Consider the following 46,193-nt stretch of genomic DNA (forward strand, 5'->3'; position numbering starts at 1 on the left):
CGACAGAATCGGGCGCGGCAAGGAGCGGCAGGTCAATGCCCGCTTCTCGGCCCTGGCCAGCCATTGTCTGTTCGAGAGCGAGTTCTGCAATCCGGCCTCGGGCTGGGAGAAGGGACAGGTCGAGAAGAACGTTCAGGATGCGCGTCACCGGCTATGGCAGCCGATGCCGCGCTTTCCATCGCTGGAGGCCTTGAACGACTGGCTGGAGCGGCGGTGCCGGGAGCTGTGGCAACAGGTTCCCCATGGTGTCCGACCCGGAACGATCGAAGACATCCGGGCCGAGGAAGCGCGGTTCCTGATGCCGATGCCACGCCTCTTCGACGGCTAAGGATAAAGCACCCACCTTAACCAAGGCCTGAGACCCAAACCATAAATGAAGGCAGGTCACTTCTCGGCGAAAATCCCGGGTCAGCTTTCAGCGGAAATCAACACCCTGAGTGAACGGAGCATTTTCCTCATAAAATGAGGTTCGGGAGAAAGGAGACGAGCTGGGGGAATATTGCCAGCAAAATCACGAACACCATCATGATCAGAAGATAGGGCATTGTCACCTTCGACAGATAGCTCGCACTGCGGCCGGTGATGCTCTGGATGATCACGAAATTAAATGCAACCGGTGGCGTGATTTGCGCCATCTCCACGACAAGAACAAGGAAGATTCCGAACCAGACTTTGTCGAAGCCCGCGGCTGTGACGATAGGCAGAACCACCGGAAGTGTCGTAGCTATCATAGAAAACCCTTCGAGTACGGTTCCCAGAACGAGATATAGAAGCATCAGGGTAACGATGAGCATGATCGGCGACAGGTTCCAGTCAGACACCATCACCGCGACAGCATCAGGAATACCGAGTATAGCCGCTACATTTCCTAGGATGCTGGCACCGAGGATGATGATCCCCATGATGGAAGTGGTCTGGACCGCGCCGAAGGAAACATCGCGGAGGACAGCTGGCGATAGCGCCCCCTGCAGCCAAGAGATGAGAAATGCACCGACAACACCGAGTGCTGCTGCTTCCGTAGGCGTGGCAAGACCGCCATACATCGATCCCAAGACGCAGACGATGAGAAAGAGCGCGGGCCAAAGCTCACGAAGGGCGGCAACGCGCTCGGCAAATTTCATATGTGCGAGTGCGCGCTCGCTTTCTGGTATGAGGTCCCTGCGAAAGGTCGTGTGGATCATCACCCAAACGGCGAAGCTGCCAGCCAGTAACAGTCCGGGAAGCAAACCGGCGGTGAACAGCCGCAGCACGGACTCTTCTGCCAATACGCCGTAGATGATCATTACCGTTGACGGCGGAATGAGGAATCCTAGTGTTCCGGCTCCCGCCAAGCTGCCGATTGCGACGTCCGGCGAGTAGCCGCGGCGCAATAATTCCTTCAATGTCATGCGGCCTACAACCTGCGTGGTTGCTGCCGAAGAACCGGAAATTGCAGCGAAGATTGTGCAGCCGACGATATTCACGTGCAGAAGTCGGCCTGGCAGGAGACCTGCCCACGGGGCAAGGCCGGAAAAGAGCGCCGCTGAAAGCCTCGTGCGGAAGAGAAATTCGCCCATCAGTACAAAGAGCGGCAGAGCCACAAGGTCGGGTGTCGTCAGGACGCCGAAAGTGTACTGCGCGAAGAGTTTGTCGAGCGGAGCACTCAGGAACAGCAGGCCCATGCCGAGAGCGGTCCCGAGGAGCGCAATACCGATCCATGTCCCAAGGGCAAGGAAACTAAAAAGCAAGCCAAACAGGCTTCCCATGATCGCGGTCATCTAAAACTCCATTCCAGCCGTCCCCGGCGAATGGTCGGCTTGGCTGTCATTCGATAGCTGAGGCGGCGCCGAGGGTTGGATCGTCCACAGAGCGACCGGCCAGACAGGTAAACACGCGAGCGACCATTTGGAGTGCTAGAATGATAGCGCCCAGCGCAAGGACGGCCTGCGGAATCCACAGCGGTGTCAGGCTGTCCTGCGACACTTCACCGAAACGCCAGGTCCGCAGCGTGAGATTCACCATCGAGATTGCAAGGAAGACCGTGACGCCGGCCCCGATGAGGCTCGACACCGCCTCGAACTGCCGCGCAAATCGTTCTTTGCCTGCTCGCATCAGCATTTCGACGCGGATTTGCAATCCCGCCCGCAATGTCATGCCTGCTCCGAGGAGGAACGAGGCCCCCATCAGATAGCCGCTATACTCCCACCCAACATGAATACTCGCCGGCACGCTGGGGATGACGCGCGCCAGGGTGGCCGCCAGGATCTCAGCCAGTACGAGGAGGGTCAGCCCAACGGTGCAGGCCACCGCCAGATAGCTTCCTAGGATCGAAAGGAGATCGGCGGCGGTCTGCACCGCCGCCACGATCCCCGCCTCGCGCGCGCCCTCTGACCTGGTAGGAGTCATGTCGGACATACTTACTTTCCGGCCGCGGCTTTGAACTGTTCCACAAGGGGCTTGGCGGCAGGAACTCGCTGAAGAAATTTCTCTTGCAGCGCTTGGCCCCGCTTGGTCATTTCAGCGCGCAGCTCGGGAGAAATCTCGACAAGCTCCATCCCATTGTCGGTCATGATCTTGATACTGTCGAGATCTCCTTGGCGTGAGATTTCCCAGAACCCAGGTTCCATTTCTTCCGCCACCTTCTCGATCGCTTGCTGCTGTGCAGCAGGAATTTTGTTCCAGACGTCGAGGTTGATGGTGACCATGTTGCTACCCCAGGTGTGGTTCGTGGGATAGATGTATTTCAGAAACTCCCAGAACTTGCCATCAACGCCTGACGTGGCGGAGGTGGCAACACCGGAGACACGGCCGGAGGCAAGCGCCGGAATAAGTTCGCCCCAAGGCATGGCCACCCCGGCCATTCCGAGCGCGCTTACGATGTCGACCGTATTCTTGTCCGCGCCGCGAACTGGAATGCCGCGGAAGTCCTCTATATCGTCGACCAGCACTTGGAGGTAGACGTACTGAGCCGGGGAAGGCACCATATACAGGATCTTCTGGTTGTTTTGCTCGGCGAGTTTCTCGAACTCCGGCCGAATGAACTCGTGGTATTTTCTTAGCTCCTCCATGGAAGAGATGAGGAATGGAATGCCTTCGGCTCCAAACAGCGGATTTACACCGACCTGCTGGCTGATATTGATGTCAGCCATTTCGACGAGCCCGTCGCGCACAGCGGTCAGTTGATCAGGGCCCTTGAACCCGAGCGAGCCGCCGGCCTTGACTGAAATGATGACTTCACCTCCGGTCGCTTCTTTGACCGCCTCAGCGAACTTGGTCGCGTTCTTGACCATGAAGTTCGATTCCGGCAGCACGTCGGACAGATTGATCTGAATCTCGGCCAGTGAAGTCGAAGTAGCCGAGGCGAACAGCGCTATGGTTAGTGCTGAACCGATCAGATTGCGTCTATTGAAGAGCATGTCATTCCCCTGTGGTTTCGAGGCGCTTCCTTGCTGTCGCCTCATCCATGCTGCGGTCAGGCGGTTAACAAACTGGTTCGGCGATCCCTTCCGCAAGCGGCGGATGATGACGCCGTTCGTCCATGTGCGAACCGTCCACAAAATGTTAATCCCCGGGGCATCGGCGCGTAAGTGGCCTGTTCTGTTTGGGGGTATCAGATTTTGTTATGTTCCGGGGTGCGTGCCACGTGGTTTCTTGCTCAAGCCATAGGGGACCGTAATGGTGTCAGGTCCGGATCGCGGTGAATCGCGGCCACCTCAACATCCATCTCGGCATTCTGTAGCGCTTGGGAAATCGCCCTGACTAACCACCCGCCCTCGAAGCGGAAGGCACCTGAGTCAAGTCTAGGTCAGAAGGCGATCTGCACCTTCATGGAGCGGCTTCGATCTCCGGCCGTTCTAAATGCTTGAACGGTGTCTTCGAGCGGAAAGATGCCAGTAAGCAGCGGCCTCGGATCGACCCGGCGCTGGTTGATCAAATCGACCGCTAGCGCAAACTCCTCGTGAAAGCGGAAGGTGCCGCGCATCTCGATCTCTTTCGCCACGATGGTGTTCTGGGGGATCGCCATGTCACCGCCCAGGCCAAGTTGCACCAGCACTCCGCGGGGCTGCAGCACTTCTAATCCGGCACGCACGGCCTGTTCGTTGCCCGAGGCCTCGAACATCACGTCGAAATAGCCCTTGTCGGTGCCGTACGCGGAAAGCTTATGGCCATCGGACACGACGTTTATGGACCGGTCGGCGCCGACCTCTCGCGCCTTAGCCAGCACGCCGTCCAAAACATCGGTTGCGACGATCTCACGGGCACCATGGAGGCGGGCGGCAATGATTGTGAGCGCACCAATCGGCCCGCAACCAGTTACAAGCACGCGCTTGCCCAGAAGCGAGCCAGCACGATCCACCGCATGCAGCGTGACGGCAAGGGGCTCCGCAAAGGCAGCTTCGTTGGCGGAAATCCCGTCGGCGATCCTGTAGCACTGCCTACTTTGTGCGACGAGGCGCTGGCGGAATGCACCTTGGATGTGCGGCATGGCCATAGCGCTGCCGTAGAAGCGCATATTGAGGCACTGGTTCTGCCGGCCGCCGAGGCAGTATCGGCAGGAATTGCAAGGCCGGCTTGGCGAAACGGCGACGCGGTCGCCAACAGCAAACCCCGAGACGCCTTTACCCAGGGCGCGAATGGTGCCGGCCACCTCGTGTCCAAGTATCATTGGCTCGCGTATTTTCACGGTCCCGAAGCCACCGTGGTTGTAATAGTGTAGGTCCGAACCACAGATGCCGCCGGCTTCGATAGCTATTTCCACCTGACCTGGCCCGAGCGCTTCAACTTCGCGATCCTCAATCCGTAGGTCCTTGGCGGCATGAATAACAATCGCTTTCACGAAGTCCTCCTAGACGACAGGCGTTAGCAGGGGCCGACCCGAAAAATGCGCAGCGAGATTTTCGCGCACGAGCTGGCCCATTGCCTTGCGTGTCTCGACTGTGCCGGAGGCGTGGTGCGGCTGCAGCACAACGTTGGTGAGACTTAGGAAGCGTTGGTCAATGTTCGGTTCGTTACAAAAAACATCGAGACCAGCACCCTTGATCGTATTGTTTTCGAGAGCTTCGAGTAACGCTGCCTCGTCAACTGTCGAACCACGAGAGATGTTGATGAGAAAACCGTCAGGCCCGAGGGCATGAAGAACTTCAGAATTGATGCTGTTTTTCGTCTTCTTGCCGCCCGATAGTGTGACGATCAGGAAATCGCTACTGCGGGCAAGCTCCACGAGATCGGCCACGAAGGGGTAGGGAAGGTCGGTTCGGGGAGCAATATCGAAATATGATATGCCACAGCCGAAAGCGACGGCGCGTCGCGCTAATGCGGTTCCCACTCGTCCCATGCCCACGATACCGACTTTCTTGCCATGGAAACGGGTCACGAGGTGCATGTTGCTAGTACGCCAGTTCCCTTCGCGCACATAGGCATCGGCCCGGGGGATTTCTCGGCAGACCGCGAGCGCGAGGCCGATCCCGAGATCGGCGACATCTTCTGTCAGGACGTCGGGGGTGTTGGTGACGCGGATGCCCCGTTTGCGCGCATATTCGAGGTCTATGGCATCTGTACCGACACCATAGCAGGCCACGATTTCTAGTCTGGGCAACTTGCTCATCAGCCTCGCGCTGGCACCGAGCTCACCACGCGTGGCTATTGCTCGAACATTCTCCGACCTTTCGGCGATATAGCCGTCTCGATCCACCGCTTCCCAGAGCTTGTGCACACGATAGCGCGCTTCCAGGTCCGCCAAGTCCCATTCGGGATAGGGTCCGATCATCAAGATGTCGATCATGAGTAACATTTCGTAGAAGTTCGTGAGACGGGCAGCTGCACCGTTCACTGTGCTTTGCTCTTCAGCGTGGTCAGCCCGCCTGGAACCTGAAAGGTAGGCGTCACTTCGATCAGCCCGATATTTACGTAGCTTGGCAAATTGATCGCAAAGGCAGCGATGTCAGCGATATGCGAGGCGGAGGGAACCTCATAACCCTCATAAAATTTTTCGCGCGCCTCGTCCTTTGTGACCCCATGATTGCGATCGAAGATTTCAGTCTCTGTGCGACCGGGGCATATTTCGGTGACCCGAATGCGTTTGCCGAGCACGTCGACACGCAACTGCCGGGATAGCATATGAATTGCTGCCTTCGTGGCGTGGTAGATTGTGTTGCCGGCGAAATTGTAGTGCCCAGCTATGGAGCTGATATTAATGATGTGGCCACGGTCGCGTTCCATCATGCCCGGTAGCACCGTACGAACCGTGTGCAGGACGCTGCGCACATTCAGATCGACGAGTGCATCGATGTCTTCGGCGCTGGCGCTCGGAATGGACCCCGCCCGACCGGCACCCGCATTATTGACCAGAACGTCGATTTCCAAGCCCCGCAGGAGTCGAGTAAGGGAGTCGATATCCGTCATATCTAGCGCGTGGGGAATGCAGCCGGTGCGGGCCGCTAGCTCCTCAAGCCGATCCTGCCGACGCGCGATGGCATGGACTGTTAGACCCTCCTTGCAGAACCGTTCCACTAGGGCCGCTCCCATTCCTGCAGAAGCACCCGTGACAAGTGCGGTACGGTAATCGGAAAAGCTCATGTCGGACCTTGATGCTACGGAGAATGGTAGAAGAAGTGCGCTTGACGTGCATCCTAGGGGGAAGACTTGAATCGGCACAAGAGCGATCGCTTTATGGGGGCAGACGCCTTTCTTATCCTGTCACCGTCAACTGTCCAAAAACCAACTCGGTCCACTCGTCCCCTGAAGCGGCCGAACTTGCGCGCCGCCGTTTCCAAAATTGCGGCGATTAGATACGATGCCGCGAAAACGGGTAGCAGCTAATGGACATCCGGCGTCTTCGCTTCTTCATAACTATTGTCGACAACGGCAGCATCACGCGCGCGGCGGACGTGCTTCATATTGCGCAACCAGCATTGAGTCAGCACGTTGCTACACTGGAGGCGCATTTCGGCAAGAAACTTCTCATCCGCGCTCAGCAAGGCGTATCGATGACCGATGCAGGGAAAGTCCTTTATCGGCATGCCCAGACGGTGTTACGTCAGATTGCTCAAGCCGAGGCCGACGTCCTAAGCGCGGGGGAATTGCTCACAGGCCCTGTCTCAGTGGGACTGGTGCCGTTTAGCAGTGCTGGTACCATCTCTGTCGACCTTATTACCGAGGCGCGCGCCAGATATCCGGGAATCCTGCTTCAGGTAACCGAAAGTGTTAGCCAGCCCTACAGCCAAATGCTCATGAATGGCCGGTTAGAAATGGCACTGATGCATGGAACCGGACCAATAAAGGGCATCAAATTCGAGAAGATGTTGCGCGAGGAATTCTTCCTGGTTCTTCCAGAGGATTTGGCTACGAATCTAGGCGGAGAAACCGTCGCGGTCGCTCAACTGGAACCACTGCCTTTTCTTTTGCCGCCGCCTTACAATTTCGTTCGCAGAGCGATTGATATGGCGTTTCTTAGGCGCCGTATCAAACTGAGGGTGGTTGCCGAAATTGACTCAGTGCGCACCCTTTCGCGGGCGGTGCATGCGGGTATCGGAGCGACCATAATGCCGCGCGCGATCGCAGATCGAATAGCGCTCGAGGGTGACTCCATAGTCATTAAGAAGGTCACCAATCCTGTAATTGGCGAAGTACTGTCGTTGTGCACTGCCGAGCATTTTCCGTTGTCCGAACCGGCAACCGCAATTCGTGACCTCACCGCGGAGCTTACGAAACGGCTGCTTGCGCCAAAAAACGATTCCCTAGTATCGGCCTAGGCGGCAGGAACAATGGTCCGTTATGGGGCCGATGCCAGACTGTCGGGCAATTGGCGTGAAGCTGTCGTTCTAGCTTCACGCCATCACCTCGGCGCCGCGCAACACACGGCAGGCTCTGTCAATTCCAAATTGCGGCCTGCGGGTAATTCAGCCGAGGACACCGGATATTCGCTCGCCTCCAGCATCCTAGAGGCGACGCTCGGCTGGGGCTAGTTTACCCGGGGAGGATCGATGAGATGCACATTCCGTGTCGCAGAGCCGTCGCTCTGTACTCACCCCGTGCCGCGAACTAGATCTAGCAGTTGATCGAAAAAGCCGGGCAAGGAAAAGGAGAAGGCGAAGATCAAAGTCTCTTAGACTGTATCCGACGAATAAGATGGATCGTCCCAACACGTCTGCTCGAAGGCGAAGGTCTAATGGGGATTCGAACTCGAGACGTTCAAAATAGTCTGTCTCAGTAATGACAAGCGAGTTGTCGTCCGAAAAATCACCATGAAACTTTACAATTTGCGGTCGATCTGAATTGGGCCTCTGCAATATCAGCAACGATTGTTTCTATCCGCGCCCCCGCGCGGGGGGCGACTTGCCCGCATTAAACGAGAGCGCGGGCTTGCCTGGGTTTCTATCCGCGCCCCCGCGCGGGGGGCGACTTCGCCTTTCTTGGCCCGATCCTGATGCAACGCCGTGATATCGCCGGGCGCGTCAACGCACGTCTGGAGGCCGCGTATGTAGCGGCACGCGAGCTGATCCAGAACCATCGGAGCGAAGTCGAGAAGCTCGCCAACCTGCTTTCCGTAACGAGCACGCTTGAGAGGCCGGAACTGGCGGAAGCGGTTCGTAAGATTTGACGTCACCCGGGAACGCTAGGAATTCTAGTCCCTGCGTTCTTCAGACGACGCGGCCTACAGCCGGCGTTGGCCGGCAACAGGTGGAATCGTTTCCACTCGTCGGTCTCTGCGGCCTTTATTGCGACTACGCAAGCTCGCCCCCTTTGAGGAATCGACCCTACGGTATCGCCGCACCCTCTACTGCTGCACCCCCTCCCTATCACGGCAGTTGATACAAACGAGAGGCTGCACCGCACGACACCGAACTCTCTTTAGAAAGTGGCGCATCGCACGTTCAAGCGCGCTCGTCATTTCGCTTTGAAATTGTCAAAATGGTCGGACGCGGGGCCGGTCGTGTTGCTGACGGTGGTGCTCTGGTTCCAGATGCTCGAGGAGGGCAACGGTGACGCCCGTCGAAATGAGCCGAAATTACGCGAAACCTTAGGCCCTTGCTAACCGATTCTGCCGAAAATATGCCGAAAATGGGCAGAGAAAGGTGCTGTAAATGGCGCACCCGACACGATTCGAACGTGTGACCTCTGCCTTCGGAGGGCAGCGCTCTATCCGGCTGAGCTACGGGTGCCCGGATGCCGCCGCTGATGCGGCGCCGCTTACTTAGCCGATAGCGCCCGGTGCTTCAACGCTTAATCCGCTGTGTGCTCCACACATTTGCGTGGTATCGCACATCAAGGTCGAAACCACATCAAGGCTGATGTCAACCATGTGGCCAGCATATGCCCGGATAAGCGACGGTTTGCCAGTAAAGAGCTGAGATGTCTGGACGCCGGCCGTCCAGCATCGATACTCCAATATCGCGATATGCGCGCTCAGGTCCCGCGCACCCGGATTCCGGGAAATGCGCCCGGTTCAGATGCCTCGGCCCGGCCGGGAACCTGGAGTCCGTTCGCTCGTTTCATGCCAGAAGGCTGGAAACCTCCCGCCGCAATGCGGGAACGCTGCGGCCCTTCCCTCCCGGGGCTCACAGCAGGCCGCCCCGGCGTCGCGCCCCGGGGCGGCCGTTTTCCCGACAGAAACCCGTCGCTCATGTGTTTGCACGGCCTTTGCCTCTCCGCTAAAGCGAGCCCATCGGCCAATCCGCCTTTGGGCAAAAGTGAATGCACCACACAGGGCAAGCGCCCCTTCTTCTCGGCATAGATACGGGTGGCACCTATACGGACGCGGTGCTTTTCAGCGAAACGTCTGGCCTTGTCGCCAAGGCGAAGGCGCTCACAACGCGCCATGATCTATCTCAGGGGATCTCCGAGGCCGTGGATGCCGTGCTGGCCCGGGCCGGGGCCGACGGCAGCCGGATCGGGCTCGTCTCTATGTCCACCACCCTTGCCACGAACGCCCTGGTGGAAGGCCAGGGCGGACGCGCCGGGCTGGTGATGGTGGGTTTTACCGAGGCCGACCTCAAACAGGACGGCCTACAGGCCGCCCTCGGCGGCGACCCGGTTCTGTTCCTCGCTGGCGGCCATGATGTACACGGCAACGAGATGCCGCTCGATCTTGCGCCGCTCGATTCGTGGCTCGACGCGGTTGCTCCGGCGCTCACCGGCGTTGCCGTCTGCGCCTATTTCGCCGTGCGAAATCCGTCTCACGAGGTCACCGTCAAGGAGGCGATCCGCACGCGGACGGGGCTACCCGTCACCGCAAGCCACGAGCTCTCGGCCAGGCTCGGGGGGCCGCGCCGGGCGCTGACCACCCTGCTCAATGCCCGTTTGATCGCGCTCGTCGACCGGCTGATCGAGGCCACCACGGGCTTTCTCCACAGGCGCGGGATCACGGCCCCGCTGATGGTGGTACGCGGGGACGGCGCCTTGATCGCGGCCGACCTCGCCCGCGCGCGACCCATCGAAACGATCCTGTCGGGTCCGGCGGCAAGCCTGGTGGGCGCCAGGCATCTGACCGGCCTCGATGACGCCATCGTCTCCGACATCGGGGGTACGACCACCGACATCGCCCTGCTTGCCGGAGGCAGGCCGCGGCTCCACCCGGACGGCGCAACGGTCGGCGGCTGGCGCACGATGGTCGAGGCGGTGGCGATGCGCACTTTCGGGCTCGGCGGCGATTCGGAAGTGGGCCTCGAGGATGACATCCTTGGACCGCGGCTCCGCCTCGGACCGCGCCGCCTCGTTCCTCTCTCGCTTGCCGAGACGCTTCATCCGGACTCGGTCGTGCCGGAGTTGGAACGGCAGCTTGAGGCTCTCCATGCGGGGCGGCTCGACGGGCGCTTCGCATTCCTCACCGGGCTACCGGAGCGTTTCGCAGCGGGGCTCACGGAGGTGGAGGAGCGGCTTTTCCGCCGCCTCTCGAAAACACCCCTTCCGCTGGATCGGCTTTTCATTTCCGCCGCCGAAGGGGCCACCCTCATGCGCCTCGTCTCGCGCGGCCTTGCGCAGGTCTGTGGCTTCACGCCATCGGACGCGGCCCACGTGATGGGCAGACAGGCAAGCTGGGACAGCCGGGCCGCCCGGCTGGGCGCAGCACTCTTCGCGCGCAAACGTGACGGTCGCGGCATGCCGCTCGCCGCAAGCGCGGAGGAAATCAGCGAGAGGGTGCTCGCCTGCCTCACCCGGCGTTCCGCCGAGGCGATACTGGAAACCGCCCTTGCCGAGGACGGTCTGGAGAGCGCGGTTTCGCCGGAACATCCGCTGCTTCAGCGGGCGCTTGGCGGTCATCAAGGTGTGGCGCGGCTTTCCGTGTCGCTCGACAGACCCGTAGTGGGGCTCGGCGCGTCGGCCCGCCTCCACTATGCGGGTCTCAAGCGGTTCTTTTCCAGCGAATGTGTCCTGCCCGAGCATCTGGATGTCGCCAACGCGATTGGCGCGGTGGCGGGCCAGGTCCGCGTAACGGTCGAAGCCCACGTGACGAAGCCGGCGGAAGGCCTGTTCCGCGTCAGCGCCGGTGCGGAAATCCGCGATTTCCCGGATGAGGAGAAAGCGCTCCTTTGTGCGGAGGAGCTGGCGGGCAGGCTGGCGGCCGGGGGTGCCGCCGAGGCCGGAGCGGAGAATGCCGCCCTCACCGTCCATCGCGTGTTGAAAACAGCCGATGTTGACGGGGAACGCATCTTCGTCGAAGCCATTGTGCGCGCCGTCGCGGCTGGACGGCCGCGGATTGCCGGAAGCGATTGACCCCCGGCGTCCGGCATGATCAAACACCGCCGGTGCTGTTTTCGGAGACGTAAAATGGATAGTCGCGTAGAGATCAACGGGCTCAGGATTGCCCGCGCGCTGCATGATTTTGCCGTGGACGAGGCGCTGCCTGGTACAGGGGTTGATGTGGAATCGTTCTGGCGCGCGCTCTCCGAGATCGTGCACGAGCTTACGCCCAGAAACCGCGCCTTGCTCGAAAAGCGCGATGCACTGCAGGCTAGGATCGACGCCTGGCATCGCGAGCATGGCGCGCCGAACGACCTTGAAGCATATGAGGCCTTCCTGCGGGAGATCGGATACATTGTGCCGGAAGGTCCGGCTTTCACCATCACGACCGCCAATGTGGATCCGGAGATTTCCGTCACCGCCGGCCCGCAGCTCGTCGTGCCGGTGATGAACGCCCGCTATGCGCTGAACGCGGCCAATGCCCGATGGGGCTCGCTCTATGATGCGCTTTATGGCACCGATGCCATTCCCGAGACGGACGGGGCAGAGCGCGGCGCGGGCTACAATCCGAAGCGCGGCGAGAAGGTCATCGCCTGGGCGCGCAATTTCCTCGATGATAGCGCGCCGCTTGAAGGCGCAAGCTGGGCGGATGTGGCCGGGCTTGCCGTGGAGAACGGCAGGCTTGTTGTCACAACCGAAGGCGGCACGGCCGGGCTCAGGAACCCGGCGCAGTTTGCGGGTTATGCCGGTGATGCTCAGGCCTTGCGGGAGGTGGTACTCCTCAACAACGGACTGAATGTCCGCGTCGTCATCGACCGCGATCATCCGATCGGGCGCGGCGACAGGGCGGGCATTGCCGACGTGATCCTGGAGGCCGCACTCACCACAATCATGGACTGCGAGGATTCCGTCGCCGCCGTCGATGCGGAAGACAAGGTGCTTGCCTATCGCAACTGGCTCGGCCTGATGAAGGGCGATCTGGAGGAGACCTTCGAGAAGGGCGGCAAAACGATCACGCGCCGCCTCAATGAGGACATCCGCCTCACCGCTCCCGACGGATCGCCGCTCACCCTGCCCGGCCGCTCGCTCATGCTGGTGCGCAATGTCGGGCATCTGATGACCAATCCGGCCATTCTCGACCGCGACGGCAACGAGGTACCCGAAGGCATCATGGATGCGATGTTCACCTCGCTGATCGCGCTGCACGACATCGGCCCGAACGGACGGCGCATGAACAGCCGCGCCGGCTCCGTCTATATCGTCAAGCCGAAGATGCACGGGCCGGAGGAGGTTGCCTTCTCGAACGAGCTCTTCAGCCGCGTCGAGGACGCCCTCGGCATGACGCGCAACACGCTGAAGATGGGCATCATGGACGAGGAGCGGCGCACGACCGTCAACCTCAAGGAGTGCATCCGGGCTGCCTCCGCGCGCGTGGTCTTCATCAACACCGGCTTTCTCGACCGCACGGGCGACGAGATCCACACTTCGATGGAAGCCGGGCCGATGATCCGCAAGGGCGACATGAAGCAGTCCACCTGGATTGCGGCCTACGAGGACTGGAACGTGGATATCGGGCTCGAATGCGGGCTCTCCGGCCGCGCGCAGATCGGCAAGGGCATGTGGGCGATGCCCGATCTGATGGCGGCGATGCTGGAGCAGAAGATCGGCCATCCAAAGGCCGGCGCGAACACCGCCTGGGTACCTTCGCCGACGGCGGCCACGCTGCACGCCACGCACTACCACAAAGTGGACGTGAAGGCGGTTCAGGAGAGCCTGAAGTCCCGCCCGCGCGCCAAGCTTTCCGACATTCTCTCCATTCCGGTAGTCTCGCGCCCCAACTGGTCGCCGGAGGAAATCAAGGCCGAGCTCGACAACAACGCGCAAGGCATCCTCGGCTATGTGGTGCGCTGGATCGACCAGGGCGTAGGCTGCTCCAAAGTGCCGGACATCAACAATATCGGCCTGATGGAGGACCGCGCCACGCTGCGCATCTCCTCCCAGCACATCGCCAACTGGCTGCATCATGGCATCGTCACGGAAGTGCAGGTGATGGAAACCATGAAGCGCATGGCCGAGGTGGTGGACCGGCAGAATGCGGGCGATCCGAACTATGAGCCCATGGCGCCCGATTTCGAGCGTTCGATCGCCTTCAAGGCGGCCTGCGATCTCGTCTTCAAGGGGCGTATGCAGCCCAACGGCTATACGGAGCCGATCCTGCATGCCCGCAGGCTCGAGAAAAAGGCGCAGACGAAAACAGATGCTCCGACTTAGACCGCCAAGAGCTGACGAAGGTCCGAAGCTCACCGAGCTTTGCCTGCGCTCGAAAGCCTCGCATGGCTATGACGAGGCTTTCATGGCCGCCTGCAGGGAGGAGCTGACGGTCGATCCTGGGGGCGGCGGCCTCATCGCCGTGGCCGATCTGAATGGTGAATGCGCCGGCGTGGCGGAGATGTCGTTGGAGGGTGAGAAGGCGGAGCTTTGCAAGCTGTTCGTCGACCCAGCGCATCACGGCAAGGGCGTCGGTCGTGCGCTTTTCGACTGGGCCAGGGAGGAAGCGGCAGAGCGTGGGGCGCGGGTGCTTGCGCTCGACGCCGATCCCAGCGCAGCAGCCTTCTACGAGAAGATGGATGCCCGGATGGTTGGCCAGTCTCCCTCCGGCTCCATTCCCGGGCGGGTGCTGCCGCGTTTCGAGCTGCCGCTGGTGGCAACTGCGAGCGCCTGAGTGCAAGGAGAGACGATGAACATCCTTGCCATCGACACTGCCGCCTCATTGTGTGCAGCCTGCGTATATGATCGTGACGCCCAGGCTGAAAGCGGTCGCGCGGTGGTCGATCTGGGAAAGGGCCATGCCGAGCATGTCATGGCGGTCGTCGGCGAGGCTCTGGAAAAGGCCGGGCTCGGCTATGACGCGATAGGCGCGGTGGCGGTCTCGATAGGCCCGGGCTCCTTCACCGGCGTGCGTGTCGGCGTTGCGGCCGCGCGCGGCCTGGCGCTGGCGCTGAAAATCCCCGCAATCGGCGTCAGTACGCTCGAAGCCCTTGCGGCGGAAACCAAGGAAAGCTTTCCAGGGCGGTCGGTGCTTGCCGCCCTTGGCCGGCCGGAGGCGCTAGCGATCATGCATCTGGATGCGGCGGGCGCGCTACTTGATGGGCCACGGCTTGCCGGCGAGGATGAGGCGGTGCGGATCGCCCAGGCCAACCGGCCCGTGCTTGCCGGGGAAGCGGCGGAAACTCTCGCTGCGCGCGCGGACGGCTCCTTCGATTTCGGTCCACGCGGGGCGACGGCGGATATCCTGTTTTATGCCGCGGTTGCCGCCGCTCGCCCCCTGCGCGACAAACGGCCTGTACCGTTTTATTCCAGGCCACCCGACGCCAAGCCGCAATCCGGCTTTGCTCTGCCACTTAAGGGTGGATGATGGCGCTTTCCTTGGGGTTCCGGCGACGGCGCTTCGTCGTTCGGCCGCTTGAGGCCGTGGACAGCGCTGCGCTTTCCGCGCTTCACGCCGAGGATTTCGCGCGGCCCTGGACGGAGGATGAGTTCGAGGCGCTGCTTTCGCAGGATACGGTGTTCGGCTTCGCCGCCGTGGCGGAGGGCGTTCCCGATGCGCCGCCCTGGGGTTTCGTTCTTGCCCGCTCGGCGGCCGGAGAGGCGGAAATTCTGACCATCACAGTCTCCCGCTCGTGTCGCCGCCGCGGCATAGGGCACGCATTGATGGATGCGGTCCTGCGCACGCTGCATGCGGGCCGTGTGGAGGCGCTGTTCCTCGAAGTGGACGAGAACAACGCGCCGGCCGTCGCCCTCTATCGCCGCCTGGGCTTCCGCGAGGTCGGGCGCCGGCCCGGCTATTACGCCCATGCCGCCGGCAGAACCCATGCCCTTGTGATGCGCCGGGACCTTGGTTAGACGCAGACCATTGCAGCCATGAACCGCGCGCTCGCCACGATCCGTCTTGCTCTCAAGATCCTGCTTGTCGCGGGCTATACCCTGCCGCTGATGGCGTGGCAGGAGATCGCGCTGCGCACGGGCTGGTGGAGCGATCGGCGCGCGCCACGCCTCTGGCACCGCCTCACGCTGCGGGTGCTCGGCATCAGGGTTCATGTTCAAGGTGCGCTGGCTGCGGAACGCCCGCTGCTCATTGCCAGTAACCACGTGTCATGGATCGACATTCTGGTTCTGGGTTCGCTGGCGGATGTGCATTTCATCGCCAAGTCCGAGGTGCGCGGCTGGCCCGTTCTGGGAGCCTTCGCCCGGCTGCAGCGCTCCGTCTTCATCGAGCGCGAGCGCAAGCAGACCGCGCCCGGCCAGGCGCGTGCGATCGCCGACAGGCTCGCCAATGGCGATCCCATGGTGCTGTTCGCGGAAGGCACGACGAGCGACGGGAGCCGCGTTCTGCCCTTCAAGAGTACTCTATTCGGCGCGGCAAGAATGGCGCTGGAAGCGCTTGAAAAGCCGCATGTGTTTGTGCAGCCAATTGCGATCGCCTACCTGCGGCGCGGCGGCCTGCCGCTCGATCGGCGTGAACGCGGCATGATTGCCTGGATTGGCGACACGGATTTCGTGCCTCATCTGAAGATGATCCTGCGTTCCGGCTCCATCGATGTGGAGGTGTGTTTCGGAACGCCCATTGCATTTGCGGCGGAGTCCGACCGCAAGGAGGTAGCGAAAGGAGCGGAGGCGCTGGTTCGCCGCATGCTGGTCGAGGCTTTGCGCCAGCGTGAATACGCCCGTGAAGATTCGCCTGTTTTTTGACGCTAAAAAACGTTAGTACGCGCTCATGGAACAAAATGTAATGCTGGAAGCTGCAGGCGGTTCTGCCGCGTTAGAGGCAAAAACGGAACGGCCCGTGGAAAAGAAGGTCTTTGTAAAGACCTATGGCTGCCAGATGAATGTGTACGATTCCCAGCGCATGACCGACGCGCTGGCGGCGGAAGGCTATCGCCCCACCGAATCGATCGAGGAGGCGGACCTCGTCCTTCTCAACACCTGCCACATTCGCGAAAAGGCGGCGGAAAAGGTATATTCGGAGCTCGGCCGCATCCGGCAGATCAAGGACGAGCGCGCCAAACAGGGCCGCGAAACGGTGATCGGCGTTGCGGGCTGCGTCGCCCAGGCTGAAGGCCGGGAAATCCTGCGGCGGGCGCCGGCGGTCGATCTTGTCATCGGCCCGCAGACCTATCATCGCCTGCCCGCCGTGCTGAGGCGCGCCCGAGCGGGCGACAAGGTGGTCGAGACCGACTACGCCATCGAGGACAAGTTCGAGCATCTGCCCGCTCCCGCGCGCAAGGCGGTGCGCAGCCGCGGTGTCACGGCTTTTCTCACCGTTCAGGAGGGGTGCGACAAGTTCTGCACCTTCTGCGTGGTTCCCTACACACGCGGCGCGGAGGTGTCCCGCCCCGTATCGCAGATCGTAGCCGAAGCGGAGCGGCTGGCGGAGGCCGGCGTGCGGGAAGTCACGCTGCTCGGCCAGAACGTCAATGCCTGGCACGGCGAAGGTCCGGACGGCAGGGAATGGGGTCTCGGCCGCCTTCTCTTCCGGCTGGCAGAAATTCCCGGGCTCGACCGTCTGCGCTATACGACCAGCCACCCGCGCGACATGGACGACGCGCTGATCGCCGCCCATCGCGATCTCGACAAGCTGATGCCCTATCTGCATCTTCCGGTGCAGGCTGGCTCTGACCGCATCCTAAAGGCCATGAACCGGCGCCACACCGCGGCCGACTATCTGCGCCTGATCGAGCGCATCCGTGCCGCGCGGCCCGACATCGCCATGTCGGGTGACTTCATCGTCGGCTTCCCCGGAGAGACGGAGGAAGACTTTCAGGACACGATGCGCATCGTGCGAGCGGTGGGCTATGCGCAGGCCTTCTCCTTCAAATATTCGCCCCGGCCTGGAACGCCGGGCGCGGAGATGGAGGATCAGGTTCCCGATGCGGTCAAGGACGACCGTCTGCAGCGCCTGCAGGCGCTGCTTACCGAACAGAGCCAGGCCTTCGCACAAAGCCTGGTGGGCCGGACGATCGACGTGCTTCTGGAGAAGCCGGGGCGCCATCCGGGCCAGCTCGTCGGCCGTTCGCCCTGGCTGCAGCCAGTCGTCGCCGACGAAAGGGCCGGAACGGTGGGGGACATCGTTCGCGTGCGCATCACGCATGCCGGCCCGAACAGCCTTCTAAGCGAGCCCGCCAGCGGGCCAGCGGAAATGACGAAGAGCCTGAAGGGAGCACACGTTTGACCGCCGGAACGGATTTCGAAAAGCGCCCCTCCGGGGCATCCGACATGGCGCACGTCGTACTGACCTTTGACAACAACAAGCTTGCGGGCAGGCTTTACGGGCCGTTCGATGAAAATCTCGCCCGCATCGAGCAGAAGCTCGGCGTGGACATCCGGTCCAAGGGAAATCAGCTCGCGATCAAGGGCGAGTCGACGGCGGCCGAACAGGCCCGCCGCGCTCTCGACTATCTCTATGGCCTTGTGCAAGGCGGCGCGGAGCTTTCCGCGTCCGAGGTGGACGGCGCGGTGCGCCTCGCGCAGGCAGCGGACGACCAGCTCAGCCTGCCGACGATGGAGTCCAGAGGCAAGCTGGCGGCGGCGCAGATTTCCACTCGCAAGCGCACGGTCTACGCCCGCTCGCCTAATCAGGACGCCTATATGCGCGCGCTGGAGCGCTCGGAACTGGTGTTTGGGATTGGTCCTGCCGGTACAGGCAAGACCTTCCTCGCCGTGGCCCATGCCGCCATGCTTCTGGAGCGCGGGATGGTGGATCGCATCGTGCTGTCGCGGCCGGCGGTGGAGGCCGGCGAGCGGCTCGGCTTCCTGCCCGGCGATATGCGCGAGAAGGTGGATCCCTATCTGCGGCCGCTCTACGATGCGCTTTATGAGATGATCCCAGCCGAGAAAGTGGAACGGGCGCTGGCCGCGGACGTGATCGAGATTGCGCCGCTCGCCTTTATGCGCGGCCGCACGCTTTCCAATGCGGTCGTCATCCTCGATGAGGCGCAGAACACCACGCCGATGCAGATGAAGATGTTCCTCACGCGACTCGGCGAGAATGGACGCATGATCGTGACCGGCGATCCGAGCCAGATCGATCTGCCTCCGAACACCAAGTCCGGGCTGATCGAGGCGCTGGACGTGCTTCGGGATGTGCCCGGCATCGTCACAGTCCGCTTCAACGAGAAGGACGTGGTGCGTCACCCGCTGGTTGCCGCGATCGTCGACGCCTATGACCGTAAGACGCCCAAGCGCCCGCCGGAACGCGAAACCGATGGCTGACGTAGCGGTACAGGCTGCAGCGGGCATTGACGTCGAGTGCATTGTCGAGGCGGGCGACTGGCCGCCGGAGGATGCCCTTCACGATATCTGCGTCCGCGCAGTGGCGGCCGCGGCAGGCCATGCGGAAGCGGCAGGCCGGGGCACGCTCACCATCCTCTTTTCGGACGATGCCGTCATCCAGGCGCTGAACGCCCGTTTCCGCGGCAAGGACAAACCAACCAACGTGCTGTCCTTTCCCGCGCCCGCCGCCGCGACCATGCCCGGCGCGCCGCGTCACATTGGCGACATTGCGCTCGCCTATGAAACAGTGGCACGCGAGGCCGAAACAGAGCGGAAGCCGTTCGAGCATCATCTCACGCACCTTGTGGTGCATGGGTTCCTTCACCTTTTCGGCTATGACCACGAGACGCCTGAAGAGGCCGAGGAAATGGAGAATCTCGAACGGCGTATTCTCGAAAGTCTTGCCATTGGCGATCCCTATGCCTAACTTTCCGGGGTCAACAACCGAAAGACGATGACAGACGTTTCCATAACTGAAGCCGCCGGCCCTCCGGACGGCGAAGCCAGCTCCCCCTCGGAAGGCGAGGACGGCTCTAGTAGACCTCCGCAACGCAACAAGCGACATTTCTCGCTGCTTGAGCGGCTTACGGGCTTTATGCGCCTGCGCAACGGCTCATCTCTGCGCGAGGATCTTGCCGACGCCCTTGCGGAAAGTACGCCGGAAACGGCGTCCTTCTCGCCCATCGAGCGGGCGATGCTCAACAACATTCTGCGCCTACGCGAACTGCGGGTGGAGGATGTCATGGTGCCGCGCGCCGACATCGAGGCGGTGGAGATCAACACCACCCTTGGCGAGCTGCTAAACGTCTTCGACCGCGGGGCGCATTCGCGCATGCCCGTCTATGCGGAAACGCTCGATGATCCGCGGGGAATGGTGCACATCCGCGATATCGTGGCGCATCTCATCCGCGCTTCGCGGCCCAAGAACGGGCGTGGACGCAAGCAGGAAGCAAACCCGCCCCTGTCGCTCGGTAATGTGGATCTCAACCGCACCATCGGCGAACTGAACATCGTCCGCCCGCTGCTCTTCGTGCCGCCCTCGATGCTGGCGTCGGACCTCATGGCGCGCATGCAGGCGAGCCGCACCCAGATGGCGCTCGTCATCGATGAATATGGCGGCACGGACGGGCTCGTCTCGCTCGAGGACATTGTGGAGATGGTCATCGGCGACATTGAGGACGAGCACGACGAGGACGAGCCGATGATCGAGAAGACCGGCGACGGCATCTTCGTCGTCGACGCGCGCGCGGAGATCGAGGATGTCGCCCGCGCGATCGGAGACGGCTTCAGCCCCGGCGAGCACGCCGAAGAGGTGGACACGATCGGCGGCATGATCTTCAACGCGCTGGGCCGCGTACCCGCGCGCGGCGAGGTGGTGCAGGCGATCCCCGGCTTCGAGTTCCATGTGCTCGATGCCGATCCGCGCCGCGTGAAGCGCGTGCGTATAGTGCAGGGCCGTACGGCCGAGCGCCGCCGCCGCATAATGAAGGCACCCGAGGCGTAGCAACTCAGCCGGTTTCGGCCATCCATCCCAACAGCGCAGCGCCGCATTTGGCGGCGCTCTTTCCGCTTGGTAAGTCTGGTGTCCTGATTCGTCTTGCGGATGGGCCCATGGAGCGACTTGCCGGACGAGTGTTTCTGTTGTGGAGCTGGCCGCGGCGGCTCGCCGCCTGCGCGGCGGGTGCAATCACCGTTCTGGCGCTCCCCCCCTTCGATTTTCCGGCGGCCGGTTTTTTCTCCTTCCCGATTCTTGTCTGGCTGCTTGACGGTACACCGGCGGCGGGAGCGGCATGGCGGCGCTTCCTGCCGGCCTTTTCCGCCGGCTGGTGGTTCGGCTTCGGCTATTTTCTCGCCGGCATGTGGTGGGTGGGTGCACCCTTTCTCCGCGACCTGGGCCTTGCCTGGGCCCTGCCCCTGGCCGTGCTCGGCCTGCCCGCGTGTCTCGCCCTGTTCTACGGTCTGGCCACGCTGATCGCCCGCCTGCTCTGGAGCGACGGCATCGGGCGCATAGCCGCGCTCGCCTTCGGCTTCGGGATTGCCGAATGGCTGCGCGGCGCGCTTCCCTGGGGCCTGGCCTGGAATGCCATCGGCCTTGCCGCCATGCCCGTGCCGCTTCTGATGCAGGGCGCGCATGTGCTGGGCGTGGCAGGGATGAGTGCGGCGGCCATTTTCGTCTATTCAACGCCTGCTCTTCTCGCGACGCGGCTTCATGCACGCGCCGGGTTGACGCTGGCGGCCATCTTGATCGCCGCCCAGCTCGGCTATGGCTATGCGCACCTGTCGATGAATCCCGAAACGGACCGCGTTCTGCGCGTCCGGCTCGTGCAGCCTGTTCCGGAGGCAGGCGGCGATTTCGACGAGACGCTGAAAACCTATCTGGAGCTGACCGCTTCTCCCGTCGCCGACGGACAGGCTTCACCCGAACTTATTCTCTGGCCGGAGCTGTCCGTCCCCTTCGTGCTTGCCGAAAGGCCGGACCTGCTCGATGCCATCGTCCGTGGCCTCAGGGATGACGAGCTGCTGATTGCCGGCACGGTGCGGCAAGAGAGCGGACCAGAGGCGGGCATGCGGCGGCTCTATAACGCAGTCGTCGCTATCAGCAAAACGGATGGGATTATCGATGGGGCAGATAAGGTAAACATTGCTCTCTTTGTCGATCACCTGCCCTTCGAAGGAATCTTTCCGGGTGCCGGGCCGGATAGTCCCCTAACGAAAACGTCGTATTCCCCCGGCAGCGCCCGGAGACTTCTTTCCGTATCAGAAAACATTGGTGCGCTGCCGCTCATCGGCACGGAGGCGGCAATTCCCGGTATTGCCGAACCTCATGCCCAAAGGGTGGACCTCATCCTCAATCCGGCCAATTATTCAGCCTTCGCCGGCCTGCCTGTCTCCTATCAGCATCTGCGCCAGGCCCAGCTTCGCGCGGTCGAGGCGGGACTCCCTCTGCTGCTTGCCATGCCGCATGGTCCGACCGCGGTCATCGATGCCCGAGGCCGTGTGATCGACGCGCTCGCAGCAAGCCGTCGCGGAATCATCGATGTCGCGGTGCCGCTGACCGAAAATGGAATGTTGCCGGGCGGCAGCAGCACCTTGCGCGGCCTTGTTTTTTCCGCAATGCTGGGGATGGTTGCGTTGTTTTTAATCATACGTGTAGGCATTCCCGAGAGTCGCGATTGACATCGGGGTGACGACCCGCACATATGATCGTGCCGACTATGCGCGCAGGTGCTGGGGGGCAGTCCCGGCTAATAGAGGGCGTGATTCCCGTCGGTATCGAATAGTCACTATGTCCCGTGCGGCGAGGGATCGATGAACAACAGCAAGAAGAGGCCGAATCCGATCGACGTTCACGTCGGAAGCCGAATCCGGCTGCGCCGGAATATGCTTGGCATCAGCCAGGAAAAGCTGGGCGAGAGCCTGGGCATAACTTTTCAACAAATTCAGAAGTATGAGAAGGGGACGAATCGCGTAGGCGCCAGCCGCCTGCAGGCGATCGCATCGATTCTCAACACCCCGGTTTCCTTCTTCTTCGATGGCGCCCCGGGCGACAGCAGCGCGCAACCTGGGCTGGCCGAGGAGAACGCGACCTATGTGGCCGATTTCCTCAACAGCTCCGAAGGCATTCAGCTCAATCGAGCCTTCGTCAAGATTGCCGACCCGAAGGTTCGGCGCCGGGTGCTCGACTTGGTAAAGGCATTGGCGGCTGATCCGTCGAGCGAGTAGCCGTCAGGTTCCCACAACTCTTGACCCTTTCGATGGCGAGTGGTTAACAGGATGCCCGCCGGCGCGGCGCTTGTGCCGGTCTTTTCTTAGAGGGGCTTTCCCGTGGCGCGCAGAACTTATCTCTTTACCAGTGAATCGGTGTCCGAAGGCCATCCGGACAAGGTGTGCGACCGCATCTCCGACGAGATTGTGGACCTCGTCTACCGGGAGGCGAAGAAGGAAGGCATGGACCCTTGGAAGGTCCGCGTGGCATGCGAGACGCTCGCAACCACGAACCGGGTCGTCATTGCCGGGGAAGTACGCGTTCCAGACAGCCTCCTGAAGCGGGACAAGCAGGGCAACATCCTGAGGGATGCCCGCGGCGAGCCGGTGATCAACCCCGCCAAGTTCCGTGCCGCGGCCCGGCGCGCGATCCGCTCGATCGGCTACGAGCAGGAGGGCTTTCACTGGAAAACGGTGAAGATCGACGTGCTGCTGCACGGCCAGTCCGCCCATATTGCGCAGGGTGTCGACAACGCGGCTGACCGCCAGGGCGAGGAAGGCGCGGGCGACCAGGGCATCATGTTCGGCTATGCCTGCCGCGAGACCCCCGATCTCATGCCGGCGCCGATCTACTATGCCCATCGCATCCTGCAGCGTCTTTCGGAGGCGCGAAAGGCTGGCGAGGGAGACGCCGCGAAGCTCGGGCCTGACGCAAAGAGCCAGGTGACGGTGCGCTATGTGGACGGCAAGCCGACCGCTGTCACCGAGATTGTGGTATCCACGCAGCACCTCGATCCCGACTGGGATTCGAAGAAGGTGCGCGAGGTGGTCGAGCCCTATGTCCGTGAGGCTCTGGCAAGCGGCGGGCTGGCGATCGCGGAGGACTGCCGGTGGTATGTCAATCCGACCGGCAAGTTCGTCATTGGCGGGCCCGATGGCGATGCGGGGCTGACCGGGCGCAAGATCATCGTCGACACCTATGGGGGTGCTGCTCCCCACGGCGGCGGTGCGTTTTCCGGCAAGGACACGACCAAGGTCGACCGCTCGGCGGCCTATGCCGCGCGCTACCTGGCGAAGAACGTGGTGGCGGCGGGACTTGCCGACCGCTGCACGATCCAGCTCGCCTATGCCATCGGTGTGGCGCAGCCTCTGGCGATCTATGTGGACCTGCACGGCACGGGCCGGGTCTCCGAAGAGGCGGTGGAGCTTGCCATCCGCCAAGTCATGGACCTGTCGCCGACGGGGATCCGCCGGCATCTTGACCTGAACAGACCGATCTACGCCAAGACCGCGGCCTACGGCCATTTCGGCCGCAAGCCCGGCGCGCGTGACGGGTCCTTCTCCTGGGAGCGGATGGACCTGGTGAAGGCGCTGAAGCAGGCGCTTGCCGCGGCGGCGTGAGGCCGAGGCGTCGCGAGCACCGGCGATCAGCTGAAGCGCCTCCGCTTGCGCCATCTCTCCGGGCAGCGCAATTCCGGGAAAGTGGAAGCCGGTTTCCGTTCGGAATTGCGCAAAATCGATACGCTTCTCCGTGTTCCCGGAACACGGAGAGGTCGAGGCCCGGGGAACTAATGCCTGAACAGCACCCAATGACCGCCCATCACCCCGAACGCTCAACGGAAGCCTTTTTCGGCCGCAGAAAAGGCAAGCGCCTGCGTCCCGGGCAGATCGCCGCGCTCGAAACACTTCTGCCCGTTTTGAAGATTGATCTCGACCGGCCCGCGCCGGAAGACATCCGTATGCTCTTTGCGCATCCCGTCAATGATGTCCGGCTGGAAATCGGCTTTGGCGGCGGCGAGCATCTGCTGGCCGAAGTGAACCGCTGCCCCGGGACGGGCTTCATCGGCGTGGAGCCCTTCGTCAACGGCGTGGCAAAGCTGCTCTCCGCTTTGGACGGCGAGCTTCCCGCCAATTTGCGCCTTTATGACGACGATGCAACCCGTCTGCTCGACTGGCTGCCGCAGGCCTCGCTGTCAGGCATAGACCTGCTCTATCCCGATCCCTGGCCGAAAAAGCGGCACTGGAAGCGACGTTTCGTCGGACCGACCAATCTCGATCGCTTCGCGCGCGTACTGAAGCCCGGCGGCATTTTCCGGTTCGCCTCCGACATCGACAGCTACGTCAACTGGACGCTGCTTCACTGCCGGGCGCACCCCGCTTTCGCATGGAAGGCCGAAAGCGCCGATGACTGGCGGCACCCCTTCGACAACTGGCCGGGCACGCGGTATGAGATGAAGGCCATACGCGAAGGCCGTAGGCCGGCCTATCTGACGTTCATCCGACTTTGATACGCTAGGCGCTAGCGGTACTTGATCTCGCGGAAGCGCTGCGGATCAATCCCGAGATTAATCAGGTCAGCATCACGCACCGGACGGCGCTCGCGCACAGCACTCGAAACGGCGATTGCGCTGCCCATCACGTCGAAGAACTGACCGACCCCGTTGAGGAAACGACGATTGCGCATGGAAGTGTACTCCTTGTTTGTACCTTCCACATAGGAAGCGCAAAGCCTTGCAGGTAGCGGCTTTTTTGCAACGCAACCATGCAGTTTGTGCAATGCAGCAAGAGCTGCGTTATGCGCTTGAAACCGGGCGGTCGGTGGTCTATATAGGGGTCAAATTCTTGGTCGCTATGACGAAGAGTGGGTCCTGCCGGTCCCGCTCTTTTTTGTTAGATTTCGCGGCCGGGCTGGGAGACTTGAGACTGCATGCAGGACGATCGCATTATCCGCGAAAACGGCCTGGAAGCCCGTGTGGCGGCGATCGTCATGCCGGTGCTTGTTGCTCTGGGCTATCGGCTTGTGCGCGTGAAGTTGACTGCTCAGGATGGCTGCACGCTGCAGATCATGGCCGAGCGCCCGGACGGCACCATGACTGTGGACGATTGCGAGGAGGTAAGCCGGGCGCTCTCGCCGGTGCTCGATGTGGAAGACCCGATCGATGGCGCGTACCAGCTCGAGATCTCCTCGCCCGGCATCGACCGCCCGCTGGTGCGGCGCGACGATTTTCAGGCGGCGGCCGGCCACCTCGCTAGGATCGAGACGTCGGTTCTGATCGGCGGCCGCAGGCGCTTCCGCGGCGAGATCAGGGAAACGACGGCCGAGGCCGTGACGCTCGAGCTCGACAAGGTGGCCGAAGGCGAGGAACCTCTTGTCGAGATTCCGCTCAATGCGATCGGCGAGGCCAAGCTGGTGCTAACGGATGCGCTCATCCGTGAGGCGCTGAGGAAGGACAAGGAAGCCCGCAAGCAACGCAAGAAAGCGCGCCGCCGCGACGTAGAGCCCGAGGAAGGCGAGGACGCAGCGACCGGGATTGAATGAGATTTTGCAGGCAGAACGGTTTGCGCCGTTCGCTTGCATCGCCGAGGAGAATGAAACATGGCAGTCAGTGCAAACAGACTGGAACTTCTGCAGATCGCCGATGCGGTGGCGCGCGAAAAGGCGATAGACAAGGAGATCGTGCTTGCGGCGATGGCCGATGCCATCCAGAAGGCCGCGCGCTCGCGCTACGGTCAGGAGACCAATATCCGCGCCGACATCAACCCGCAGACCGGCGAGATGAAGCTGCAGCGGCTTATGGAGGTGGTGGAGGAAGTCGAGGAGCCTGCCAGGCAGATTTCGCTTGCCCTTGCCCGCGCGCGCAATCCCGACGCGCAGGTGGGCGACTTCATCGCCGAGCAGCTTCCGCCCATGGATTTCGGTCGCATCGCGGCACAGTCCGCCAAGCAGGTGATTGTGCAGAAGGTGCGCGAGGCCGAGCGCGACCGCCAGTATGAGGAGTACAAGGACCGCATCGGCGAGATCGTCAACGGCACAGTGAAGCGCGTGGAATACGGCAATGTCATCGTCGATCTTGGCCGCGGCGAGGCGATCATCCGGCGTGACGAACTGATCCCGCGCGAGACCTTCAAATATGGCGATCGCGTGCGCGCCTACGTCTACGATGTGCGCCGCGAACAGCGCGGCCCGCAGATTTTCCTCTCGCGCACCCATCCGCAGTTCATGGCGAAGCTGTTCACCATGGAGGTGCCGGAAATCTACGATGGGATCATCGAGATCAAGTCGGTGGCTCGCGATCCTGGATCGCGCGCGAAGATCGCGGTGCTTAGCCACGACTCATCGATCGATCCGGTCGGCGCCTGCGTGGGCATGCGCGGTAGCCGCGTGCAGGCCGTGGTCGCGGAACTGCAGGGCGAGAAGATCGACATTATTCCCTGGAACGAGAACGCGGCGAGCTTCATCGTCAACGCGCTGCAGCCGGCCGAGGTGGCCAAGGTGGTACTTGACGAGGATGCTGAACGCATCGAGGTGGTGGTGCCGGACGACCAGCTTTCGCTGGCCATCGGCCGGCGCGGCCAGAATGTGCGCCTTGCCTCGCAGCTCACCGGCTGGGATATCGACATCCTGACGGAGGAAGAGGAATCGCAGCGCCGCCAGAAGGAGTTCGCCGAACGTTCGAAGCTCTTCATGGAGGCGCTCAACGTCGATGAGATGGTCGGCCAGGTGCTGGCCTCGGAAGGCTTCACCAGCGTGGAAGAGCTCGCCTATGTCGAGTCGAGCGAGATTTCTTCCATCGACGGGTTCGACGAGGAGACCGCCGAGGAAATCCAGAACCGCGCCCGCGAATATCTGGAGCGTATTGAGGCCGAGAACGATGAGAAGCGCAAGGCGCTTGGCGTATCTGACGAGCTGCGCGAGATTCCCGGCATCACGACGGCCATGATGGTCGCGCTCGGCGAGGACGGCGTGAAGACGATCGAGGACTTCGCGGGCTACGCCGTGGACGACCTCGTCGGCTGGCGGGAGCGCAAGGATGGCGAAAACAAGTTCTTCCCCGGCGTCCTCTCCGAGTTCGATGTCAGCCGCGCCGAGGCCGAGCAGATGGTAGTCGCCGCCCGCATGAAAATGGGCTGGATTACCGAGAACGATCTTGCCGAGGAGGAGGCGGATACGGAAGCCGAGCCGGAGGAAGGCTGAGGGCATGCCGACCGGGGGCCTTGTGAAACGCGATGAAGGAGCGCACATGTATCGTGACACGCGCGCACGGACAGCCGGGTGATCTGATCCGGTTTGTCGCGGCTCCCGACGGCACGGTCGTTGCCGATCTCAAGCGCAACCTGCCGGGCCGGGGCTGCTGGGTTGGCGCGGAAAGGAAGCTGGTCGAGAAGGCGGCGGCGAAAAATCTGTTTGCGCGAGCATTGAAGGCGCCGGTGAAGGCGCCTCCCGATCTGGCCGAACAGGTAGATTCTCTTCTCCTGCGCACCGCCCTTGGCGCACTTGGCCTTGCGCGCAAGGCCGGAGCCGTGGCATTGGGGGCGACCAAGGTTGAAACTGCCGTGCGCGGAGGCAAGGCGATAGCCGTCCTGCATGCCAGGGAAGCGTCGGAGGACGGCGTTCGCAAGCTCGCGGCGGCACGCAAAGCGGCCGCCCATGCCGCAAAAAGGCAGTTGCCGGCATACAGGCTCTTTTCGGAAGCCGAATTGAGTTTGTCATTGGGGGCGACAAATGTGATACATGCTGCCTTGCTCGATCGGGGGCCGGGCGAGGCAGCGTTGAGGCGCATCGAGGCGCTCGCTCGATACAGGGATGCCGCCCCGGACATCGAAGCGTCGAGCGCGGCGGATGCCGCAGAGGATGTGGAATGACTGATACGAAGACCGGTGACGAAAAGACGCTGAGCGTCAACCCGAAAAAGACGCTGACGTTGAAGCGGCCGGAACAGGGCACGGTACGTCAGAGCTTTTCGCATGGGCGCTCGAAGGCCGTCGTCGTCGAGACCAAGAAACGCAAGTTCACCCGGCCTGACGAGCGCGCCGAGCAGGCTGCCCCTGTGCGGGTGAAGCCGGCCGCGCCCGCCGCGCCTGCTCAGACCCGCGAAGCGCCAAGGCCCCAACAGCCCGCGCCCCAGCGCCCGGGCGTCGTGCTGAACGAGCTGTCGGCCGAGGAGATGGAGGCTCGCCGTCGGGCCTTGCAGGATTCCAAGCTGCGTGAAGCGGAAGAGCGCAAGCGCGCCGCCGAAGAAGCCGCACGCCGTGCCGAGGAAGAGGAACGCCGCCGCCGCGAGCGCGAGGAATCCGCCCGCCGTCAGGCGGAAGAGGAAGCCCGTCTGAAAGCAGAGGCCGAAGCCCGCAAGCGCGCCGAGGAAGAGGCGCGCCGCCGTGCTCCCGTCGTCGAAACCGCTCCCGAGCCCGAAATCGAGGACGAGGAGGAGGAAGAGCGCGGCCGTGGCGGCCCGAAGCGCGGGTCCCCGAAGGTCGAGGCGCCTGCCCGGCCAGCCAAGCCGCGCACCGACGAACGCCGCCGCGGCAAGCTGACGCTCAATTCCGCGCTCTCCGACGAGGAGACGCGCGCCCGCTCCCTGTCGTCGATGCGCCGCCGCCAGGAGAAGTTCAAGCGCGCGATGCACCAGGAGCCGCGCGAGAAGGTTTCGCGTGAGGTGGTGCTGCCCGAAACCATCACGATCCAGGAGCTTGCCAGCCGCATGGCCGAGCGGGCTGTGGACGTGGTGAAGTATTTCATGAAGCAGGGCCAGATGATGAAGCCCGGCGACGTGATCGACGCCGACACGGCGGAACTGGTCGCGGTGGAATTCGGCCACACGGTCAAGCGCGTCTCCGAATCGGATGTCGAGGAGGGGCTTTTCAACATTCAGGACAAGCCCGAGGACATGCGTCCGCGCCCGCCGGTCGTTACCATCATGGGTCATGTCGACCACGGCAAGACGTCGCTGCTCGACGCTATCCGCAAGGCCAATGTGGTGGCCGGCGAGGCTGGCGGCATTACCCAGCATATCGGCGCCTATCAGGTGGAGCAGGATGGCCAGATCATCACCTTCATCGACACGCCCGGCCACGAGGCCTTCACAGCCATGCGCGCCCGCGGCGCGCAAGCGACCGACATCGCGGTGCTGGTCGTGGCGGCCGATGACAGCGTGATGCCGCAGACCGTGGAGTCGATCAATCACGCCAAAGCGGCAAACGTGCCGATCATCGTGGCGATCAACAAAATCGACAAGCCCGAGGCCAATCCTCAGAAGGTGCGCACGGAGCTGCTCCAGCATGAGGTCTTCGTGGAATCCATGGGCGGCGAGGTGCTGGACGTCGAGGTCTCCGCCGTCAAGGGCACCAATCTCGACAAGCTGCTGGAAGCCATTCTCCTGCAGGCCGAGATCCTGGAGCTGAAGGCCAATCCCAACCGCACCGCTGAAGGCGTTGTCATCGAGGCCAAGCTCGACCGCGGGCGCGGTCCCGTGGCCACCGTTCTCGTGCAGGCTGGCACCCTGAAGCCCGGCGACATCATCGTTGCGGGCAACGAATGGGGACGCGTGCGCGCTCTCGTCAACGAACGCGGCGAGCATCTGAAAGCCGCTCCGCCCTCCACGCCGGTCGAGATTCTAGGCTTGCAGGGCACGCCGCAGGCGGGCGACCGCTTCGCGGTTGTCGGCAATGAGGCGAAGGCGCGCGAAATCTCCGAATACCGCCAGCGCAAGGCACGCGAGCGTGCCGTGGCGCGGCAGGCGGGAAGCCGCGGCTCGCTCGAACAGATGATGTCGCAGCTCCAGTCCTCCGGCGTGAAGGAGTTCCCGCTCATCGTCAAGGGCGACGTGCAGGGCTCGATCGAAGCGATCGTGAACGCAATCGAAAAGCTCGGGACCGAGGAGGTGCGCGCGCGCATCGTCCATTCCGGCGCTGGTGCGATCACCGAGAGCGACGTGTCGCTGGCCGAGACGTCGAACGCCGCCATCATCGGCTTCAACGTCCGTGCCAACAAGCAGGCGCGCACGGCGGCCGAGCAGGCGGGGATCGAGATCCGCTACTACAACATCATCTACGACCTGGTGGACGACATCAAGGCGGCCATGTCCGGCCTTCTGTCACCCGAGCGCCGCGAGACCTTCCTTGGCAATGCCGAGATTCTCGAGGTCTTCAACATCACCAAGGTCGGCAAGGTGGCGGGCTGCCGCGTGACCGAAGGCAAGGTGGAGCGTGGCGCGGGCGTGCGCCTCATCCGCGACAATGTCGTGATCCACGAAGGCAAGCTGAAGACGCTGAAGCGCTTCAAGGACGAGGTCTCGGAGGTCCCTGCCGGCCAGGAATGCGGCATGGCCTTCGAGAACTACGAGGACATCCGGGTAGGCGACGTGATCGAAGCCTACCGCGTCGAGATGGTGACGCGTACGCTGTAAAGAGATGCATAGGACCGGCGGCCGCCTTTCCGCGGCCGCCGGTCCTATTGCCGGGCGACCGTTGCCCTTGCGCGGCAGGTGCCTGGTATCATGCAGCCGTGTTGTCCGCCGTTTTCAATAACGACTGAACCGCCATGTCTCCTTCCATCCCATCCCAGCGCCAGCTTCGCGTCGGCGAACAGGCCCGCCACGCGCTTGCGCAACTGCTGCAGCGGGGCGAGGTTCGTGATCCGGCTGTGGAGGGCGTGGTCGTTTCCGTAACCGAGGTGCGCATGTCGCCAGACCTCAGGATCGCCACCGCCTACGTCTCGCCGCTCGGCGTCAAGGACAAGGACGCGGTCATCAGCGCCCTGAACCGCAATGCGCGCTTCATCCGCGGTAGGGTCACGCCCGCGCTCAGGCAGTTGAAATACATGCCGGAATTTCGCTTCCGGCTCGACACCAGCTACGAGAACTTCGACAAGATCGACCGGCTGCTGAAGTCGCCCGAGGTGGCGCGTGATCTCGGCCGTGACGAGGAGAACAAGAAATGAGAGCGGCCATGAGCAGGAATCCCGCCGTTTCCCCGCGCCGCGCCGGCGGGCGCGATCTTGAGCCGGTTGTGAACGGTGCAGGTGGAACGACCGCAAATTTTCCCCGCAACTTCTCTGTCGGGCAGAAGGGGATCGAATAGTGGCGCGGCGTGGAAACAAGAAGGGACGGCCGGTTTCGGGCTGGCTGGTGCTCGACAAGCCCGTGGGCATGGGCTCGACGGAGGCCGTGTCCAAGGTGAAGTGGCTGTTTGCAGCACAGAAGGCGGGGCACGCCGGCACGCTCGACCCGCTTGCCTCCGGAATGCTGCCGATCGCGCTCGGCGAGGCGACCAAGACCGTTCCCTTCGTGATGGAGGGCGCGAAGGTCTACCGCTTCACCATCGCCTGGGGCGAGGAGCGTTCGACCGACGACCTCGAAGGGCCGGTGGTGCAGTCATCGGACAAGCGCCCGACCGAAGCGGAAATACGCAATCTCCTGCCGCGCTACACCGGGCTCATCATGCAGACCCCGCCGCAGTTTTCCGCCGTGAAAGTGGCTGGCGAGCGTGCCTATGATCTTGCGCGCGAAGGCGCCACGGTGGAAATCGCAGCCCGCGAGGTGGAAATCGCCAGGCTCGATCTCATCGACATCCCGGACCCTGGAAGCGCGGTACTGGAGGTGGAATGCGGCAAGGGCACCTATGTGCGCTCACTCGCGCGCGACATGGGCCGTGACCTGGGCTGCTACGGGCATGTGGCTGCCCTGCGACGCACGGAAGTCTATCCCTTCGAGGCGAGCCAGATGATCCCGCTTGAGATGCTTGAAAAAATCGCCAGGGATGCTGCGGACGAGCGGGAGCGCTTTGCCGCGCTCGACGCGATGCTGCTCGACCCCGCTGCCGCCCTCGAGGGGCTTCCGGAAATAATCCTTTCCGACGATGCCGCGGCCCGCCTGCGGCTCGGCAACCCTGTCATTCTGCGTGGCCGCGACGCGCCGGTAGAGGCGCCGGAGGCCTGGGCAAGCGCGCGCGGGCGGCTTGTGGCCATCGGCGCGATCGAGGCAGGCATGTTCAAGCCGAAGCGCGTGTTTTCTAGCTGATCTGCGGGCCGAACCTGCGTTTTCCAACGCTTTGGCCGCTTGCATTGCAACACTTGACCGAGTTTCGCATTAAGATGCGGGTTGGACACGTGCAACGGCAAGGGGCGACGTGGAAAAGAGTGCTGACAGCCCTGATACGAAACTCGGCTTCAGGAAACGTTTAAGTGGCCTTCTGACCGGGCCGAAGCCCATTGGCTTCTTCCTCTTCCTGCTGATCCTGGTGACCACCCTTCCCGCGCTGGCGGTCGCCTTCGTGCTTTTGCAGCGGAACGATGCCGCCCAGCGGGAGGTGGTGGAGACGCTTTCGGAAGCCATGGCCGGATCGATCGCCGAGACGATCGACCGGGAATTAAGCGGCATGGTGACCACGCTGCGCGTGCTGTCCACCACTCCTTCACTTGCTTCCGGCCGCTATAAAGATTTCTACGAGCGGGCGAAATCAGCACTGGCCGGCAGCGGAACCTATCTCGTCCTGCTCGACGAGAATTTCGACCAGATTCTCAACACCCGCGTCCCCTACGGAACGCCGCTCGGACCGGTTTCCGATCCCGAGCCGGTGCGCCGCGCCCTCGACGCGCGAGCGGCGGTTATTTCCGGCGTTTTTTTCGAGGAGACCGCCGAGCGCTGGGGGTTCAACGTCATCCTTCCCTACGTGCCGGAGGGCAAACCGCCGCGCGTACTCATGCTGACGCGCGATGCGGAGTCCATCGCCAACACCTTATCCCAGCAGATGTTGCGCGGCGGCTGGAACGCCTCCCTGGTCGACGCGAACGGCCTCGTCATCGCGTCCTCCTTCATGTCGACCAATGTGGGCAAGCCCTTCTTTCTCGACCTCAACGCAGGCTCGCCGCAGATCGCTCGTCTGTCCAACAATATGGCGCCTGCATCCTTCGTCGCAATCACCGACGAGTCGGCGTTCAGCGGCTGGAAAGTCGTCGTATGGGCGCCCACCGCCTCCATCGAGCGGCCGATGCGCCGTACCCTTTGGCAGCTTCTTGCCGGCAGCTTCATCGTCATCGCGCTCAGCGCCGGAACCGCCTGGTTCCTGGGCCGGCGCATCGCAAGGCCCGTGCGCAATCTGGCCCATGACGCACACCGGCTCGGTGCGGGCGAAATGGTAAAAGCCGTGCCTTATCCGATTGCCGAGGTGGCGACCGTCTCGGCGGCGCTGGCCGAGGCCTCGATCGATCGCAGGGCGGCAGAAAACGACATCCGTCTCCTGATGCGGGAGGTGGCGCATCGGGCCAAGAACCAGCTCACCGTCGTCGCATCCATGGCCAAGCAGACGGCGCGCAGCGCCCGCTCGCTGCCCAGCTTCCTCGATTCCTTCCAGAAGCGGCTCTATGGCCTCGCCCGTTCGACCGACCTTTTGATCGCCGGCGGCGCCAGCGGCGTGGATCTCCGCGAGCTGCTCATCGCCCAGATCGAGCCGTTCCGTCCTGAAGATCCGAAGCGGCTGGAGCTTTCCGGCCCTTCCGTGCGGCTCGCCAACCAGGCCGCGCAGACCATAGGGCTAGCCGTCCATGAGCTGGCGACGAATGCCGCCAAGTATGGCGCCTTCGCCGCCCGCGGAGGGTATCTCAGAGTTTCATGGCAGATCGAAGAGGATGTGCTGGTCATCGTCTGGCGGGAGCATCTGCAGCGTCTCAGGCGCAGGCCCGTCAAGCGCGGCTTCGGCACCGAAATCATCGAGCGCATGCTCGGCGGCACGCTGGATGCCGAAATATCGCGCACCTTCCATCGCGACGGGCTGGAATGCGTTTTCCGCATTCCGGCAGACCGCATCCTGCCGGAGCGGCCTCCGCCGGCGTCTGCCGCTCCCGGCGCCTGAGAGGGCGCACGTTATTTCGGCTGGCAATTGCGGTCATTATGCACTATATGCGCCGCATTGTGGCGCGCCTCGCGCCGCGCAAATGGCCCTGGCTGGCCGACATCCCGGCTATGGGCGGCCTTGTTTCCTCAATAGAGAAAGGACGTTTGATGTCGATTACTGCCGAGCGCAAGCAGGAGATTCTGAAGGAATTCGCGACCGCCAAGGGCGACACCGGCTCGCCGGAGGTCCAGGTTGCACTCCTGACCGAGCGCATCAAGAACCTGACCGAGCATTTCAAGGATCACCAGAAGGACAACCACTCTCGCCGTGGTCTGTTGAAGCTCGTCTCGCAGCGCCGCCGTCTGCTCGACTATCTGAAGCGGAAGGACGAAAGCCGCTATCAGACGCTGATCGAGCGGCTCGGGCTGCGTCGCTGATTCGGACGGCGGGCGCCCTGAGTGGTGCCCGCCGGCCGGTCATGCCGGGGTGCAAGGCACCGCGGCAAAAGCATTCTGGTCAGGGATGTCCGGAATGCTGCCGATGGACAGGTCATGGGGCAGGATTGCAGGATGCTTGTGGACGCCCCGGTAGCGCCCAGCCTCGACAAGCACCCCGTTGTCTTGCCCGTGACTCGTCCTGAACGAAGTCAGAGGGATGCCACGCGCTGCGGAACGGTGCAGGCCCCTCGCCACATAAGGACAAGTCATGTTCAAACAGCACAAGGTTGAAATTGACTGGGGTGGGCGTCCGCTTACCCTAGAAACTGGCAAGGTGGCACGGCAGGCCGATGGAGCCGTGCTTGCGACCTATGGTGAAACGGTGGTGCTCGCCACCGTCGTCTCCGCCAAGGAGCCGAAGCCCGGCCTCGACTTTTTCCCGCTCACCGTGAACTATCAGGAAAAGACTTTCGCGGCCGGCAAGATTCCCGGCGGCTATTTCAAACGCGAAGGTCGGCCGAGCGAGAGGGAGACGCTGGTCTCCCGCCTGATTGACCGGCCGATCCGGCCGCTCTTCGTCGAAGGCTACAAGAACGACACCCAGGTGATCGTCACGGTGCTCCAGCACGATCTGGAGAACGATCCCGACATCGTGTCCATGGTCGCTGCCTCCGCCGCCCTCACCCTTTCGGGCGTTCCCTTCATGGGCCCCATCGGAGCGGCGCGCGTCGGCTATATCGGCGGCGAGTACGTGCTCAACCCGCACATAGACGAGATGGAGGAAAGCAAGCTCGATCTCGTCGTGGCGGGCACGAGCGATGCGGTCCTGATGGTGGAATCGGAAGCGCACGAGCTTTCCGAGGAGGTCATGCTCGGGGCCGTCATGTTCGGCCACAAGAATTTCCAGAGCGTCATCAACGCCATCATCAAGCTCGCCGAGGTCGCCGCCAAGGAGCCGCGCGAATTTCTGCCGGAGGATCTTTCCGAGCTTGAGAGCGAGATGCTGAAGGTGATCGAGGCCGACCTCAGGGAAGCCTACAAGATCACCGACAAGCAGCAGCGCTATGCCGCCGTGGACGCGGTGAAGGCGAAGGCGAAAGAAGTCTTCCTGCCGGAGGGCGCGGAAGAAGCCAAATGGACTCCGGAGCAGGTGGCCGCCGTCTTCAAGGCGTTGCAGGCCAAGATCGTGCGCTGGAACATTTTGGACACGGGCACGCGCATCGACGGTCGCGACCTGAAGAGCGTCCGGCCCATCGTGGCGGAAGTCGGCGTGCTGCCGCGCACGCACGGTTCGGCGCTGTTCACCCGCGGTGAAACCCAGGCGCTGGTGGTCGCAACGCTCGGAACCGGTGAGGACGAGCAGTATGTGGATGCCCTGACCGGCACCTACAAGGAAACCTTCCTGCTGCACTACAACTTCCCGCCCTACTCTGTGGGCGAGACGGGGCGCCTGGGATCGCCGGGACGCCGGGAGATTGGGCACGGCAAGCTCGCATGGCGGGCAGTCCATCCGCTCCTGCCCTCGCAGGAACAGTTCCCCTACACGGTGCGCGTGGTTTCCGAAATCACGGAGTCCAACGGCTCCTCCTCCATGGCGACGGTTTGCGGAACCTCCCTCGCGCTGATGGATGCGGGCGTGCCGATCTCCAGGCCGGTGGCCGGTATCGCCATGGGCCTGATCAAGGAGGGCGACCGTTTTGCGGTGCTCTCGGATATTCTGGGTGACGAGGACCATCTGGGCGACATGGACTTCAAGGTCGCCGGTACCGCCCAAGGCGTGACGTCGCTCCAGATGGACATCAAGATCACAGGCATTACCGAGGAGATCATGCAGGTCGCCCTTGCCCAGGCCCGGGAGGGACGGCTGCACATTCTCGGCGAGATGAGCAAGGCGCTTTCGGAAAGCCGCAGCGAACTCGGCGAATTCGCCCCGCGCATCGAGGTGATGCACATCCCGACCGACAAGATCCGCGACGTGATCGGGTCGGGCGGCAAGGTCATCCGGGAGATCGTGGAAAAGACCGGCGCGAAGATCGACATCTCCGACGACGGCACGGTGAAGATCGCTTCCTCCAGCCTGAAGGAGATCGAAGCGGCCCGCAAATGGATCCACTCCATCACGGCCGAGCCGGAAGTGGGTGAGATCTACGAAGGCACGGTGGTGAAGACGGCGGACTTTGGCGCCTTCGTGAACTTCTTCGGTCCGCGGGACGGCCTGGTCCACATTTCGCAGCTCGCGCCCGAGCGCGTGCAGAAGACGACCGACGTCGTCAAGGAAGGCGACAAGGTCTTCGTCAAGCTCATGGGCTTCGATGAGCGCGGGAAGGTGCGACTGTCGATGAAAGCCGTCGACCAGAAGACCGGCAAGGAAATAAAGCCGGAAAAGAAGGAAGCGACCGAAGAGGTCGAAAGCTGACTCCATCTCCCTTGACGGAGTTTGAGCGGGCGCGGCCATCACCGCGCCCGCTCGTTTATGCGGTGCCCGGTACAGCGCTTCCCGAGTGATCTGATGTAGGGCCTGGCGCCGTTCTCATACGTTGCTATAGAGCCTGCATGAACGAAGCCCTTCCCACTCTGCTCTTCCCCTTTGAGCGTGGCCTGTTCGATGCTCCGGGCGCGGGCGAGCGCGTCCTTTTTCTTGGCGCTCCCGCCGGGCTCCGCCTACCATCAGATTTTTTTGTGGCGGATTTCCTGCTCGTGCAGGATTTCCGGGCCGACTATCTAGCGCTGGAAAAGGCGGGGTTTTCCGTCGTGCCGCAGGCCGAAGGCAAAGGTTTCGATACGGCATTCGTCCTTCTCGGGCGTCACCGGCGGGAGAATGAGATGCGCCTTGCCGATGCGCTTCGCCGCGTCCGGCCCGGTGGGCAGATCATTGCCGCGGGCACCAAGCGGGACGGCGCGCAAAGCCTTGCCCGGCACATTGAGGAATTGCTGCCAGTTCAGGACCGTCTGTCGAAGCACCATGGCATCGTGTTCCGGCTGTTCCGCCCAGAAACGCTGAGTGACGACATTCCTGCCGCGCTCGCCGCCCCGGCGCGGACAACGCCTGAAGGGTACGAGACGGCGGTCGGCGGCTTTTCGGAAGGCACGGTCGATCCGGGGTCTCGCCTTCTGTCGGACAGCCTGCCGCCGTACATCAAAGGTACAGCGGCCGATTTTGCTGCCGGCTGGGGGTATCTCTCACTTCGGCTGGCCGAAAGATTTCCCCTCGATGCGCTCGATCTCTACGAGGCGCACAGTTCGTCCCTCGCGGCAGCGCGCCGCAATCTCGCCGCACATGCGCCGCAGGTGGCATGCCGCTTTCTGTGGCATGATCTGACAAGCGAGCCGGTCGAACGCCGCTATGACGTGATCGTCATGAATCCGCCTTTTCATCGCAGCCGCGCCGCCGAGCCCGATATAGGCCAGCGCATGATCGAGGTGGCCGCAGGCGCGCTTCAAAACGGCGGACGGCTGTTTCTGGTCGCCAATCGCGGGCTGCCCTACGAGCCGGTCATGGAGGCGGTGTTTACGCAACACGGCGAAATCCGCCGCGACGAAACCTACAAGGTGCTCTGGGGGCGGAAATAACTCTCAGCGCGGGGCGCGCTTGGCCAGAATCCGCTGCAGCGTGCGCCGGTGCATGTTGAGGCGGCGCGCGGTCTCCGAAACGTTGCGGTCACACATCTCGTACACGCGCTGGATATGCTCCCACCGCACCCGGTCGGCCGACATGGGATTTTCGGGCGGCTCGGCCTTCTCGTCCGGTTTGCGCATGAGCGCATTATAGATGTCGTCCGCGTCGGCAGGCTTCGCGAGATAATCGATCGCGCCGAGCTTCACGGCGGTGACGGCCGTTGCGATATTGCCGTAACCGGTCAGGATGATCGCGCGCGCGTCCTCGCGCCGCTCGCGAATGGCGGCGACGACGTCGAGGCCGTTCCCGTCACCAAGCCGCATGTCGATTACGGCGAAGGCGGGCGGGTTGGCTTTCACCTTGGCGATCGCCTCTTCCACGGATTCGGCCGTTTCTACGCGGAAGCCGCGGCCTTCCATGGCACGTGCTAGCCGGGCCAGAAACGGCCGGTCATCCTCGACGATAAGTAGCGTGCGCTCCCCCGCGGGAAGGGGATGAGCCTGTTCTGTCGCTGTAGCGTTCATCGGCTGTCTGCCCTTTCATCTTCAAACTTAGGCGGTTGCGCCGCGTTTTTCCAGTCTTTCCCCTGGCCGGACGAAAGCGCCCTCCCCAGCCAGGAACCTTTCCCGCGGCCAGCGGATGTCCACCGTGGCGCCCTTGCCCTCTCCGCCAGCATTGGCGAATTCGATCGTGGCGCCGGAACGCTCGAGCAGCGTCTTGGCAATGAAAAGCCCCAATCCCAACCCGCCGCCGCCTGTTCCCTGAAGCTGCCGTCGCGACATATAGGGTTCGCCGATCCGGTCGATGATCTCGGCGGGAAAGCCCGGCCCGTCGTCGGTGATCACAATCCGCACAGTCTCATCGTTCCACCACCATTTGATGGTGACCTGTGACCGGGCAAAATCGACGGCGTTCTCCACCAGATTGCCGAGGCCATAGAGAACGCCCGGATTGCGCCGGCCGACGGGCTCAGGACCCGATACCTCACCCGGCTCCATCCGGATCTCGATGCCGAAATCGCGGTGAGGTGCCACCGTTTCCTCGATAAGGGAGGTGAGCGGCAAGCGCGCCAGATGCTCCTCGCCCTGCGAGGAAAGGCTGGTCAGCCGCTTCAGGATCTCGCGGCAGCGCTCGCTTTGGGAGCGCAGAAGCGTGACGTCCTCGCGAAAGCGCGGATCCTCGCCCAGCGCCTTTTCCATTTCCCGCGCCACCAGAGCGATGGTCGCAAGGGGCGTGCCGAGCTCATGCGCGGCCGCGGCAGCCAACCCGTCCAGGGCAGAGATGTGCTGCTCGCGCTGCAGCACCAGTTCCGTCGCCGTCAGCGCGTTGGCGAGAAGCCGTGCCTCCTCCGCCACGCGATAGGCATAGATGCCGGTGAAGGTAATCGAGGAGACGATGGCGATCAGCATGCCAACCACGTAGACCAGCGGCATGGCAAGTTCGGTTCCGGGATACCACGGCAGCGGCAGGTGGAAGACCGCAAGCAGGCAGGTAAGCCCGATCGCATACACGCCGAGCAGCGCGGTCCAAAGCAGCGGCAGCGAGGTCGCGGAGATCACCACCGGCACGGTCATAAGCAGCGAGAAGGGGTTGGTGAGCCCCCCGGTCAGGAACAGGAGTCCTGCAAGCTGCGAAGCGTCGAATGTGAGGATGGCAAGCGCCGCGAGCGGCGGCAGCAAATGGGCGCCCGGATAGCGGAATGTCAGATAGAGATTGAGCCAGGCGGACGCCGCGATCAGGGCGAAGCACGGCGCAATCGGCAGCGGAAAGCCCATCACAAAGGCCACCACCATAACAGCCGCGCTCTGGCCGACGATGGCAAGCCACCTGAGGCGGATCAGCGTGGACAGCCGCAGGCTGCGGCTGTAGCGGGTGTTGGGCGCTCTCAGTTCCTCAAGCATGTCAAGGCTTCTACAGCAAGCGGCACTCCGGTGGAAACGGCAAAGCCGGCATATAGCTCCGGATACTCATTTCACCCGCGGTTTCGCCCGGCGCGTGGGCAACGCCGCCGCAGGGTCCTCCGGCCACACATGCTTGGGATAGCGTCCGCGCATTTCGGCTCGCACGTCCGCCCAAGAGCCGCGCCAGAAGCCGGGCAGATCGCGCGTCTTCTGGATCGGCCGGTGCGCCGGCGACAAAAGCTCCAAGGTGAGCGGAATACCGTGACCTATCGCCGGGTGCTTGGTAAGGCCGAACAGCTCCTGCACCCGGATTGCGAGGATTGCCTCGCCGTTTTCGTAACGGATCGGAACCCTGCTGCCGGTTGGCGCCTCGTAGTGGCTGGGGGCTTCGGCATCGAGGCGCCTCTGCAATTCGTAAGGCACCAGCGCCATGAGCCCGTCCGCCAGCGCACGGCTGGAGATTGCCGAAATGGTTGCCTCGCCATTGAGGAAGGGCAGCAGCCATTCCTCGAGCTGGGCAAGCAGCGCCTCCTCCGACACGTCCGGCCAGGGCGCGCCCTGGGTGCGGTGGAGGAAGGCAAGCCGCGCCCTTAGCCCCTCTGTCTCCTTGTGCCAGGGCAGGATGCCTGTCCCGTGGGCACGCACGGCTTCAAGCAGCGCGCGATCCGCAGCCTCGCCCTTAGGCGGAGGCAGGGTGCGTTCCGACAGCACGATGGCCCCGAGCCGCCGCCTCTCGCGCTGCCGGACGATACCTTTTTCGCTGTCGAAAAAGGTTTCCATCTGCGTTTCGATGCTGTGGCCAAGGCCCGTCAGCAGCTCTTCCTCGCTGATCGCTGCGGCGGCGGTGATGCGCGCATTGCGCGCCTGCCCTTGCAGATCGGCTACGACGAGATAGCGCTCCCCGGCCAGCCGCTCGGCGGGATCGAGAATGCCGCCCCGACCATTGGCAAGCACGAACCGGCCATACTCCCCGCGCGCGCTGGCGACCCGGTCGGGCCACGCGTGCAACAGAAGTGGGCCTGCCCTTGAAGGCGCTTCATCCTGCCTGCCGCCCGCCATCTGCGCGAGCCGCGCGGCAAGCGCCCGCGCCGCCTGCGCGCGGGGGCCACGCTCGGTGCTGAAGCGGGAAAGCCGTTCATCGAGATCGACTCTGTTGCCGCCCAGCCCGCGTTCGGACAGGATGATGGCGAGCTCCGCCGCCGTTTTTGCCTGGTCGGTTCGGGCGGCCACGGCCACCATATGCGCAAGCCGTACGGGCAGGGCCAGACGGCGGACCGCAGCGCCTTCCTCCGTCAGCCGTCCCGCCTCGTCCAGCGCTCCCAGGGTTTCGAGCAGCGTCCGGGCCTCCTTGAGCGCCGGTGCAGGCGGCGGATCGAGAAAAGGAAGCTTCGTCGGATCGGTCACGCCGAAGGCAGCGCAGTCGAGCACGAGGCCGGAAAGGTCGGCCTCGAGGATTTCCGGCGGCGTGAAGGCCGGGAGGGCCGCCGTCTGTTCCTTGCGCCACAGGCGCAGGGCCGTGCCTGGCGCCGTGCGCCCCGCGCGGCCAGCGCGCTGATCGGCCGAAGCGCGCGAGACGCGCACCGTCTCAAGCCGTGTCAGCCCGGTGCCGGGCTCGTATTTGGGAAGCCGTGACAGGCCGCTGTCCACCACCGCCGTCACCCCGTCGATGGTCACGGACGTCTCCGCGATCGAGGTGGCCAGCACCACCTTGCGCCTGCCGGGCAGAGCGGGGCGGATGGCCGCGTCCTGGGCCGCTCCGTCCAGACCACCGTGCAGCGGCATCAGATCGACATCGGCGGGCAGGCGATCGCGAAGCAGCGCCTCGGTGCGCGCGATCTCCCGCTGGCCGGGAAGGAAGGCGAGGATGCTGCCGCTCTGCTCGTTGAGCAGTCTGCGCACGGCAGCGGCCACCGCCGCTTCCACGGGCATTTCGGGCGGACGCTCGGCATACTGGATGTCGACGGGGAAGCTGCGGCCCGCGCTTTCCAGCACCGGCGCACCGCCCAGCAAACCGGCCACGCGCGCGCCATCGAGCGTAGCGGACATGACGAGAAGACGTAGGTCGGGCCGCAACGCGCCCTGCACGTCAAGCGCGAGCGCCAGCGCAAAATCGCCATCAAGCGAACGCTCATGAAACTCGTCGAAAATGATGGCCGACACGTCTTCGAGGCCCGGATCGTCGATGAGCATTCGCGCGGCAACGCCCTCCGTGACCACCAGGATGCGCGTATCCGCCGATATCCTGCGTTCCATGCGCATGGCATAGCCCACGGTCCTGCCGGGCTCTTCGCCGAGCAGGGCGGCCATCCGCCTTGCCGCCGCGCGGGCGGCAAGGCGGCGCGGCTCCAGGAGGACGATGCGACCTTTGCGGCTCCATTCCGCCCCAAGAAGCGCGAGCGGCACGAGCGTGGTTTTGCCTGCACCCGGCGGGGCAACCAGCACGGCCTTGCCCCGCGCGCGAAGGACCTCTTCGAGTGCGGGCAGCACGGCGGTGACGGGCAGGTCAGGCAGCTTGTTCAAGGTCATGGCAATCGGTCTGAGCGCGCCCGAATATCAGCAGCCGGACGGAAATGACAATGTTCCCGCACTTCCATGGGGTCAAAGCACTATGCCGAATACTCGCTCGGCTGATATTCGCTTGACAGGCGGACGAGGCAGGTCAGCCCTAAATCACTGCCTACCAAGGCACGAACAGGCACCGAGGCGGGCACTACCAAGCCGCTGCGCGAAACTTCAATCGCGAGTCCGGTCCGATCCATCGCATTGCCGTCGCGCCGGTGGTGGAGCGGCGGGTGGAGAGACCGTAAGTGGCAGGGCTAGTTCACCTCAACCTCCCCCTTCACTCGACCCGGCGCGGGCACTGCACGCAGGCCCCGCATTTCCGTCCTCACGCGAGGCGCAACCATACCCCGGCAACGCACTGCCCTATGCCGCTTGCGCCAGCCTCTCTCCCGGTATCCGGTAGGAGATCGCCTCGGCCAGGTGGATACGGCCCACCCGTTCCACGCCCTCCAAATCGGCAAGCGTGCGCGCCACCTTGAGCACGCGGTGATAGGCGCGGGCCGAAAGTCCGAACTTCTCGCTCGCATCCTCGATGAGCGCGAGTCCCGCGGCATCGGGCGCCGCAACCTGCTCCACCAGTGCCGCCGGGCAGCGCGCATTGATCGTGGAACCCGGCAGGCCGAGCGCAGCATAGCGCTCCTTCTGGATTTCCCGAGCACGCGCCACACGTTGCGCCACGGCTGCGCTTGCCTCCGCACGCGACGGCCGGATCAGGTCCCCTGCCGACACCGCCGGCACATCGATGCGCAGATCGATGCGGTCAAGCAGCGGGCCGGAGATGCGCGCCTGATAGTCCGCCTGACAGCGCGGCCCTCTGGCACAGCGATGCCCCGGCTCGCCCGCCATGCCGCAGCGGCAGGGGTTCATGGCCGCCACGAGCTGGATCTGCGCCGGATAGCTCACGCGATGGTTGGCCCGCGCGATCACGCATTCGCCGGTCTCCAGTGGCTGGCGCAGGGAATCGAGCACCTGCGGCGTGAACTCCGGCAATTCGTCGAGAAAAAGCACGCCATGATGAGCAAGCGAGACCTCTCCCGGCCGCGCGCGCAGGCCACCCCCCACCATTGCCGCCATGGAGGCCGAATGATGGGGCGCGCGGAACGGGCGCCGGTCCGAAAGGCGTCCATCGGCCAGTTCGCCAGCGATCGAGGCGATCATCGATACTTCCAGCAGCTCCTTCGGCGAAAGCGGCGGCAGGATCGACGGCAGCCGCTGCGCCAGCATGGATTTCCCCGCGCCGGGCGGCCCCACCATCAGAAAGTTATGATACATTAATATACGAGCAGAGAGAATGAGTCCGACATGGCAAAGGTATATTCCTACATCCGTTTTTCCACGCCTGAGCAGGCGAGGGGCGATTCCTTGCGACGGCAAATTGAAGCAGCCGAAGCGTGGTGCAAAGAGCGTGATCTTGCTTTGGATGACACACTTAGCGACTTAGGCCTTTCAGCTTATGACGGCGCGAACCATACTATCGGGGCCCTGCGAAGATTCCTCGATCTAGTAGAATCTGGCCAGATCGACCGCGGCTCTTATCTCATTGTGGAAAGCTTGGACCGTCTTTCTCGCGAGACTGTTATTGACGCTGCATCTCGGCTTCTTGACTTGATTCGAGCCGGCATCACAGTTGTCACTTTATCCGATGGCCAGGAGTACTCTGCCGAACGTCTCCGAGGTGACTGGACACCGCTGATCATTTCACTAGCCGTTATGGCACGCGCTCACGACGAGAGCCGCATAAAATCCGAGCGTGTCGGCCAAGCGTGGCGAAGAAAGAAAGAAGCGGCCCGTTCCGAAAAGAAGCCACTAACCCGGCGCTGCCCGGAGTGGCTGCAGCTTGTTGACGGGAGATTTATTGAACGGCCTGATCGCGTGGCAATTGTGCGTCGGATATTTCAGGAGACAATTGAGGGAGCAGGCCGACGAGAAATTGCCCGCCGTCTGAATGCGGAAGGTATCCCGCCTTTTCGGGGCAAAAATGGGTGGCAGACGTCGAGTATCGCGAAGATCATCGAGAGTCGAGCTGTGTTAGGTGAGTATCAGCCCCACAGTGGCACTCACAAGGCGCGGAACCGAAAACCGGATGGAGACTCCATTTCGGATTACTATCCATGCATCATTGACGAGCAGACGTTCTGGCGGGCGCAAGCTGCTGTTCAAGAGCGACGGAAGGATGCGTCTGGGAGAAAAGGAAATGTTGTCCATTTGCTTCAAGGACTGGGGCGTTGCGGTATCTGCCGCAGTCCGATGCACATCGTCAATAAGGGACGCCTCCCGAAAGGAGGCGTCTATCTTTGCTGCTCTAGCAACCTAAGAAACACGGGCTGCACCAATTCGCGCCGATGGCGTGTCGAGAAACTGGAAGTGGCTGTCTTGACCGGATTGGGTTTCCTTGAAGTCGGCGCGTTCGCTCCCTTAGATGAGGATGCTTCCAAGGCAACTGATAAAGTTGCTGCTCTTCAAGCGGAGCTAGCCGATGCCGAGGAGCGGCGCAAACGTCTTCTTGCCCTCGTCGAGACAGGTGATGACGCAGCCGTCGAACGCTTCACGGCAGTGGCAAATGAAGTCAAGGCTTTGAGAAAAAGACTTCGCAAGGCTGAGGAAGAGGCATCGAAACTCGCCGCAGACCCAGGGCTCGTTCGACGCCTCACTGACGTGGCAGACCTCACTCGGCGAATCGAAAGTTCATATGACCCAGAAGGTCGAAGAGCCCTCAGGATTCGGCTTTCCAATCTTATTCGGGGTTTGATTGAACGTATAATTTGTCGCCCTGACATTGGTGCCGTCATGGTTCTGAAACCGCGTCTTGGGCCGCGCTTCTTGGCGGGGGTGGCACCCTTCGCTTGTCGGGGAGAGAAAGGTATTTGGACAATGCTTCTTGAGGCGGAAGCTGATAAACAGACGGTGGATTTATTTTTTAGCTTGTCGGCAGACACCTGGGAGTGGAAGCAGGACTGATCAGATAAGAGTGGAGTTCCTACGCAGCACCTAATCTGCCGCCAGAATCATCCATAGCCAATTACGATCCTCCATTTGGATGCCGCGTCCCCGTGATCGGTTGGGAGACGAGCGAGCAGCTTCGTCATCGACAGCGACAGTACCCGACAAGTTCTGGTCTGCCTCCCGAGAATGCCCTCGAATCGTGTTGGAATTTTCCGCGCCATTTCCTGGCTGGGAGTGGAGCGGAAGTGATCAAGGCATCGCAGTTCACGGACGCGCAGAAGGCGTTCATCATCAAGCAGGGTGAGGACGGGACGACGGTGGCGGAGATCTGCCGGAAGGCGGAGATCAGCCAGGCGACCTACTTCAACTGGAAGAAGAAGTATTCCGGCATGATGCCGTCGGAGATGAAGCGGCTGCGCGAGCTTGAGCAGGAGA

General features: G+C 62.9%; 38 protein-coding genes, 1 tRNA gene and 3 pseudogenes. 29 read left to right on the forward strand and 13 right to left on the reverse strand.

The features are described from left to right. Positions 1-325 (forward strand): annotated as a pseudogene (locus tag NYR54_RS17065) (IS21 family transposase); the annotation flags it as partial. A gap of 130 nt (positions 326-455) precedes the next feature. On the opposite strand, the gene NYR54_RS17070 reads toward NYR54_RS17065, so the two are convergent. The 6 genes from NYR54_RS17070 to NYR54_RS17095 form a co-directional block, all read right to left on the reverse strand. Further along, entirely contained in the window at positions 456-1,757 is a 1,302-nt protein-coding gene (locus tag NYR54_RS17070) for a TRAP transporter large permease (protein WP_261516931.1), read from the reverse strand. Between the two features lie 46 nt (positions 1,758-1,803). Beyond that, positions 1,804-2,394 carry a TRAP transporter small permease subunit gene (locus NYR54_RS17075; protein ID WP_261516932.1) on the reverse strand — a complete coding sequence of 197 codons (591 nt, stop codon included), beginning with the start codon at positions 2,392-2,394 and terminating at the stop codon, positions 1,804-1,806. Between the two features lie 2 nt (positions 2,395-2,396). Next, positions 2,397-3,536 (reverse strand): TRAP transporter substrate-binding protein, encoded by a 1,140-nt coding sequence (locus NYR54_RS17080; protein WP_261516933.1) that lies wholly within the window; start codon positions 3,534-3,536, stop codon positions 2,397-2,399. Positions 3,537-3,784: 248 nt separating this feature from the next. After that, positions 3,785-4,816: an L-idonate 5-dehydrogenase gene (locus NYR54_RS17085; RefSeq protein WP_261516934.1), complete on the reverse strand. Its 1,032-nt coding sequence runs from the start codon at positions 4,814-4,816 to the stop codon at positions 3,785-3,787. A gap of 9 nt (positions 4,817-4,825) precedes the next feature. Continuing rightward, a complete protein-coding gene (locus NYR54_RS17090) occupies positions 4,826-5,761 on the reverse strand; it encodes a 2-hydroxyacid dehydrogenase (protein WP_261516935.1) in 936 nt (311 codons plus the stop codon). A gap of 44 nt (positions 5,762-5,805) precedes the next feature. After that, the gene (locus NYR54_RS17095) at positions 5,806-6,555 is read right to left on the reverse strand and encodes an SDR family oxidoreductase (protein WP_261516936.1); all 750 of its coding nucleotides are present in this window, start codon (positions 6,553-6,555) and stop codon (positions 5,806-5,808) included. A gap of 242 nt (positions 6,556-6,797) precedes the next feature. On the opposite strand from NYR54_RS17095, the gene NYR54_RS17100 reads away from it, so the two are divergent. Then, the gene (locus tag NYR54_RS17100; RefSeq protein ID WP_261516937.1) at positions 6,798-7,730 is read left to right on the forward strand and encodes a LysR substrate-binding domain-containing protein; all 933 of its coding nucleotides are present in this window, start codon (positions 6,798-6,800) and stop codon (positions 7,728-7,730) included. 279 nt (positions 7,731-8,009) lie between these two features. Here NYR54_RS17100 and NYR54_RS19315 read toward each other — a convergent pair. Then, a pseudogene (locus tag NYR54_RS19315) lies at positions 8,010-8,267 on the reverse strand (SIR2 family protein); the annotation flags it as partial. A gap of 137 nt (positions 8,268-8,404) precedes the next feature. Between NYR54_RS19315 and NYR54_RS17110 the strand changes: the two are divergent. Continuing rightward, entirely contained in the window at positions 8,405-8,578 is a 174-nt protein-coding gene (locus NYR54_RS17110) for a hypothetical protein (RefSeq protein ID WP_261516938.1), read from the forward strand. 485 nt (positions 8,579-9,063) lie between these two features. Here NYR54_RS17110 and NYR54_RS17115 read toward each other — a convergent pair. Continuing rightward, positions 9,064-9,140, reverse strand: a tRNA-Arg gene (locus tag NYR54_RS17115). A gap of 532 nt (positions 9,141-9,672) precedes the next feature. Between NYR54_RS17115 and NYR54_RS17120 the strand changes: the two genes are divergently transcribed. The 14 genes from NYR54_RS17120 to trmB all read left to right on the forward strand — a co-directional run bounded on the left by NYR54_RS17120 (position 9,673) and on the right by trmB (position 24,980). Further along, positions 9,673-11,691, forward strand: a complete 2,019-nt coding sequence (locus NYR54_RS17120) for a hydantoinase/oxoprolinase family protein (RefSeq protein ID WP_261516939.1) — start codon at positions 9,673-9,675, stop codon at positions 11,689-11,691. A gap of 54 nt (positions 11,692-11,745) precedes the next feature. Then, entirely contained in the window at positions 11,746-13,929 is a 2,184-nt protein-coding gene (locus NYR54_RS17125; protein WP_261516940.1) for a malate synthase G, read from the forward strand. Further along, positions 13,916-14,380: a GNAT family N-acetyltransferase gene (locus NYR54_RS17130; RefSeq protein WP_261516941.1), complete on the forward strand. Its 465-nt coding sequence runs from the start codon at positions 13,916-13,918 to the stop codon at positions 14,378-14,380. The genes NYR54_RS17125 and NYR54_RS17130 overlap by 14 nt, the downstream gene beginning before the upstream one ends. Positions 14,381-14,395: 15 nt before the next feature. After that, positions 14,396-15,073, forward strand: a complete 678-nt coding sequence (gene tsaB / locus NYR54_RS17135; RefSeq protein ID WP_261516942.1) for a tRNA (adenosine(37)-N6)-threonylcarbamoyltransferase complex dimerization subunit type 1 TsaB — start codon at positions 14,396-14,398, stop codon at positions 15,071-15,073. Next, positions 15,070-15,561 carry a GNAT family N-acetyltransferase gene (locus NYR54_RS17140; RefSeq protein ID WP_423738636.1) on the forward strand — a complete coding sequence of 164 codons (492 nt, stop codon included), beginning with the start codon at positions 15,070-15,072 and terminating at the stop codon, positions 15,559-15,561. The genes tsaB and NYR54_RS17140 overlap by 4 nt, the downstream gene beginning before the upstream one ends. An 18-nt stretch (positions 15,562-15,579) precedes the next feature. Continuing rightward, on the forward strand, positions 15,580-16,407 hold the full coding sequence (olsA, locus tag NYR54_RS17145) for a lyso-ornithine lipid O-acyltransferase (protein WP_261516944.1): 828 nt from the start codon (positions 15,580-15,582) through the stop codon (positions 16,405-16,407). Positions 16,408-16,447: 40 nt separating this feature from the next. Then, positions 16,448-17,887, forward strand: a complete 1,440-nt coding sequence (miaB, locus tag NYR54_RS17150) for a tRNA (N6-isopentenyl adenosine(37)-C2)-methylthiotransferase MiaB (protein ID WP_261516945.1) — start codon at positions 16,448-16,450, stop codon at positions 17,885-17,887. A gap of 44 nt (positions 17,888-17,931) precedes the next feature. Continuing rightward, positions 17,932-18,927 carry a PhoH family protein gene (locus NYR54_RS17155; protein WP_261516965.1) on the forward strand — a complete coding sequence of 332 codons (996 nt, stop codon included), beginning with the start codon at positions 17,932-17,934 and terminating at the stop codon, positions 18,925-18,927. Further along, complete coding sequence (gene ybeY / locus NYR54_RS17160) at positions 18,920-19,414, forward strand: rRNA maturation RNase YbeY (RefSeq protein ID WP_261516946.1); 495 nt, start codon at positions 18,920-18,922, stop codon at positions 19,412-19,414. The genes NYR54_RS17155 and ybeY overlap by 8 nt, the downstream gene beginning before the upstream one ends. 42 nt (positions 19,415-19,456) lie before the next feature. Continuing rightward, complete coding sequence (locus NYR54_RS17165) at positions 19,457-20,491, forward strand: hemolysin family protein (protein WP_423738637.1); 1,035 nt, start codon at positions 19,457-19,459, stop codon at positions 20,489-20,491. A gap of 107 nt (positions 20,492-20,598) precedes the next feature. Beyond that, on the forward strand, positions 20,599-22,164 hold the full coding sequence (gene lnt / locus NYR54_RS17170) for an apolipoprotein N-acyltransferase (RefSeq protein ID WP_261516947.1): 1,566 nt from the start codon (positions 20,599-20,601) through the stop codon (positions 22,162-22,164). A gap of 132 nt (positions 22,165-22,296) precedes the next feature. Next, positions 22,297-22,710 carry a helix-turn-helix domain-containing protein gene (locus NYR54_RS17175; RefSeq protein WP_261516948.1) on the forward strand — a complete coding sequence of 138 codons (414 nt, stop codon included), beginning with the start codon at positions 22,297-22,299 and terminating at the stop codon, positions 22,708-22,710. A 102-nt stretch (positions 22,711-22,812) separates the two neighbouring features. Further along, entirely contained in the window at positions 22,813-24,093 is a 1,281-nt protein-coding gene (gene metK, locus NYR54_RS17180) for a methionine adenosyltransferase (protein WP_261516949.1), read from the forward strand. 188 nt (positions 24,094-24,281) lie between these two features. After that, entirely contained in the window at positions 24,282-24,980 is a 699-nt protein-coding gene (gene trmB, locus NYR54_RS17185) for a tRNA (guanine(46)-N(7))-methyltransferase TrmB (protein ID WP_261516950.1), read from the forward strand. 11 nt (positions 24,981-24,991) lie between these two features. On the opposite strand, the gene NYR54_RS17190 is transcribed toward trmB, so the two are convergent. Then, a complete protein-coding gene (locus tag NYR54_RS17190; protein ID WP_261516951.1) occupies positions 24,992-25,156 on the reverse strand; it encodes a hypothetical protein in 165 nt (54 codons plus the stop codon). 243 nt (positions 25,157-25,399) lie between these two features. Here NYR54_RS17190 and rimP point away from each other — a divergent pair, with 243 nt between their 5' ends. From rimP to NYR54_RS17240, 10 genes are all read left to right on the forward strand, one after another. After that, on the forward strand, positions 25,400-26,011 hold the full coding sequence (gene rimP, locus NYR54_RS17195) for a ribosome maturation factor RimP (RefSeq protein ID WP_261516952.1): 612 nt from the start codon (positions 25,400-25,402) through the stop codon (positions 26,009-26,011). A 57-nt stretch (positions 26,012-26,068) separates the two neighbouring features. Further along, positions 26,069-27,667 carry a transcription termination factor NusA gene (gene nusA / locus NYR54_RS17200; RefSeq protein WP_261516953.1) on the forward strand — a complete coding sequence of 533 codons (1,599 nt, stop codon included), beginning with the start codon at positions 26,069-26,071 and terminating at the stop codon, positions 27,665-27,667. A gap of 32 nt (positions 27,668-27,699) precedes the next feature. Then, positions 27,700-28,335: an RNA-binding protein gene (locus NYR54_RS17205; protein WP_261516954.1), complete on the forward strand. Its 636-nt coding sequence runs from the start codon at positions 27,700-27,702 to the stop codon at positions 28,333-28,335. Then, positions 28,332-30,875 carry a translation initiation factor IF-2 gene (gene infB, locus NYR54_RS17210; RefSeq protein WP_261516955.1) on the forward strand — a complete coding sequence of 848 codons (2,544 nt, stop codon included), beginning with the start codon at positions 28,332-28,334 and terminating at the stop codon, positions 30,873-30,875. The genes NYR54_RS17205 and infB overlap by 4 nt, the downstream gene beginning before the upstream one ends. 134 nt (positions 30,876-31,009) lie before the next feature. Further along, a complete protein-coding gene (gene rbfA, locus NYR54_RS17215; protein ID WP_261516956.1) occupies positions 31,010-31,408 on the forward strand; it encodes a 30S ribosome-binding factor RbfA in 399 nt (132 codons plus the stop codon). Positions 31,409-31,547: 139 nt separating this feature from the next. After that, positions 31,548-32,486, forward strand: a complete 939-nt coding sequence (gene truB / locus NYR54_RS17220) for a tRNA pseudouridine(55) synthase TruB (protein ID WP_261516957.1) — start codon at positions 31,548-31,550, stop codon at positions 32,484-32,486. Positions 32,487-32,595: 109 nt separating this feature from the next. Beyond that, on the forward strand, positions 32,596-34,317 hold the full coding sequence (locus NYR54_RS17225; RefSeq protein ID WP_261516958.1) for a sensor histidine kinase: 1,722 nt from the start codon (positions 32,596-32,598) through the stop codon (positions 34,315-34,317). A gap of 149 nt (positions 34,318-34,466) precedes the next feature. After that, positions 34,467-34,736, forward strand: coding sequence for a 30S ribosomal protein S15 (rpsO, locus tag NYR54_RS17230; protein WP_261516967.1), 270 nt, complete (start codon positions 34,467-34,469; stop codon positions 34,734-34,736). A gap of 268 nt (positions 34,737-35,004) precedes the next feature. Further along, positions 35,005-37,152, forward strand: a complete 2,148-nt coding sequence (pnp, locus tag NYR54_RS17235; RefSeq protein WP_261516959.1) for a polyribonucleotide nucleotidyltransferase — start codon at positions 35,005-35,007, stop codon at positions 37,150-37,152. 137 nt (positions 37,153-37,289) lie between these two features. After that, positions 37,290-38,306 carry a class I SAM-dependent methyltransferase gene (locus NYR54_RS17240; RefSeq protein WP_261516960.1) on the forward strand — a complete coding sequence of 339 codons (1,017 nt, stop codon included), beginning with the start codon at positions 37,290-37,292 and terminating at the stop codon, positions 38,304-38,306. A 3-nt stretch (positions 38,307-38,309) separates the two neighbouring features. On the opposite strand, the gene NYR54_RS17245 is transcribed toward NYR54_RS17240, so the two are convergent. The 4 genes and pseudogenes from NYR54_RS17245 to NYR54_RS17260 form a co-directional block, all read right to left on the reverse strand. Next, positions 38,310-38,876: an ActR/PrrA/RegA family redox response regulator transcription factor gene (locus NYR54_RS17245; RefSeq protein WP_261516961.1), complete on the reverse strand. Its 567-nt coding sequence runs from the start codon at positions 38,874-38,876 to the stop codon at positions 38,310-38,312. 27 nt (positions 38,877-38,903) lie between these two features. Further along, positions 38,904-40,253, reverse strand: a complete 1,350-nt coding sequence (locus NYR54_RS17250; protein ID WP_261516962.1) for an ActS/PrrB/RegB family redox-sensitive histidine kinase — start codon at positions 40,251-40,253, stop codon at positions 38,904-38,906. 66 nt (positions 40,254-40,319) lie between these two features. Next, positions 40,320-42,779, reverse strand: coding sequence for an ATP-dependent helicase HrpB (gene hrpB, locus NYR54_RS17255; protein WP_261516963.1), 2,460 nt, complete (start codon positions 42,777-42,779; stop codon positions 40,320-40,322). Positions 42,780-43,178: 399 nt separating this feature from the next. Then, positions 43,179-44,081: pseudogene (locus NYR54_RS17260) on the reverse strand (YifB family Mg chelatase-like AAA ATPase); the annotation flags it as partial. Positions 44,082-44,117: 36 nt separating this feature from the next. Here NYR54_RS17260 and NYR54_RS17265 point away from each other — a divergent pair. Together NYR54_RS17265 and NYR54_RS17270 are read left to right on the forward strand one after the other, a co-directional pair. Further along, on the forward strand, positions 44,118-45,773 hold the full coding sequence (locus NYR54_RS17265) for a recombinase family protein (protein WP_051469253.1): 1,656 nt from the start codon (positions 44,118-44,120) through the stop codon (positions 45,771-45,773). A 233-nt stretch (positions 45,774-46,006) separates the two neighbouring features. Next, positions 46,007-46,193, forward strand: a 187-nt coding sequence (locus NYR54_RS17270; RefSeq protein WP_261516964.1) for a transposase, incomplete at its 3' end; no start/stop codon positions are given.

The organism is Chelativorans petroleitrophicus (genome assembly GCF_025398195.1).
GTDB classification, from domain to species: Bacteria; Pseudomonadota; Alphaproteobacteria; order Rhizobiales; family Rhizobiaceae; genus Chelativorans; species Chelativorans petroleitrophicus.

Coding starts and splice junctions, on each gene's coding strand:
- NYR54_RS17070 (WP_261516931.1), bottom strand. CDS start 1,757: ATGACCGCGATCATGGGAAGCCTGTTTGGCTTGCTTTTTAGTTTCCTT.
- NYR54_RS17075 (WP_261516932.1), bottom strand. CDS start 2,394: ATGTCCGACATGACTCCTACCAGGTCAGAGGGCGCGCGCGAGGCGGGG.
- NYR54_RS17090 (WP_261516935.1), bottom strand. CDS start 5,761: ATGATCGACATCTTGATGATCGGACCCTATCCCGAATGGGACTTGGCG.
- NYR54_RS17095 (WP_261516936.1), bottom strand. CDS start 6,555: ATGAGCTTTTCCGATTACCGTACCGCACTTGTCACGGGTGCTTCTGCA.
- NYR54_RS17100 (WP_261516937.1), top strand. CDS start 6,798: ATGGACATCCGGCGTCTTCGCTTCTTCATAACTATTGTCGACAACGGC.
- NYR54_RS17110 (WP_261516938.1), top strand. CDS start 8,405: ATGCAACGCCGTGATATCGCCGGGCGCGTCAACGCACGTCTGGAGGCC.
- NYR54_RS17120 (WP_261516939.1), top strand. CDS start 9,673: ATGCACCACACAGGGCAAGCGCCCCTTCTTCTCGGCATAGATACGGGT.
- NYR54_RS17125 (WP_261516940.1), top strand. CDS start 11,746: ATGGATAGTCGCGTAGAGATCAACGGGCTCAGGATTGCCCGCGCGCTG.
- NYR54_RS17130 (WP_261516941.1), top strand. CDS start 13,916: ATGCTCCGACTTAGACCGCCAAGAGCTGACGAAGGTCCGAAGCTCACC.
- tsaB (WP_261516942.1), top strand. CDS start 14,396: ATGAACATCCTTGCCATCGACACTGCCGCCTCATTGTGTGCAGCCTGC.
- NYR54_RS17140 (WP_423738636.1), top strand. CDS start 15,070: ATGATGGCGCTTTCCTTGGGGTTCCGGCGACGGCGCTTCGTCGTTCGG.
- olsA (WP_261516944.1), top strand. CDS start 15,580: ATGAACCGCGCGCTCGCCACGATCCGTCTTGCTCTCAAGATCCTGCTT.
- miaB (WP_261516945.1), top strand. CDS start 16,448: ATGCTGGAAGCTGCAGGCGGTTCTGCCGCGTTAGAGGCAAAAACGGAA.
- NYR54_RS17155 (WP_261516965.1), top strand. CDS start 17,932: ATGGCGCACGTCGTACTGACCTTTGACAACAACAAGCTTGCGGGCAGG.
- ybeY (WP_261516946.1), top strand. CDS start 18,920: ATGGCTGACGTAGCGGTACAGGCTGCAGCGGGCATTGACGTCGAGTGC.
- lnt (WP_261516947.1), top strand. CDS start 20,599: ATGGAGCGACTTGCCGGACGAGTGTTTCTGTTGTGGAGCTGGCCGCGG.
- NYR54_RS17175 (WP_261516948.1), top strand. CDS start 22,297: ATGAACAACAGCAAGAAGAGGCCGAATCCGATCGACGTTCACGTCGGA.
- trmB (WP_261516950.1), top strand. CDS start 24,282: ATGACCGCCCATCACCCCGAACGCTCAACGGAAGCCTTTTTCGGCCGC.
- NYR54_RS17190 (WP_261516951.1), bottom strand. CDS start 25,156: ATGCGCAATCGTCGTTTCCTCAACGGGGTCGGTCAGTTCTTCGACGTG.
- rimP (WP_261516952.1), top strand. CDS start 25,400: ATGCAGGACGATCGCATTATCCGCGAAAACGGCCTGGAAGCCCGTGTG.
- nusA (WP_261516953.1), top strand. CDS start 26,069: ATGGCAGTCAGTGCAAACAGACTGGAACTTCTGCAGATCGCCGATGCG.
- NYR54_RS17205 (WP_261516954.1), top strand. CDS start 27,700: ATGAAGGAGCGCACATGTATCGTGACACGCGCGCACGGACAGCCGGGT.
- infB (WP_261516955.1), top strand. CDS start 28,332: ATGACTGATACGAAGACCGGTGACGAAAAGACGCTGAGCGTCAACCCG.
- rbfA (WP_261516956.1), top strand. CDS start 31,010: ATGTCTCCTTCCATCCCATCCCAGCGCCAGCTTCGCGTCGGCGAACAG.
- rpsO (WP_261516967.1), top strand. CDS start 34,467: ATGTCGATTACTGCCGAGCGCAAGCAGGAGATTCTGAAGGAATTCGCG.
- pnp (WP_261516959.1), top strand. CDS start 35,005: ATGTTCAAACAGCACAAGGTTGAAATTGACTGGGGTGGGCGTCCGCTT.
- NYR54_RS17240 (WP_261516960.1), top strand. CDS start 37,290: ATGAACGAAGCCCTTCCCACTCTGCTCTTCCCCTTTGAGCGTGGCCTG.
- NYR54_RS17245 (WP_261516961.1), bottom strand. CDS start 38,876: ATGAACGCTACAGCGACAGAACAGGCTCATCCCCTTCCCGCGGGGGAG.
- NYR54_RS17250 (WP_261516962.1), bottom strand. CDS start 40,253: ATGCTTGAGGAACTGAGAGCGCCCAACACCCGCTACAGCCGCAGCCTG.
- hrpB (WP_261516963.1), bottom strand. CDS start 42,779: ATGACCTTGAACAAGCTGCCTGACCTGCCCGTCACCGCCGTGCTGCCC.
- NYR54_RS17265 (WP_051469253.1), top strand. CDS start 44,118: ATGGCAAAGGTATATTCCTACATCCGTTTTTCCACGCCTGAGCAGGCG.